Annotated in this window: 59 protein-coding genes (2 of these 59 cut by a window edge); 38 read left to right on the top strand and 21 right to left on the bottom strand. The window is 64.8% G+C overall.

Annotation, left to right across the window (positions count from 1 at the left end):
- The 4 genes from HZZ13_RS16280 to HZZ13_RS16295 all read left to right on the top strand — a co-directional run.
- Positions 1-341, top strand: partial view of a sterol desaturase family protein gene (locus tag HZZ13_RS16280; protein WP_197960573.1) — the final stretch only. Its footprint begins 487 nt before the window's first position; 341 of the gene's 828 nt are visible here — the last part of the coding sequence; the start codon falls outside the window, past its left edge; it ends in the stop codon at positions 339-341.
- Between the two features lie 151 nt (positions 342-492).
- The gene (locus HZZ13_RS16285; protein ID WP_197960574.1) at positions 493-990 is read left to right on the top strand and encodes a pilus assembly protein N-terminal domain-containing protein; all 498 of its coding nucleotides are present in this window, start codon (positions 493-495) and stop codon (positions 988-990) included.
- Positions 991-1190: 200 nt separating this feature from the next.
- Entirely contained in the window at positions 1191-1772 is a 582-nt protein-coding gene (locus tag HZZ13_RS16290; RefSeq protein ID WP_197960695.1) for a TadE/TadG family type IV pilus assembly protein, read from the top strand.
- A gap of 23 nt (positions 1773-1795) precedes the next feature.
- Positions 1796-2410: a TadE/TadG family type IV pilus assembly protein gene (locus HZZ13_RS16295; RefSeq protein ID WP_246504450.1), complete on the top strand. Its 615-nt coding sequence runs from the start codon at positions 1796-1798 to the stop codon at positions 2408-2410.
- Between the two features lie 92 nt (positions 2411-2502).
- Here HZZ13_RS16295 and HZZ13_RS16300 read toward each other — a convergent pair whose 3' ends face one another.
- From HZZ13_RS16300 to HZZ13_RS16310, 3 genes are all read right to left on the bottom strand, one after another.
- The gene (locus tag HZZ13_RS16300) at positions 2503-2715 is read right to left on the bottom strand and encodes a cold-shock protein (RefSeq protein ID WP_027573722.1); all 213 of its coding nucleotides are present in this window, start codon (positions 2713-2715) and stop codon (positions 2503-2505) included.
- Between the two features lie 257 nt (positions 2716-2972).
- The gene (gene infA, locus HZZ13_RS16305) at positions 2973-3260 is read right to left on the bottom strand and encodes a translation initiation factor IF-1 (protein WP_035998101.1); all 288 of its coding nucleotides are present in this window, start codon (positions 3258-3260) and stop codon (positions 2973-2975) included.
- Positions 3261-3283: 23 nt separating this feature from the next.
- Positions 3284-4882, bottom strand: coding sequence for a DEAD/DEAH box helicase (locus HZZ13_RS16310; protein ID WP_197960576.1), 1599 nt, complete (start codon positions 4880-4882; stop codon positions 3284-3286).
- A 480-nt stretch (positions 4883-5362) separates the two neighbouring features.
- On the opposite strand from HZZ13_RS16310, the gene urtA reads away from it, so the two are divergent.
- From urtA to HZZ13_RS16385, 15 genes are all read left to right on the top strand, one after another.
- Positions 5363-6685 carry an urea ABC transporter substrate-binding protein gene (gene urtA, locus HZZ13_RS16315; protein WP_197960577.1) on the top strand — a complete coding sequence of 441 codons (1323 nt, stop codon included), beginning with the start codon at positions 5363-5365 and terminating at the stop codon, positions 6683-6685.
- 84 nt (positions 6686-6769) lie between these two features.
- Complete coding sequence (gene urtB / locus HZZ13_RS16320; RefSeq protein WP_197960578.1) at positions 6770-8377, top strand: urea ABC transporter permease subunit UrtB; 1608 nt, start codon at positions 6770-6772, stop codon at positions 8375-8377.
- A complete protein-coding gene (urtC, locus tag HZZ13_RS16325) occupies positions 8374-9543 on the top strand; it encodes an urea ABC transporter permease subunit UrtC (RefSeq protein WP_197960579.1) in 1170 nt (389 codons plus the stop codon). Before urtB ends, urtC begins: the two co-directional genes overlap by 4 nt.
- Positions 9544-9549: 6 nt before the next feature.
- Positions 9550-10311, top strand: coding sequence for an urea ABC transporter ATP-binding protein UrtD (gene urtD / locus HZZ13_RS16330; protein ID WP_080134998.1), 762 nt, complete (start codon positions 9550-9552; stop codon positions 10309-10311).
- 103 nt (positions 10312-10414) lie between these two features.
- Positions 10415-11110, top strand: coding sequence for an urea ABC transporter ATP-binding subunit UrtE (gene urtE, locus HZZ13_RS16335; protein WP_197960580.1), 696 nt, complete (start codon positions 10415-10417; stop codon positions 11108-11110).
- A 37-nt stretch (positions 11111-11147) separates the two neighbouring features.
- Positions 11148-11978, top strand: a complete 831-nt coding sequence (locus tag HZZ13_RS16340) for an urease accessory protein UreD (protein ID WP_197960581.1) — start codon at positions 11148-11150, stop codon at positions 11976-11978.
- Positions 11979-12016: 38 nt separating this feature from the next.
- Positions 12017-12319 (top strand): urease subunit gamma, encoded by a 303-nt coding sequence (locus HZZ13_RS16345; RefSeq protein WP_027553946.1) that lies wholly within the window; start codon positions 12017-12019, stop codon positions 12317-12319.
- Positions 12320-12434: 115 nt separating this feature from the next.
- Positions 12435-12740: an urease subunit beta gene (locus HZZ13_RS16350; RefSeq protein WP_026202067.1), complete on the top strand. Its 306-nt coding sequence runs from the start codon at positions 12435-12437 to the stop codon at positions 12738-12740.
- Positions 12741-12797: 57 nt separating this feature from the next.
- The gene (locus tag HZZ13_RS16355; protein ID WP_197960582.1) at positions 12798-13337 is read left to right on the top strand and encodes an HD domain-containing protein; all 540 of its coding nucleotides are present in this window, start codon (positions 12798-12800) and stop codon (positions 13335-13337) included.
- Between the two features lie 34 nt (positions 13338-13371).
- Positions 13372-15087, top strand: a complete 1716-nt coding sequence (gene ureC / locus HZZ13_RS16360) for an urease subunit alpha (protein WP_197960583.1) — start codon at positions 13372-13374, stop codon at positions 15085-15087.
- A gap of 129 nt (positions 15088-15216) precedes the next feature.
- The gene (locus tag HZZ13_RS16365) at positions 15217-15516 is read left to right on the top strand and encodes a putative quinol monooxygenase (protein WP_035998129.1); all 300 of its coding nucleotides are present in this window, start codon (positions 15217-15219) and stop codon (positions 15514-15516) included.
- Positions 15517-15529: 13 nt separating this feature from the next.
- Positions 15530-16141, top strand: coding sequence for an urease accessory protein UreE (ureE, locus tag HZZ13_RS16370; RefSeq protein ID WP_197960584.1), 612 nt, complete (start codon positions 15530-15532; stop codon positions 16139-16141).
- Positions 16122-16850, top strand: a complete 729-nt coding sequence (locus tag HZZ13_RS16375) for an urease accessory protein UreF (RefSeq protein ID WP_197960696.1) — start codon at positions 16122-16124, stop codon at positions 16848-16850. The genes ureE and HZZ13_RS16375 overlap by 20 nt, the downstream gene beginning before the upstream one ends.
- Positions 16851-16889: 39 nt before the next feature.
- Positions 16890-17513: an urease accessory protein UreG gene (gene ureG, locus HZZ13_RS16380; RefSeq protein WP_197960585.1), complete on the top strand. Its 624-nt coding sequence runs from the start codon at positions 16890-16892 to the stop codon at positions 17511-17513.
- Positions 17514-17812: 299 nt separating this feature from the next.
- Positions 17813-19474 carry a CHASE domain-containing protein gene (locus tag HZZ13_RS16385; RefSeq protein ID WP_197960586.1) on the top strand — a complete coding sequence of 554 codons (1662 nt, stop codon included), beginning with the start codon at positions 17813-17815 and terminating at the stop codon, positions 19472-19474.
- Here HZZ13_RS16385 and HZZ13_RS16390 read toward each other — a convergent pair.
- From HZZ13_RS16390 to HZZ13_RS16410, 5 genes are all read right to left on the bottom strand, one after another.
- Entirely contained in the window at positions 19471-20115 is a 645-nt protein-coding gene (locus HZZ13_RS16390; protein ID WP_210349359.1) for a TetR/AcrR family transcriptional regulator, read from the bottom strand. The two genes, HZZ13_RS16385 and HZZ13_RS16390, sit on opposite strands and share 4 nt — an antisense overlap.
- A gap of 56 nt (positions 20116-20171) precedes the next feature.
- Positions 20172-21314 carry an OpgC domain-containing protein gene (locus HZZ13_RS16395; RefSeq protein ID WP_197960588.1) on the bottom strand — a complete coding sequence of 381 codons (1143 nt, stop codon included), beginning with the start codon at positions 21312-21314 and terminating at the stop codon, positions 20172-20174.
- A gap of 174 nt (positions 21315-21488) precedes the next feature.
- A complete protein-coding gene (locus HZZ13_RS16400) occupies positions 21489-21944 on the bottom strand; it encodes a hypothetical protein (RefSeq protein ID WP_197960589.1) in 456 nt (151 codons plus the stop codon).
- A gap of 86 nt (positions 21945-22030) precedes the next feature.
- Positions 22031-22402, bottom strand: coding sequence for an ElaB/YgaM/YqjD family protein (locus HZZ13_RS16405; RefSeq protein ID WP_197960590.1), 372 nt, complete (start codon positions 22400-22402; stop codon positions 22031-22033).
- A 78-nt stretch (positions 22403-22480) separates the two neighbouring features.
- Positions 22481-23593 carry an AI-2E family transporter gene (locus HZZ13_RS16410; protein ID WP_197960591.1) on the bottom strand — a complete coding sequence of 371 codons (1113 nt, stop codon included), beginning with the start codon at positions 23591-23593 and terminating at the stop codon, positions 22481-22483.
- 208 nt (positions 23594-23801) lie between these two features.
- Here HZZ13_RS16410 and HZZ13_RS16415 point away from each other — a divergent pair, with 208 nt between their 5' ends.
- From HZZ13_RS16415 to HZZ13_RS16425, 3 genes are all read left to right on the top strand, one after another.
- On the top strand, positions 23802-24647 hold the full coding sequence (locus HZZ13_RS16415; RefSeq protein ID WP_197960592.1) for a L,D-transpeptidase: 846 nt from the start codon (positions 23802-23804) through the stop codon (positions 24645-24647).
- Between the two features lie 16 nt (positions 24648-24663).
- On the top strand, positions 24664-25314 hold the full coding sequence (locus tag HZZ13_RS16420) for a DUF2865 domain-containing protein (RefSeq protein WP_197960593.1): 651 nt from the start codon (positions 24664-24666) through the stop codon (positions 25312-25314).
- Between the two features lie 275 nt (positions 25315-25589).
- Positions 25590-25745: a Thivi_2564 family membrane protein gene (locus HZZ13_RS16425; RefSeq protein ID WP_042335954.1), complete on the top strand. Its 156-nt coding sequence runs from the start codon at positions 25590-25592 to the stop codon at positions 25743-25745.
- A 58-nt stretch (positions 25746-25803) separates the two neighbouring features.
- Here HZZ13_RS16425 and HZZ13_RS16430 read toward each other — a convergent pair whose 3' ends face one another.
- The 4 genes from HZZ13_RS16430 to cysD all read right to left on the bottom strand — a co-directional run bounded on the left by HZZ13_RS16430 (position 25804) and on the right by cysD (position 31462).
- Positions 25804-26004, bottom strand: a complete 201-nt coding sequence (locus tag HZZ13_RS16430) for a CsbD family protein (protein WP_197960594.1) — start codon at positions 26002-26004, stop codon at positions 25804-25806.
- Between the two features lie 138 nt (positions 26005-26142).
- Positions 26143-28308 (bottom strand): malate synthase G, encoded by a 2166-nt coding sequence (locus tag HZZ13_RS16435; protein WP_197960595.1) that lies wholly within the window; start codon positions 28306-28308, stop codon positions 26143-26145.
- Positions 28309-28715: 407 nt separating this feature from the next.
- Positions 28716-30653 (bottom strand): adenylyl-sulfate kinase, encoded by a 1938-nt coding sequence (cysC, locus tag HZZ13_RS16440; RefSeq protein ID WP_197960596.1) that lies wholly within the window; start codon positions 30651-30653, stop codon positions 28716-28718.
- 14 nt (positions 30654-30667) lie between these two features.
- The gene (gene cysD / locus HZZ13_RS16445; RefSeq protein ID WP_197960697.1) at positions 30668-31462 is read right to left on the bottom strand and encodes a sulfate adenylyltransferase subunit CysD; all 795 of its coding nucleotides are present in this window, start codon (positions 31460-31462) and stop codon (positions 30668-30670) included.
- A 243-nt stretch (positions 31463-31705) separates the two neighbouring features.
- On the opposite strand from cysD, the gene cysG reads away from it, so the two are divergent.
- The 12 genes from cysG (at position 31706) to HZZ13_RS16505 (ending at position 42942) form a co-directional block, all read left to right on the top strand.
- A complete protein-coding gene (gene cysG / locus HZZ13_RS16450; RefSeq protein WP_197960597.1) occupies positions 31706-33130 on the top strand; it encodes a siroheme synthase CysG in 1425 nt (474 codons plus the stop codon).
- The gene (locus HZZ13_RS16455) at positions 33127-33444 is read left to right on the top strand and encodes a DUF2849 domain-containing protein (RefSeq protein ID WP_197960598.1); all 318 of its coding nucleotides are present in this window, start codon (positions 33127-33129) and stop codon (positions 33442-33444) included. Before cysG ends, HZZ13_RS16455 begins: the two co-directional genes overlap by 4 nt.
- Positions 33445-33456: 12 nt before the next feature.
- Positions 33457-35112: a nitrite/sulfite reductase gene (locus HZZ13_RS16460; protein WP_197960599.1), complete on the top strand. Its 1656-nt coding sequence runs from the start codon at positions 33457-33459 to the stop codon at positions 35110-35112.
- A complete protein-coding gene (locus HZZ13_RS16465; RefSeq protein ID WP_197960600.1) occupies positions 35099-35614 on the top strand; it encodes a DUF934 domain-containing protein in 516 nt (171 codons plus the stop codon). The genes HZZ13_RS16460 and HZZ13_RS16465 overlap by 14 nt, the downstream gene beginning before the upstream one ends.
- Entirely contained in the window at positions 35611-36336 is a 726-nt protein-coding gene (locus HZZ13_RS16470; RefSeq protein WP_197960601.1) for a phosphoadenylyl-sulfate reductase, read from the top strand. Before HZZ13_RS16465 ends, HZZ13_RS16470 begins: the two co-directional genes overlap by 4 nt.
- 108 nt (positions 36337-36444) lie before the next feature.
- Positions 36445-37458, top strand: coding sequence for a sulfate ABC transporter substrate-binding protein (locus HZZ13_RS16475; RefSeq protein WP_376707050.1), 1014 nt, complete (start codon positions 36445-36447; stop codon positions 37456-37458).
- Positions 37459-37496: 38 nt separating this feature from the next.
- A complete protein-coding gene (cysT, locus tag HZZ13_RS16480) occupies positions 37497-38333 on the top strand; it encodes a sulfate ABC transporter permease subunit CysT (protein ID WP_197960603.1) in 837 nt (278 codons plus the stop codon).
- A gap of 9 nt (positions 38334-38342) precedes the next feature.
- Positions 38343-39254, top strand: a complete 912-nt coding sequence (cysW, locus tag HZZ13_RS16485; RefSeq protein WP_197960604.1) for a sulfate ABC transporter permease subunit CysW — start codon at positions 38343-38345, stop codon at positions 39252-39254.
- Complete coding sequence (locus HZZ13_RS16490; protein WP_197960605.1) at positions 39244-40278, top strand: sulfate/molybdate ABC transporter ATP-binding protein; 1035 nt, start codon at positions 39244-39246, stop codon at positions 40276-40278. The genes cysW and HZZ13_RS16490 overlap by 11 nt, the downstream gene beginning before the upstream one ends.
- 116 nt (positions 40279-40394) lie before the next feature.
- Entirely contained in the window at positions 40395-40898 is a 504-nt protein-coding gene (locus tag HZZ13_RS16495; protein WP_197960606.1) for a CAP domain-containing protein, read from the top strand.
- Positions 40899-40976: 78 nt separating this feature from the next.
- On the top strand, positions 40977-42152 hold the full coding sequence (locus HZZ13_RS16500) for a DUF3734 domain-containing protein (protein WP_197960607.1): 1176 nt from the start codon (positions 40977-40979) through the stop codon (positions 42150-42152).
- A gap of 1 nt (position 42153) precedes the next feature.
- Positions 42154-42942 carry a 3-hydroxybutyrate dehydrogenase gene (locus HZZ13_RS16505; protein WP_197960608.1) on the top strand — a complete coding sequence of 263 codons (789 nt, stop codon included), beginning with the start codon at positions 42154-42156 and terminating at the stop codon, positions 42940-42942.
- Between the two features lie 315 nt (positions 42943-43257).
- Here HZZ13_RS16505 and HZZ13_RS36840 read toward each other — a convergent pair whose 3' ends face one another.
- From HZZ13_RS36840 to HZZ13_RS16525, 4 genes are all read right to left on the bottom strand, one after another.
- A complete protein-coding gene (locus tag HZZ13_RS36840; RefSeq protein ID WP_246504451.1) occupies positions 43258-43437 on the bottom strand; it encodes a type II toxin-antitoxin system RelE/ParE family toxin in 180 nt (59 codons plus the stop codon).
- A complete protein-coding gene (locus HZZ13_RS16515) occupies positions 43434-43670 on the bottom strand; it encodes a hypothetical protein (RefSeq protein WP_197960609.1) in 237 nt (78 codons plus the stop codon). Before HZZ13_RS16515 ends, HZZ13_RS36840 begins: the two co-directional genes overlap by 4 nt.
- Before the next feature lie 51 nt (positions 43671-43721).
- Positions 43722-45089 (bottom strand): flippase, encoded by a 1368-nt coding sequence (locus tag HZZ13_RS16520; RefSeq protein ID WP_197960610.1) that lies wholly within the window; start codon positions 45087-45089, stop codon positions 43722-43724.
- A gap of 297 nt (positions 45090-45386) precedes the next feature.
- Positions 45387-46226 carry a protein-disulfide reductase DsbD domain-containing protein gene (locus HZZ13_RS16525; protein ID WP_197960611.1) on the bottom strand — a complete coding sequence of 280 codons (840 nt, stop codon included), beginning with the start codon at positions 46224-46226 and terminating at the stop codon, positions 45387-45389.
- Between the two features lie 142 nt (positions 46227-46368).
- On the opposite strand from HZZ13_RS16525, the gene HZZ13_RS16530 reads away from it, so the two are divergent.
- Positions 46369-47013, top strand: a complete 645-nt coding sequence (locus HZZ13_RS16530; protein WP_197960612.1) for a YqgE/AlgH family protein — start codon at positions 46369-46371, stop codon at positions 47011-47013.
- 248 nt (positions 47014-47261) lie between these two features.
- Here the strand turns inward: HZZ13_RS16530 and HZZ13_RS16535 are convergent, their stop codons facing one another.
- Both HZZ13_RS16535 and HZZ13_RS16540 read right to left on the bottom strand, forming a co-directional pair.
- On the bottom strand, positions 47262-48149 hold the full coding sequence (locus tag HZZ13_RS16535; RefSeq protein WP_197960613.1) for a TauD/TfdA dioxygenase family protein: 888 nt from the start codon (positions 48147-48149) through the stop codon (positions 47262-47264).
- A gap of 98 nt (positions 48150-48247) precedes the next feature.
- Positions 48248-49027, bottom strand: a complete 780-nt coding sequence (locus HZZ13_RS16540) for an SDR family NAD(P)-dependent oxidoreductase (RefSeq protein ID WP_197960614.1) — start codon at positions 49025-49027, stop codon at positions 48248-48250.
- Positions 49028-49127: 100 nt separating this feature from the next.
- Here HZZ13_RS16540 and HZZ13_RS16545 point away from each other — a divergent pair, with 100 nt between their 5' ends.
- The gene (locus HZZ13_RS16545) at positions 49128-49865 is read left to right on the top strand and encodes an SDR family NAD(P)-dependent oxidoreductase (protein WP_197960615.1); all 738 of its coding nucleotides are present in this window, start codon (positions 49128-49130) and stop codon (positions 49863-49865) included.
- 64 nt (positions 49866-49929) lie between these two features.
- Positions 49930-50304: a CsbD family protein gene (locus HZZ13_RS16550; protein ID WP_197960616.1), complete on the top strand. Its 375-nt coding sequence runs from the start codon at positions 49930-49932 to the stop codon at positions 50302-50304.
- A 134-nt stretch (positions 50305-50438) separates the two neighbouring features.
- Here the strand turns inward: HZZ13_RS16550 and HZZ13_RS16555 are convergent, their stop codons facing one another.
- Positions 50439-52160 (bottom strand): SGNH/GDSL hydrolase family protein, encoded by a 1722-nt coding sequence (locus HZZ13_RS16555; RefSeq protein ID WP_197960617.1) that lies wholly within the window; start codon positions 52158-52160, stop codon positions 50439-50441.
- A gap of 170 nt (positions 52161-52330) precedes the next feature.
- On the bottom strand, positions 52331-53713 hold the full coding sequence (locus HZZ13_RS16560) for a lytic murein transglycosylase (RefSeq protein WP_197960618.1): 1383 nt from the start codon (positions 53711-53713) through the stop codon (positions 52331-52333).
- Positions 53714-53916: 203 nt separating this feature from the next.
- Between HZZ13_RS16560 and HZZ13_RS16565 the strand changes: the two genes are divergently transcribed.
- Positions 53917-54792 (top strand): UTP--glucose-1-phosphate uridylyltransferase, encoded by an 876-nt coding sequence (locus HZZ13_RS16565; RefSeq protein WP_197960619.1) that lies wholly within the window; start codon positions 53917-53919, stop codon positions 54790-54792.
- Between the two features lie 133 nt (positions 54793-54925).
- Here the strand turns inward: HZZ13_RS16565 and HZZ13_RS16570 are convergent, their stop codons facing one another.
- Positions 54926-55376, bottom strand: the 3' end of a protein-coding gene (locus HZZ13_RS16570) for a sensor domain-containing diguanylate cyclase (protein ID WP_197960620.1). 1046 nt of this gene lie beyond the right edge of the window; 451 of the gene's 1497 nt are visible here — the last part of the coding sequence; its start codon lies beyond the right edge, outside the window; it ends in the stop codon at positions 54926-54928.

Consider the following 55376-nt stretch of genomic DNA (forward strand, 5'->3'; position numbering starts at 1 on the left):
TCAGCGTCGACGTCGTGCTGCTGATGGCCGGCATCTCCCCGAACGTCATGGTCTGGCTCGGCCCGTTCACCACCTTCCACTCGGCCTTCGTGCACGCCAACCTGAACTGGACCTTTGGACCGTTCAAATACGTGCTGGCAACGCCGGTCTTCCATCGTTGGCACCACACCTCGCTCGAAGAGGGCGGCGACACCAATTTCGCCGGAACGTTCCCGATCTGGGACGTGCTGTTCGGCACCTTCCGCATGCCGGAGGGCAGGCTGCCGCAGGATTACGGCAAGGACGAAGCGGCCATGCCGAAGGGGATCGGCGGCCAGCTCGCCTATCCGTTCCGGCATTAGGGGGGGCGGGCCCGCAAATGTCCGTCCGTTCAAACAATACTCGGCGAGTTTGCGGAACGTTCACGAATTAAAGGCAGGTTAGCCGGGTCGGGCACCGGCTCCGCTGTATTCGGTTGCTTCTGCCGGTTTGTGACGTCCCGGGGGTTGGAGTATGCGTAAAGAAATGCTGCGCCGTCATGTGCGCGTCTGTGTTCTGGTTGCCGCTGCGGTGCTGGCATCGCCGGCCGCTGGCCTCGCCGAACCCGCCGCCGATACCATCGCCGTCAATGTCGACCAGGCCAAGCTGGTGCGGCTGCCCGGCAAGGTGGCGACCATCGTGGTCGGCAATCCCCTGATCGCGGACGTCACGCTCCAGCCGGGCGGCATGATCGTCGTGACCGGAAAGGGCTACGGGGCCACCAACTTCATCGCGCTCGACCGCGGCGGCGAGATTCTGGTGGACCGCCAGATCCAGGTCGAAGGTCCGAGCGACCGGCTCGTCACCGTCTATCGCGGGGTCGAGCGGGAGTCCTACAGCTGCGTGCCGCTTTGCCAGCGCCGCGTGACGCTCGGCGACAGCGACGCCTATTTCAACAACGCGATGAGCCAGGCCGGTACGCTGAGCAGCAGCGCCAGCGGCGGTGCCGGCGCGGCCGCCAAGCCGAACTAGCCGGCCGGCGGGCCTCGATCCTGCCAAGCCGCTCGCCGAATCGAGGGCGGCATCTCTTTGCACGCCGCGCTTCCGGGCGTGCGTGGTTAACGCACTCTAAACGGCGCGGTCCGCCGGAGGCGGATCGTCTGAAACACTTAGACAATCAGTTTCCGCTATTGAACGGGCAGATGATCGCCGGTTGCTGGGAATTTGACGAGATGCCGCCGCCTGCACCTATGAGGTTCACGCTCAGGAAAGCGCTGCTCCGGTTTCGCGGCAACCGCCGCGGCTCCGCAGCCGTCGAGTTTGCGCTGGTCGCACCGATGTTCTTCGCGCTGCTGTTCGCGATCATCGAGACGGCGCTCATGTTCTTCTCGAGCCAGGTGCTCGAGACCATCGCGCAGGACTCCGCGCGCGCGATTCTAACCGGCCAGGCTCAGGCACAGGGCGGCTCGGTGGCGGCCTGCCAGACCGTGCCCAACGCTGTCTCTGCCTGCGATCAGACGACGTTCAAGGCCTTTGTGTGCAGCAAGATCCCGGCGCTGTTCGATTGCAGCAAGCTTTACGTCGACGTTGTCAGCACCAGCTCTTTCGGGACGCTCAGCCTCACCAACTTCGGCAATTCCTGCACCTTCAATCCCTCCGGCATGCAGTACAGTGCCGGAACCTCCGGTCAGGTCGTCGTGGTGCGCCTGTTCTATCAGTGGCCGCTCATCGTCACCGGCCTCGGCTACAACATGGGATGCAACAACAAGCGGCTGATGGTGGCGACGGTGGCGTTCAAGAACGAACCTTTCTGAGTCAGATGAATCTGGGCGGACCGATGCGGGCGATTGCGAACATCTGGTGGAATGCACGCTGCTCCGTGCGCGGCTTCGTCGCCGACACGCGCGCGCTGGCGGCGACCGAATTCGCGGTCATCGTACCGCTGATGCTGGTGATGTTCTTCGGCACCGTCGAATTTTCGTCCGCCGTGGCGATCGACCGCAAAATCACGTTGATCGCGCGGACATTGTCCGATTTGACGTCGCAGTCGACCTCGCTCGACGATGCCTCCATGAAGGATACGTTCACGGCAAGCATCTCCGTCGTCATGCCTTACGACGCTGCGCTCGTGAAGGGCACGATCTCCCAGATCTACATCGACGCCAACAGCGTCGCCAAGGTCCAGTGGAGCAAGGCCGGCACGATTGCGAGCGGCGCGACGCAAGCCACGCTGGCGACCTCGGCTCGGAACGCCGGCGACATTGTCACCACGATGATCCCTCCGGCACTCCTGATTCCGTCGAGTTATCTCATCCTGAGCGAAGCCAACTACACTTACACGCCGACCATCGGCTACGTGTTGAAGTCGAGCGTAACCCTGAGCGATCTCTCCTACACGCGGCCGCGTCAGGTCATCTGCGTGCCCTACAACGGCGTGCCGTCGACGTGTTGAGATTTGTCACCCGTTCCTGAAATGAAAAAGGCCGTGCGTAACGCACGGCCTTTTGCTTTGGCTCGCGCCGATCGGGCCGGCGCCCGGCGAGCTCAGCTCGCAGCGCGCAGGTTGTCCGCCGCGGACTTGCCGGAACGGCGGTCGGCCACGATCTCGTAGGAGATCTTCTGGCCCTCGCGGAGCGAGCCGAGGCCGGCGCGCTCGACGGCGCTGATGTGAACGAACACGTCCTGGCCGCCATCGTCGGGCTGAATGAAGCCATAGCCCTTGGTTGCGTTAAACCACTTCACGGTTCCCATGCTCACGGGGGTAGTCCCTTCTCAGATAACACTATGTCGGAGCCCGCTGGCGCGGGCAGGGTTAGATCGAATTTCTGGAAGGGTCGTCAGCGTGTCTGAACCGGCTGTACCGGTGGATGCCAATGTCGTCCGGCCGAAAATCGATTAATTCATTTTATCGGAAGCAAGGGTCCGAAACAATCCGGACGCGCACGATTTTTTGATCCGCCGTGATGCAACGGCGGGTCAACACAGATCGGAATTCGAACCGGCGCCGCTGCCGGCTAGCGGCGGCGGAACTGGCCGCCGCGCTGTCCGGGACGGGGCGGTCCGCCCGGCGTGCTGGGACGCTCGTCCTTGTGGCGGAAAATCAGCCGGCCCTTCTCGAGGTCATAGGGCGACATCTCCACCGTCACGCGGTCGCCCGCGAGCGTCTTGATGCGGTTCTTCTTCATCTTGCCGGCCGTATAGGCAACGATCTCGTGTCCGGCGTCGAGCTGCACGCGGTAGCGGGCATCGGGGAGGATTTCGGTGACCAGTCCTTCGAACTGGATCAGCTCTTCCTTAGCCATGAATGTCTCCAGGTCGTGGACGGCTAGTGCGAATGAGGTTTGCGGTTCGGTTGGCTGTTTGGCCGACTCTGGCGGCGCAAAAAGGCAACGCCTTGTATCCCATCAGGGGTCCCGGCGCTATGCGCGGAACGCTGTTCCGGACGATCGACAGGCGATGAATGCATCTTACCACCGGAGCGGCGGCGGCGAGAACCCTTGGAGGCATTCTGTCCAAAGCCGGGCCGTCCGTCGGCATGCCTGCCGTCCGCGTGCCTTGCCTCCGCGTGCCGTCCCTCACCATGCCTTCCGTCGCCTGGCTTGCCGGCACTGTGGTGGCGTCCGTCGGCATGCCGTTCGTCGGCGCGACGTCCGTCACCGTGCCGTGCGCCTTGCGGGCGCTGGCCGGGGCGACCGCCCGGCCGGCCCTGTCGTTGCTGCGACGGAGCGGGGCCGGGATCGCGGCGGCCGGCGTCGGTGCGGTGGTCCTCCCGCGGCAGGGCGACGCGAATCAGCCGCTCGATGTCGCGGAGATAGCTGAGCTCCTCGCCGCCCGCGACCAGCGAGATCGCGGTGCCGTCGGCCCCGGCACGCGCGGTGCGGCCGATGCGGTGGACGTAGGTTTCCGGCACGTTCGGCAGGTCGAAGTTGATGACGTGACTGATGCCGTCGACGTCGATGCCGCGGGCGGCGATGTCGGTGGCGACCAGGGTGCGGATCTCGCCCGACCGGAACTGGGCGAGCGTGCGCTCGCGATGGTTCTGCGACTTGTTGCCGTGGATGGCGTTGGCGGCGATGCCGGCCTTGGCCAGCGTCTTCACCACCTTGTCGGCACCGTGCTTGGTGCGGGTGAAGACCAGCGCGCGGTTGATCGCCTCGTCCTGCAGCAGCTTGGTCAGGAAGGCGGGCTTGGCCGCGAAGTCGACCTGCAGGATGCGCTGGTTGATCCGCTCGGCGGTCGAGGACACCGGCGTCACCGCGACGCGGGCGGGGTCGCGCAGCATGGAATCGGCGAGTTCGGCGATGTCCTTCGGCATGGTGGCCGAGAAGAACAGCGTCTGCCGCTTGATCGGCAGCTTGGCGACGATTTTGCGGATGTCGTTGATGAAGCCCATGTCGAGCATGCGGTCGGCTTCGTCGAGCACGAGGAACTCGACGCTTGAGAGCCTCAAGCCGTTGCTCTGCACGAGGTCGAGCAGGCGGCCGGGGGTGGCGACCAGCACGTCGACGCCCGGCATCAGCGCGCGGACCTGGCGGCCCATCGGCACGCCCCCGATCGCAAGCGTTGAGGACAGGCGGATGTGGCGGCCGTAGGCGTTGAAGCTGTCGAGGATCTGCCCCGAAAGCTCGCGGGTCGGCGACAGCACCAGCACACGGGCGGTCTTGGGCTGCGGCTTGATGCGGTTCTCGAGCAGACGATGCAGGATCGGCAGCGCGAAGGACGCGGTCTTGCCGGTCCCGGTCTGGGCAATGCCGACGACGTCGCGACCGGTCAGTGCCAACGGGATGGTCTGGGCCTGGATCGGAGTGGGGGTGACGTAATTCTCTTCACGAAGAGCGCGTGCGATGGGTTCGGCGAGGCCGAAGTCCTGAAACGAAGTCAAAAGAGGGGTTCTTTCCATGTCAAAAGCGAACGCCCGGCGCATCAGCGCGGCGCGCGCAAAAGGGTGTCGAGAAGACACCTGCGTGTTTGGGGTGTCGGCTGGCTTGGGTGAGATGGGGCAAGCCAGAGGCCCGTAGAGGGCTTAAGAACACGCGGCTCGCAACGACCCCTTGATTCGCAAGAGGTCTCGGACACTCATATGGAACATCGAGGAGGCGTTTTCAAGGCTGGTACGCCTTAAACGGCGCGTGCGGTGCAAAAATACTGCTGCCAGAAATTTAGCCAGAATTGGCGATTTGCTTAGAAATTAGTCTGATTGCCGCTTTCGCATACATTTATATTGCCTATGATTTAGGCCGTCAGTCTGCGGCGAAACTCTGATTTCTGCCGATTAAGTACGTAAATTCAACAAGTTGATGGGTGTCGAGCCCATGGCATGGTTCTTGCGATTCCGTTAATCGCAGGCGGCCGTGGGGCCGTTTCGCAGCGTTTTTCACGTCTGCGTCAGGGAGATGAGGCACTCATGTTTAACAAATCCACTCACGATATAGCGGCGTCATTTAGCCGCCGCGGCGTGCTCGCTGCGACCGCCGGACTGATGCTCGGTCTGGCTTCATTGACCGGCGCGAAGGCCGCGGACGGCACCATCAAGGTCGGTGTGCTCCACTCCCTGTCCGGCACCATGGCGATCAGCGAAACCACGCTGAAGGACACCATCCTCTTCCTGATCGACGAGCAGAACAAGAAGGGCGGCGTGCTCGGCAAGAAGCTGGAAGCCGTCGTCGTCGACCCCGCTTCGAACTGGCCGCTGTTCGCCGAAAAGGCGCGCGAGCTGATCACCAAGGACAAGGTCTCGGTCGTATTCGGCTGCTGGACCTCGGTGTCGCGCAAGTCGGTGCTCCCCGTTTTCAAAGAGCTGAACAGCATCCTGTTCTATCCCGTGCAGTATGAGGGTGAGGAGAGCGAGCGCAATGTGTTCTACACGGGTGCTGCGCCGAACCAGCAGGCGATCCCCGCCGTCGACTATCTGATGAAGGAAGAGAAGGTGAAGCGCTGGGTGCTCGCGGGCACCGACTACGTCTATCCGCGCACCACCAACAAAATCCTGGAAGCCTATCTGAAGTCCAAGGGTGTCGCCCAGGAAGACATCATGATCAACTACACGCCGTTCGGTCACTCCGACTGGCAGACGATCGTGGCCGACATCAAGAAGTTCGGCTCGGCCGGCAAGAAGACCGCGGTGGTCTCGACCATCAATGGTGATGCCAACGTTCCCTTCTACAAGGAGCTCGGCAACCAGGGCATCAAGGCGAAGGACATCCCGGTGGTGGCGTTCTCGGTGGGTGAGGAAGAGCTCGCCGGCATCGACACCAAGCCGCTGGTCGGTCACCTCGCCGCCTGGAACTACTTCCAGTCGATCAAGTCGCCGGAGAACGAGAAGTTCATCAAGGCGTGGCAGGCCTACACCAAGAATCCGAAGCGCGTCACCAACGATCCGATGGAAGCGCACGTGATCGGCTTCGACATGTGGGTCAAGGCGGTCGAGAAGGTGAAGTCGACCGATCCCGACAAGGTGATCGACGCTCTCCCGGGCATCGAAGCCAAGAACCTGACCGGCGGCACCTCCAAGATGCTCCCGAACCACCACATCACCAAGCCGGTGTTCATCGGCGAGATCAAGGCCAACGGCCAGTTCGACGTGGTCTGGAAGACCCCGAGCCTCGTCCCGGGCGACGCCTGGTCGAAGGAGCTCGACGGCTCCAAGGACCTGATCGGCGACTGGGTCGGCAAGAAGTGCGGCAACTTCAACACCAAGACCAACAAGTGCCTCGGCTCGGGCTCCTGATCCCGATCTGACGCTCCATAGCAAGACCGGAGAGGGCGGCGATCCCGCCGCCTTCTCCACTCATTTCTGCCGGGGTCATTCACAGTGCCAGCCCATTTGTCCGCGCGTCTTTGCTCGCTTGTGCTCTCGCTGTTCCTGATTGCGTTTGCGCTGCCGGCCTTCGCCGGTCCGTTCGAGGATGCCGTCGCCAAATTCGCCAATGATGATTTTTCCGACACCGAAGAGGCGATCGGTGTGATCGCGGGCAGCGGCAGCAAGCTGGCTTTCCCGATCATCAATGCGCTCCAGGACGGCCGCCTCATGGCCGATCCCGACAGCAAGAAGGTCTACGTCACCGGTACCGACGGCAAGTCGATCGACGCTGCGACCGGCGAGGCCGTCGCCAGCGTTCCCGACACTGCGAGCGCGGTTCGCCTCAACAACCGCCTCCGCCGCAGCGTCGATGCCGCGCTCGGCAGCCTGACGCTGCAGTCGCCGGATCTGGGAACGCGCCTGCAGGCCGCGCAGTCCGTCTTCAAGTCGCACGAGGAGACCGCGCTCGAGGCGGTCGATTCCGCGCTTGCCAAAGAAGCCAACAAATCGGTCAAGGCAGCGCTCGCTGAGGCCCGCGCCGCGATCCTGCTGTTCAAGTCCGACGCCACCGAGGTCGAGAAGCTCGAAGCGGTCGCGACCCTCAAGGCGCGGGGCGACCAGGATGCGCTGGCGCTGCTCACCGGCATGGGCGATCAGCCGGCCTCGGTCACCAAGGCCGCCGCGAGCGCAATCGGCTCGATCCAGAATTCGCTCGCGGTCTGGTCGATGGTGCAGAATGCCTGGTACGGCCTCTCGCTCGGCTCGGTGCTGCTGCTCGCCGCGATCGGGCTCGCCATCACCTTCGGCGTGATGGGCGTCATCAACATGGCGCATGGCGAGATGGTGATGATCGGGGCCTACACCACCTTCGTGGTGCAGGAGGTGATCCGCACCCGCTACCCCGGCCTGTTCGACTATTCGCTCTTGATCGCCGTGCCGCTCGCCTTCCTCGTCGCAGGTGCAATCGGCGTGCTGATCGAGCGCAGCATCATCCGCTTCCTCTACGGCCGCCCGCTCGAAACGCTGCTCGCGACCTGGGGCCTGTCGCTGGTGCTGCAGCAGGCGGTGCGCACGATGTTCGGCCCGACCAACCGCGAGGTCGGCAACCCCTCCTGGATGAGCGGCGCGTTCGAGCTCGGCCAGATCACCATCACCTATAACCGGCTCTGGATACTTCTCTTCACGCTCGCCGTATTCGCGATTTTGCTCGCAATGCTGCGGTACACCGCGCTGGGCCTCGAAATGCGTGCGGTGACGCAGAACCGCCGCATGGCGGCCTCGATGGGCATCGCCACCTCGCGCGTCGACGCGCTCACATTTGGCCTCGGCTCGGGCATTGCCGGCATCGCCGGCGTGGCGCTGTCGCAGATCGACAATGTCAGCCCCAATCTCGGCCAGAGCTATATCATCGACAGTTTCATGGTCGTGGTGTTCGGCGGCGTGGGCAATCTCTGGGGCACCCTGGTCGGCGCCTTCACGCTCGGCATCGCCAACAAGTTCCTGGAGCCGGTCGCCGGCGCCGTGCTCGGCAAGATCGCCATCCTGGTTCTCATCATCCTGTTCATTCAAAAGCGGCCGCGCGGCCTGTTCGCGCTCAAGGGCCGTGCGGTGGAAGCATGACCCCTCACATGCTGACGCGATCGCTGGACCGCGGCGCGACGATCTTCCTGCTGGTGGTCGCCGCGCTGGGCGTGCTGATCCCGCTGTCCAACCTGCTGCTGCCTGCCGGCTCGTTCCTGCAGGTGCCGACCTATCTCGTCGCGCTCTGGGGCAAGTATGCCTGCTACGCCATCCTGGCGCTCGCGATCGACCTGATCTGGGGCTATTGCGGCATCCTCTCGCTCGGCCACGGCGCCTTCTTCGCGCTCGGCGGCTACGCCATGGGCATGTACCTGATGCGGCAGATCGGCACCCGCGGCGTCTACGGCAATCCGATCCTGCCCGACTTCATGGTGTTCCTGAACTGGCAGAAGCTGCCCTGGTACTGGTACGGCTTCGACATGTTCTGGTTCGCCGCGCTGATGGTGCTGGTCGTGCCCGGCCTGCTCGCCTTCTGCTTCGGCTGGCTCGCCTTCCGCTCCCGCGTCACCGGCGTGTATCTGTCGATCATCACGCAGGCGATGACCTATGCTTTGCTGCTCGCCTTCTTCCGCAACGACTTCGGTTTTGGCGGCAATAACGGCCTGACCGACTTCAAGGACATCCTGGGCTTCAACGTGCAGGCGGAGGGGACGCGTGCGGCGCTGTTCGCGCTGAGCTGCCTGGCGCTGATCGTCGGTTTCCTGATCTGCCGCGCCATCGTCTCCTCCAAGCTCGGCAAGGTCTTGATCGCGGTACGTGACGCGGAATCGCGCACGCGCTTCCTCGGCTACCGCGTCGAATCCTACAAGCTGTTCGTGTTCACGGTGTCGGCCTGCATGGCCGGCGTCGCCGGTGCGCTCTACGTGCCGCAGGTCGGCATCATCAACCCGAGCGAATTCGCGCCGGGCAATTCGATCGAGGCGGTGATCTGGGTCGCGGTCGGCGGCCGCGGCACGCTGGTCGGCGCCGCGCTCGGCGCCGTCGTCGTCAACTACGCCAAGACGTTCTTCACCTCGGGCGTGCTGGCGCCGTACTGGCTGTTCATGCTCGGCGCCCTGTTCATCCTGGTGACGCTGCTGCTGCCCAAGGGCATCGTCGGCACCTTCAACGCCTGGTGGGATCAGTCGAACGAAAAACGCACCTCTGCGACCATGGCGAGCGCCGCGGCCGAAGACGGCGTCACCGAACCCAAGTTGGCGGAGTAAGCGGTCATGAACGTCATGGACACCCGCGCGACCTCCGCGATGCTCTATCTGGACGGCGTGCACGTCTCGTTCGACGGCTTCCACGCCATCAACAATCTGTCGCTGACGCTCGAGCCCGGCGAGATGCGCGCCATCATCGGCCCGAACGGCGCCGGCAAGACCACGATGATGGACATCATCACCGGCAAGACCAAGCCGGATGAAGGCACCGTGCTGTTCGACGGCGTCACCGACCTGACGCGCCTCGACGAGACCCGCATCGCCGAGCTCGGCATCGGCCGCAAATTCCAGAAGCCGACGGTGTTCGAGAGCCAGACCGTGCAGGACAACCTCCTGCTGGCGCTCAATGTCGACCACTCGGTCCGCGGCACGCTGTTCTGGCGCGGCAGCAGGGCGGAGTCCGAACGCATTGACAAGGTGCTGGAGACGATCCGTCTCACCGAGGCCCGCAATCGTCTTGCCGGCAGCCTCAGCCACGGCCAGAAGCAGTGGCTGGAGATTGGCATGCTGCTGGCGCAGGATCCGAAACTGCTGCTGGTCGACGAACCCGTCGCGGGAATGACCGACGTCGAGACGCATCTGACCGCCGAGCTGCTGAAGGAAATCAACAAGACCCACACCGTCATGGTGGTCGAGCACGACATGACCTTCGTGCGCGAGCTCGGCGTCAAGGTCACCTGCCTGCACGAAGGCACGGTGCTCGCGGAAGGGACCATCGACCAGGTCTCGTCCAACGAGCGGGTCATTGAAGTGTACCTGGGTAGATAGCTGGGAAGCGCGAATGGCGAATAGGGTGTAGCAAATAGGGAAAGATGGCTCAGTCATCTCCGTTCGCTACTCGCCACTCGCCATTCGCCAAGAGGCACCGAAGATGCTGGAAGTGAAAGATATCAATCTCTATTATGGTGCTGCCCAAGCGCTGCGCGGCGTCTCGATCTCGGCCGAGCCCGGCAAGGTGACCTGCGTGCTCGGGCGCAACGGCGTCGGCAAGACCTCGCTCCTACGCGCCATGGTCGGACAATATCCGATCTCCTCGGGCGCGATCGTGTTCGACGGCAGCGATATCACCGGCCTCAAGCCATACGAGCGGGCGCGCAAGGGCATCGGCTTCGTGCCGCAGGGCCGCGAGATCTTTCCGCTGCTGACGGTCGAGGAGAACCTCAAGACCGGCTTCGGTCCGCTCAAGCGCGAGGATAAGCACATTCCCGACGACGTGTTCTCGCTGTTTCCGGTGCTGCAATCCATGCTCGGCCGGCGCGGCGGCGACCTCTCCGGCGGCCAGCAACAGCAGCTCGCGATCGGCCGCGCGCTGGTGATGCGGCCGAAGCTGCTGCTGCTCGACGAGCCGACCGAAGGCATCCAGCCCTCGATCATCAAGGACATCGGCCGCGCCATCTCTTACTTGCGCAACCTCGGCAACATCGCCATCGTGCTGGTCGAACAATATCTCGACTTTGCCTGCGAACTCGGCGACAGTTTCGCGGTGATGGATCGCGGCGCGGTGAAGTTCACCTGCGACCGCTCCAATCTCGATCCGGGCGAGATCAGCCGCCAGATGGCGCTGTAGGCCGGAAAGACCTGCCGCGACCGGCTGGGGGAGACGGATGCGCAGCGAAGTGTCGGCCACGTCCACACTGTTCGAGGCCAACCGCGCCCGTGGCGCGGTGCGCTTCGACGTGCATGCGCGCGACGGCGTGACGCGTCGCGGCGCCTTGCATGAATCGGGTTCGCTCCGCGTCCGCTTTCCCTCGCCGGAAGATCAGGGTCTGTCCGGCGTGTTCGTGAACACGGCCGGCGGAGTTGCTGGTGGTGACCGCTTTGATGTCGAGATAGCGGCGGCGGATGGAGCGCGGCTGACGCTGACCACAGCGGCCGCCGAAAAGGTCTATCGCACGCCCGGAGCGGCAGCGCAGCTCAACATCGGCCTGAAGGTCGGCGCGGGTGCGCATCTTGCCTGGCTGCCCCAGGAGACGATTCTGTTCGACCGTGCCCGCGTGCAGCGCCGCTTCGACATCGACCTCGACGAGGCGGCCTCGCTCCTGCTCTGCGAGATCGTGGTGTTCGGCCGCACCGCCATGGGCGAGCGCATGGAGCAGGGCGAGTTTGTCGACCGCTGGCGGCTGCGGCGTGGCGGCCGGCTGGTGTTCGCCGAGACGGTCCGGCTCGACGGCGATATTGGTGCCAAGCTTGCACGGTCCGCGGTCGCTCAAGGTGGTGCGGCGATCGGCACAGCCGTGATCGTGCCCGGCGATGAGGCCCTGGTTGAGCGCATCCGGGAGGCGTCGGACTCGTTTTCCGGCGAGGTCGGAATCTCCGCCTGGAATGGCTTTGCAATGGCGCGGTTCTGTGCCCAAGATGCGGCGCGCTTGCGCGCCGACATGATGACGGTGCTGGCGCGCACTGGTGCGGCCCTGCCGCGGCTTTGGCTGAACTAGACTGGTTGAATTGACGTGTTGAACGGAAGAGATGTCGCATGAACCTGTCTCCCCGCGAAAAGGACAAGCTTTTGATTTCGATGGCGGCGATCGTGGCCCGCCGCCGGCTGGACCGCGGGGTCAAGCTCAACCATCCCGAGGCAGTCGCAATCATCTCCGACTTCATCCTCGAGGGCGCCCGCGACGGCCGCACCGTCGCCGAGCTGATGCAGTCAGGCGCGCAAGTGCTGACCCGCGACCAGGTGATGCCTGGTATCCCCGAGATGATCCACGACATCCAGGTCGAGGCGACCTTTCCTGACGGCACCAAGCTCGTCACCGTGCACGAGCCGATCCGGTAGTTTGAATTGGTCATTCCGGGGCGCCCGCAGGGCGAACCCGGAATCCAGAGATTGTTGGTCGAGATTCCGGGTTCAGCCCTGCGGGCTGCCCCGGAATGACAGAGGAAAGCAAAACATGATCCCCGGCGAACTCTTCATCCAGGACGGCGAGATCGAGCTCAATGCCGGCCGCAAGACCGTGACGCTGACGGTGGCCAATACCGGCGACCGGCCGATCCAGGTCGGCTCGCACTATCATTTCTTCGAGACCAACCCCGCGCTGAAGTTCGACCGCAAGAAGGCGCGCGGCATGCGCCTCGACATCGCCGCCGGCACCGCCGTCCGCTTCGAGCCCGGCCAGACCCGCGACGTCCAGCTCGTCGCCATGGCGGGCAAGAAGACCATCTACGGTTTCCGCGGCGATGTGATGGGGAAGCTGTGACCTCCGCAGGAACGAGCACGGGGCGGCGCGGTTGAGGCGGAAACGGAGGTATTTCCCATGCTCTCGCCGATCCGCCTCATCTCTGAAGCTGCCGAGTTCGCCGCCCGGCGCCATAACGGCATGGCGCGCAAGGGCCGCGGCAAGGAGCCCTATATCAATCATCTCGCCGAGGTCGCGAACCTGCTCGCGACCGCGACCGACGGTGTTGACGCCGAGCTCGTTGCGGCCGGCTGGCTGCACGACACGATCGAGGACACCGACACCACCCGCGAGGAGCTCGCGCAGAGATTTTCCGAGCGCATCGCCTCGCTCGTTTCCGAGTGCACCGACGACATGAGCTTGCCGAAGGCAAAACGGCGGCAGAAGCAGATCGAGGACGCACCCCACAAATCGCGGGGCGCCAAGCTGATCAAGATCGCCGACAAGATCAGCAATATTGGTGCGCGCATTCAAACCGATCCGAGCGCCGGGGAGCGCGAGGAACTCGCCGACTATATCGGCTGGGCAACGCAGGTCGTCGACGGCTGCCGCGGCGGCAATGCGTGGCTCGATACGAAATTCGACGATGCCGAGAAAGCAGCAAGGGCCTTGCTGTGACCAACCAGACATTCAATCGCAAACGGGGCTTGTGATGTCCGTCAAGATGAAGCGTTCCGTCTATGCCGACATGTTCGGCCCGACCACCGGCGACAAGGTTAGGCTGGCCGACACCGACCTCATCATCGAGGTCGAGAAGGATTTCACCACCTATGGCGAGGAGGTGAAGTTCGGCGGCGGCAAGGTGATCCGCGACGGCATGGGGCAGTCGCAGGTCACCAACAAGCAGGGCGCGGCGGACACGGTCATCACCAATGCGCTGATCGTCGATCATTGGGGCATCGTGAAGGCCGACGTCGCCATCAAGGACGGCATGATCTCCGCGATCGGCAAGGCCGGCAATCCCGACATCCAGCCTGGTGTCAACATCGTCATCGGCCCCGGCACCGACGTGATCGCAGGTGAGGGCAAGATCCTCACCGCCGGCGGCTTCGACAGCCACATCCATTTCATCTGTCCGCAGCAGATCGAGCACGCGCTGATGTCAGGCGTCACCTCGATGCTGGGTGGCGGCACCGGCCCGTCGCACGGCACCTTCGCGACCACCTGTACGCCGGGGCCCTGGCACATCGCGCGGATGATCCAGTCGTTCGACGCCTTCCCGGTCAATCTCGGCATTTCCGGCAAGGGCAATGCTTCGCGTCCCGCCGCGTTGGTCGAGATGATCAAGGCCGGCGCCTGCGCGCTGAAGCTGCACGAGGACTGGGGCACCACGCCGGCCGCGATCGACAATTGTCTGTCGGTGGCCGACGATCACGACATCCAGGTGATGATCCACACCGATACGCTGAACGAATCCGGCTTCGTCGAGGACACGATCAAGGCCTTCAAGGGCCGCACCATCCACGCCTTCCACACCGAAGGCGCCGGCGGCGGCCATGCACCCGACATCATCAAGGTCGCCGGGCTGAAGAACGTGCTGCCGTCGTCGACCAACCCGACGCGCCCCTTCACCCGCAACACCATCGACGAGCATCTGGACATGCTGATGGTGTGTCACCATCTCGATCCCTCGATCGCGGAAGACCTGGCGTTCGCCGAAAGCCGCATCCGCAAGGAGACCATCGCGGCCGAAGACATCCTGCACGACCTCGGCGCGCTCTCGATGATGTCCTCGGACTCGCAGGCCATGGGCCGCCTCGGCGAGGTCATCATCCGGACCTGGCAGACCGCCGACAAGATGAAGAAGCAGCGCGGAGCGTTGCCGCAGGACAAGGGCAACGACAACGATAATTTCCGCGTCAAGCGCTACATCGCCAAATACACCATCAACCCCGCGATCGCGCATGGCGTGTCGAAGCTGATCGGCTCGGTGGAGAAGGGCAAGCTCGCCGATCTCGTGCTGTGGTCGCCGGCCTTCTTCGGCGTCAAGCCGGACTGCATCGTCAAGGGCGGCACCATCGTCGCGGCGCCCATGGGCGATCCCAACGCCTCGATCCCGACGCCGCAGCCGGTGCACTACCAGCCGATGTTCGGCGCGTTCGGCAAGGCGCGTACGGCATCCTCGGTGGTGTTCACCTCCAAGGCCGCGGTCACCGGCGGCCTCGCGCGCAAGCTCGGCGTCGAGAAGAAGCTCTATGCGGTCCAGAACACCCGCGGCAAGATCTCCAAGAAGAGCATGATCCATAACGACGCGACGCCCGATATCGAGGTCGATCCGGAGACCTATGAAGTGCGCGCCGATGGCGAACTCCTGACCTGCGCTCCGGCGGAGGTGCTGCCGATGGCGCAGCGATATTTCATGTACTGAAATAGCGCCTCGACGCACGTCCCCGGCGGTGTCCGGGGATGGCTTTTTGCGGTTTTGCGTTCGGTCCCGCCTGGTCTAATGTCCCGCGCGGTATCGTAACCCTCAGAAGAAAAGCCGGGAGGATTTCTCGTGATCTACGTCGTTGCCACCTTGACCATCAAGCCCGAGACGCGCGCCGAATTCATTGCAGCCGCCACCGCCTGCATCAAGGAGACGCGGAAGGAGCCCGGCAACATCGCCTATGACCTGCATGAGAGCGTCACCGACCCTGCCAAGATGGTGTTCGTCGAGCAGTGGGAGAATATGGAGGCGCTGGGGCCGCATCGCGCTGCCGAGCACATGAAGACGTTCGGCCGCGTTGCGGTGAAATGCTTCACCGCGCCGCCGAAGATCGAATACATCACGCCCGAGAAGGTCGAGACACGGTAGAGAGGTAAGACGCATGATCCGGGCGACGCAGGTCAGAGGACAGCACCGCTTCACGGAAGCACCCGTGGACACGGTCGTGCTCGATTTCGACGATCGGCACCGGCGTCGCATGGCGATGACGGGGACGCGTGGTCTCGAATTTCTGCTCGACCTGGAGCATGCCGTCGCGCTGCGCGGCGGCGATGCGCTGGTACTGGAGGACGGAAGGCTGATCGAGGTGGTCGCGGCGCCCGAGCCGCTGCTCGAAATCCGCGGCCGCGATCCGCACCATCTCGTCCGCGTCGCCTGGCATCTCGGCAACCGTCATCTGCCGACACAGATCTTGGCCAAGGCCCTGCGCATCCGCCGCGATCACGTCATCGAAGCCATGGTGAAGGGCCTCGGCGCGCGTGTGATCGAGATCGAGGCGCCGTTCGATCCCGAAGGCGGCGCCTACGCCGATGCCGGCCACGCGCATGGACACGACCATGCGCATCACGATCACGGCCATCATCACCGTGACCATGGCCACGACCATGATCATGCCGCGCACGACCATGGTCACGACCACCACCATCACCACGACGAACATTGCGACCATCCCGATCACCACCACGGCCACACGCATGCTCATGACCACAAATGAGCCGGTCGGCGCCGGTGATCTTGCCGAGGGCGAGGCGGCGGCGCTGTACCGACTGATGACCTGGATGTCGCCTGCGTTCCCGGTCGGCGGTTTCTCCTATTCCAGCGGCATCGAATGGGCGGTCGAGGCGGGCGACATCATCGACACAGCGACGCTGGCGGATTGGCTCGATGCGATGCTCGGCGACGGCTCCGGCTTCTGTGACGCGACGTTTCTGGTCCACGCCTATCGCGCCGCGGAATCGGGCGAGACTGACGCTTTGAACGAGATCGCCGAGCTCGCGAGCGCCTTCGTGCCGTCGCGCGAGCGGCAGCTGGAGACGACCTCGCAGGGCCGCGCCTTCATCGACATCGCCCGCGCCGCGTGGGATGCCGACGGACTGGAAGCCACGGTCGCGGCATGCAGCGCGCCACTGGTCTATCCGGTCGCGGTCGGTGTGGTGGCCGCGATGCACGCCGTGCCGCTGGCGCCGACACTGCACGCCTTCCTGCATGCGCTGGTCTCGAACTGGATTTCTGCGGCCAGCCGGCTCATTCCGCTCGGCCAGACCGATAGCCAGCGTGTGCTGGTGAGGCTGGAGGCCGCCGTCGCCGCCACCGCCAATCGCGCGCTGAAGGCGACCTTGGACGATCTCGGCAGCGCAACGTTCCGCGCCGATCTCGCGAGCTTGCGCCACGAGACGCAGTATACCAGGTTGTTTCGGTCGTGAGCAGTGCGGCGGCCAACCCATCAGGAGAGAACGAGTCACATGGCGAAATCTCACGGTCCCTTGCGTGTCGGCGTCGGAGGTCCGGTCGGATCGGGCAAGACCGCGCTCATGGACCTGCTCTGCAAGACCATGCGCGAGCGCTATGACATTGCGGCGATCACCAACGACATCTACACCAAATGGGATGCGGAGTTCCTGGTGCGTTCGGGATCGCTGACGCCGGATCGCATTGCCGGTGTCGAGACCGGCGGCTGTCCGCACACGGCGATCCGCGAGGATGCCTCGATGAACCTCGCTGCAATCGCGGACATGCGCGCCAAGTTTCCCGGACTTGACCTCGTGCTGATCGAATCCGGCGGCGACAATCTTGCTGCCACTTTTTCCCCGGAGCTGGCTGACCTCACCATCTATGTCATCGACGTCGCCGCCGGAGACAAGATCCCGTCCAAGGGCGGCCCCGGCATCACCCGGTCCGACCTCCTGGTCATCAACAAGACCGACCTAGCGCCCCATGTCGGCGCCTCCCTGGAGAAGATGGAGACGGACGCCAGGCGCATGCGCGGCGAGCGGCCCTTCGTCATGACCAACCTCAAGAAAAGCGAGGGGCTCGACCGAATCGTCGGCTTCATCGAGGCCAAAGGTGGCCTGAAACGGGCGGGCTGACCGGACGCGACCAGCTGGCGCAGGCGTTTTTTTGCCGTTAACGCTAGGGCCGCGCCGCAAGCCGCGGAACAAATTTCCGACACGGCGATTAACTACCTCCGGCGCCCGGGGCGAATTCATCCCGGCCACGCCATCGGCCGGCGGATTAAGCTTTTCAGGCGACCCAAGTTGCGTACTGATGCCTCCTCCTTCATTATCTCCGCCACTGGGGTTTACCCTGCTTCGGCCTATGGCCGTTCGAGCGGCGTTCATGTGCTCCGTGTTCATTGCCGACCTCCTGCTTTCGCCTGAGTAATCGCGTGGTCAGGCTGGGTTTCATCATCGGCTTCATCGCTCTGCTCGGGGCCTTGCTCTCGGGGCTTGCGGCTTATCGCGTCCACGACCAGGAGCTGGCGCTGGACCGGATCGCGCTCGCGCGTGCGATCGACGTGCATGCGAGCCTGGTTCAGGACCGCCTGACCGAGCGGGAGCTGCTCGCGCGTGTCGCCTCAGGCCTGTTCCGCGCGCCGTCGGTGATCAAGCCGAACATGCTGGAGCCGCTGCGCTCGGCGATCTACGCCTTCAAGACCGACTTCGTGGTGGCCGGCTGGGTCGCCCGGCTGAAGCCGAACGAGCTTGTGGCGGCGCAGGCCGCCATCGCCGGCGCCGGCTTCCCGAATCCGCAGATCCGCTCGTATGACGACAAGCCGATCAATCCTGCCGACGTCGCCCAGCCGATCGACGTGCTGTTGGATCTCGAGCCGCGCAGCAACGAGACCAGGACGTTGCCCGGCCGCAGCTACGATCAGGATCCGGTTCGCAGCGCGATGCTGACGCGGGCGCGCGCCGAAAAGAGGTCGGTTGCCTCGGACCCAGTGCCGTTGATCCGCGGCAACGGCGCGATCGGCATCATCGTGGCTGCGCCCGTCATTCCCGAGGGAGCGACGGAGCCGGCCGGCTTCGTCACATTTTCCTACGAGCTCGCCTCCCTGATGCTGGCCAATGACGACATGTCGCTGTTCGCCGTGGCACTCAGGGATCCGCGCAAGGACGGCGGCGAGCTGATCGCCAACGATCAGGGCGTGGTCTCGACGCGGATGGCGGCGGCGGACGGGCCGGCGCCGTCCGCGACGCGCACGGTGAGCTTCGGCGGCCGCGATTGGCAGCTCGGCTATTACGCGAAGACCAATTCGGTGCGCCGCGCCGAGCAGACCGCCATCATCGTGGCGGCGATCGGCTTTGCCATTACCGCAATGGTGTGCGGCCTGTTCGGTTACGTCGCCTACAACAATCTGCGGCTCAGCCGGGAGATCCAGGTCAGGATCGGCTTCGAGCGGCGGCTGACCGCGGTCATCGACGAGCTCAACCACCGCGTCAAGAACATCCTCGCAGTGATCCAGTCGATCGTGACGCGCACCTTGCGCCACGGCGCGGACATCGACATCGCGCGCGAGCTCCTGATCGGGCGCATCCATGCCATGTCCAACGTGGTCTCGCTGCTCAGCGAGAGCCAGTGGCAGGGCGTCAAGCTGAAAGGCCTGTTCGAGGCGCGCGCGATTCCGCATGCCGATCGCATCGCGGTCACCGGCCCCGACATCGCGGTCAGCGCGCGTGCGGCGCAGAGCCTCTCGCTGCTGTTCTTCGAGCTCGCCTCGCATTCCGACGAGGGCCTGTCGTTGGTCGGCAAGCACCCGCACATCACCGCCAACTGGACGGTGACGGGCGAAGACGGCGCCGAAGTCTTCCATTTCCGCTGGGAGGAGTTCAACACCAGCGAGGCAACGCGCCGGCCCGATTCCGATTTCGGCCTGATCCTGCTCGACCGCGTCGCGCCCGAGGCGCTGGGGGGAATCGCCAAGCGCTTCTTCACCGACGTCTCCTACGTCTATGAATTGACCGCGCCGATGGAGACGGTGGTCGACATGACCGAGCGCGACCGCACGGACAAGATCTCGGCGCCGGTCAGGCCGGTGCGGAGCTAGCCCTTCGGCCGCAACACCAGATCGACGAGGCTGCGCGCGTAGCCAGGTGTGATCGGCGCGATGCCGAAGATGTAGCGGTAGAACAGGCTGCCATAGATCGCGTCGTAGAGATTCTCAGGGGGGCTCTCGGCCTGGATGCTGCCGTCCTTCTGCCCCGCGGCAATCATGTCCACCAGCGCGTCGCGGCGGAATTGTAAGTAGCGGGCGTAGAACAGCTCGGCCGAGCCGGTCTTGGAGATGCATTCGGAGATGACGGCGAGCTGGACCTTGCCGAACTCGCCCTGGAGCGCCTCGGCATAAGCGGCGGCATGACGCCGCGCGCGCGCCGCGGGCGAGCCGGCGCTCGCGGGCGGCAGCGGCAGCATTTTCGCGGCATGGTGGAGGAAGGCGTCGATCAGCAGCGCTTCCCGCGATGGCCACCATTTGTAGATCGTCATCTTGGAGACGCTGGAGTGGCGTGCGATCGCATCGATGGTGGTGGCGGCAAGGCCGGTGGTCGCCATCAGCGCATAGGCGCTTTCGAGGATGGCATTGGTGGTCTCGATCGACCTTGGCCGGCCGCGCCGGGGCGCGCTCTCCGCCTCTTCACGCCCGTCTTTCACTATCGCCACGCCCGGTCTCCTCACGCAGGGTTCCGGCATAGCGCAGGGGCGGCTTTCGGCCCAGCAGAATCGCACGATCCTTGGCCGGAGCGACTCTAGGCCTGCTGCCGCAGGGCTGCCGGCAGATCCTGCCGTCTCGACCAGGCGATGTAGTAGGCGAGCCCGGTCATCGCGGCGAAGCCGGTGATGCTCACCGCCACCTGCATCACCACCAGGTTCGGCCCGGTGATCAGGATGAGGTGGCCGGCGAAGGACAGGAACACGGCGACACAGAATACCGCGAGCCATTCCTCACCGCATGCGATCACCGCTTGCAGCGGTCTCCATCTCAGGCCGGGGTGATCCGCCGGAATGAGATGGGTTGCAAGGAACGCGAGAGCGAGGAAGTGGACCACGCGATAGGGCGCGAGGTTTTCCTTGTCGGTTGGGGTGATGCTGTTGAGGAGGAGATCCGGCAGGTAAGCGGACAGCGTCGGCGACTGGCGCATCAGGGTGACGGCCATCGCGAAGAGCAGATAGGCGCCAGCGAGGATCCGCAGCCAGGACGCGCCGCGAAGCGCACGCCCCGGCGCGCCCGTTACGGCGAACCAGCCGCCCAGCACCATCAGCAGCTGCCAGCACAGCGGATTGAAGGTCCATTCCCCGTCCGGATAGATCCGAAAATTCCAGCCGAACCAGCGCGCAGCGAGATACAGCGCGACCGATGCCGCCAGCGTCAGGTTCGGCCCCCGCAACAGGCCCCACAGCGCGAGCGGAAAGAACACCATCAGCGGGATCATCAGCTGCAGCAGGTCGAGGTTCAGCGGCTCTTCCTGGAGCACGAGACCGCGGACGAGGATGCGCAGCGGGTGCTCGAGAATTCCGGAGATGTTGTATTCGTGGATGATCTCCGGCGCCATCGATTGCGAAGCGACATAGGCGATGGCGTCGATATAGATCACGAACAGCACGACATAGGCGGCATAGAGCCGCCAGACCCGGCGGAAGATGCGCGTCGCCGCGACCACGTAGCCGCGTTCCAACGCCATCCTGCCATGGATGATGGCAACGCCGTAGCCGACCACGAACACGAACAGGTCCGCCGCGCCGCTGAAGCCGAAATTGCGCAGCGTCAGCAGGTTGACGACGTTGTTGGGAATATGGTCGACGAATATGGACCAATTGGCGATGCCGAGCGTCAGATAGAGCCTGGCGTCGTGCTGGAATGCGGCGAGGTTCGCCTTGACGGACGGTTTCATTGAGTAAAATAGCTTTGGGAATCAGGATATGGTTCTAGCGGCAACCGCCTGCCCGTCCGAGTAGCGTTTTCGTGAGCAGGGAAGAATCGCGCCAAACGGCGTCAAATGCGCCGCCTTGCGCTAGGAAATGCAGATCGATGCGTGCGCAGTAATTATATTGCCTACCTCGGACGTTTACTCGGCAGGTTCGGCCGACACCTCGTCGGACATGCCGGCGCGGCTCGCCAGGATGCCGAGGGCGACGCCCCCGATGGCCAGGATCGGCAACAGCCGCTTGACGCCGATGGCGCGAACGATCTGTAGCCCGGTGGCGAGGAGCATCGGATCTGCCAGCATGCTCTGCGCGGCCGATTTCGCGGCGCGCTCGGCCGCGATCCGGGCGCGCTTCTGCACCTCGCGCTTGTAGCCCCAATAGGAGCCTGCCGCGGCCAGGGTCAGCAGGAAGAAGATGCCGGCACCGGCAAGACAAGCCTGCACCGGGCCATATTTCTGCAGGACCGAGATGAAGATTGCGGCACAGAGGAAGCCTGTGGTCACGAGCAGAGCGAAGGCAGCGCCCGCGGCGAGGGAGGTCAGCCGAACCGCCGTGCCGGTGGATGCGCTGATGCCGTCGATGATGCGCTGAAACATGGCCTTGCTCCTCAATCCCCGCCAGCCGAATCTCACGAGCCGCGGCGGCGGCGAGCCGCCGCCGTATCAAACGGGCCTCGGCATCCTTAGCGACGCCAGGCGGCGCCGATCAGGAAACCGATGCCGAGTGCCAGAGCGACGGTCGCCAGCGGCCGCTGCGTGATCGCCTCTTCCAGCGTCTCCTCGATCGAGCCGTAGGCGTCTTGTGCAGCTTCCATCATCGCGCTGCCGCGCTCGGACATGTCGTCCATGGCGGAGTCCATGTTCTCGCGCGCCTGGCGATAGCCGCGGCGAGCCTGCTTGCTGGTGGAATTGGCGAAAGTATTGAGCGCGTCGGTGATCTGATCGGTGAGGGTGGCGATATCGCTTTTCACGGCTGCTACATCCTTTTCGAGGCGGTCTCGGGTGGCTTTGTCGGTCCAGTCTCTCGTCCCGGCTTCGGCATTGGTCGTGGACATCGGGAGCTCCGAACTGTTGACGGCTGAGATGGGCGGAGAACGTTTCGTCGCCGGGTAAGTTCCGTTCGCTGAAACCGGTCAGGCTTGCGGGAGCTGCGGCGAATTCTCCGGCAACAGGTGGTCCTTCAGGATCAGCGCGACGATCAGGAGCGGCGACGCCAGGAACGCGCCCATCGGCCCCCACAGCCAGGTCCAGAACGCGAGCGCGAGCAGCACGGCGAGCGCGTTCAGGGCGAGCCGCCGCCCGATGATCGTTGGCGTGATGAAGTGCCCCTCCAGAAAGGTGAGGCCACCGAAGGCGAGCGCGGCCATCAGGCCGCCGCCGAGGGTCGGGAAGGCGATCAGCCCGACCACGACCAGCACCACGAACATCGCCACGGGCCCGATGATCGGGATGAAGTTGAGCGTGGCCGCCAGCGCGCCGAGCCCGGCCGGATTGGGCATTCCGGTGAGGGCGCAGATCAGGCCGGTGGCGACGCCGACACCGAGATTGATGAGGGTGACGGTCAGCAGATAATTGCCGAGATGGACCTCGATCTCGTTGAGGATCCGGAGCGTGCGCAGCCGCGCGTCATGGTCGCTGAAGGTCATGATCATGGCTCGCCGCAGGTCGCGCCAGCTTGCGATGAACAGGATCAGGGTGACGAAGAACAGCAGGAATTCGGTAAAGGTCGGTGACAGGAATTCCAGCGTCGGCTGCACCCACTCGACCTTTGGCATCTGAAAGCTCGGCAATCCTTCCGAGCCGCCGAGCATGGCTTGCATCTCCCGCCAGAGCGCAAGCGGCCGGTCGAACACGTGCAGCTTGTCCTTCAATTGCGCGCCGAGCTCCGGCAGGCGCATGCTCCACTGCATGACCGGTGAAGCGATCAGCGCCACGACGAAAGCGGCCACCGCGGTCACCGCGACCACGATCAGCACGGCGCCGAGGCTGCGTGGGACCTTGTAACGCTCGAGAAAGCCGGCCGCCGGCGATAGCATGGTGCCGGTGACGAACGCCATCACCACCGGCAGGAAGAACGCCTTGCCGACATAAAGCACGGCGACGATCGCAATCAGCAACAGGCCGGCCAGCGCGAACGCGACGAATTCGGTGCGGCGGATCACCGGCGGCAGCTCGACATGGCTCTCGGGAAGCGGGTCGCCTTCGCTGTTGCCGGAAATCAGACGTTCACTCGGTAGGACGCGCACAATATCTCTCCCGCACGGAATCCGTGATCCGCGCGCCCATTGATGACCTGACTAATGCGTGGGCGGCGTGCTGGTTCCATCGCGGCTTCGTGAACAGCCGCTCGCTTGACTGTGACGTCGCTGCCGCACGCTGCGCCGGAACTTCGATGCAGCCGGCGGAGTTTGTTCGGGCAGCGCATCACCCGATGCACATCCAACGGGGCAGCTCATGACAAAGTTGTTTGCAGTCCGTCGCAGCTTCTCGCCGCGCGCCGTCAGCGCGTTCGCCTTCGCAACCGCTCTTCTCGCCGTGCCGGTGGGCACCGCGAGCGCGCAAACCTTCGGCTATACGCCGATGCAGCGGGTGTACCCGCAGGACCTGTACCCGCGGGGCCAAGGCTATTCCCAAGGCTATTCCCAAGGCTATTCCCAAGGCTATTCCCAAGGCTATTCGCAGGATGACCTCAACGAGGCGCCGCAGGTCGCCGACGAGGATGCTCGATTGCCCGACCGGCTGCGCAGGCAGATCGTCAGCTTCGACCGGAGCGAGCCGGCCGGTACCATCGTGATCGATACCAACAGCACCTATCTCTATTACGTGCTCGGAGGCGGCCGCGCGATCCGCTACGGCGTCGGCGTCGGCCGCGAGGGCTTCACCTGGTCGGGCGTGCAGAGCGTCAGCCGCAAGGCGGAGTGGCCGGACTGGCACCCGCCGGCCGAGATGATCGCGCGCCAGCCCTATCTGCCGCGCTTCGTCGCCGGCGGCCCCGGCAACCCGCTCGGTGCGCGTGCGATGTATCTCGGCGCGAGCCAATACCGCATCCACGGCACCAACGATCCCTCCACCATCGGCAAGTTCGTCTCGTCCGGCTGCATCCGCATGACCAACGAGGACGTCATCGACCTGTTCAACCGCGTCAATGTCGGCGCCAAGGTCGTGGTGCTGCCAAAGAACGCGCCCTTGATGGCCAGAGGAGGCGACAAGGCCGGCGAGCCCGTGCGCAAGCGGCCGGCCGTGACGACGCTGCCGTCGGGCCGCCAGGCGCTGAACATCACGTCGTCGGCCGTGAACTAAGCGTGAGTGAGGCCATATGAGTAGACGCCTGATCGGCAAATGGGCTGGCGGAACGGCGATCCTGATCGCGATCTCCGCCGGTCTGGCATCGGCGCCGTCGGCGCATGCGGAGGATTTTTTCTCGGCGTTGTTCGGGGGCTTCCGGATGCGGCCACCGCCGGAGATCCGCATGCCGTTCCCGAATGACGACGGGCCGCGCTACGATGTGCCACGTCAGCGGGCCTCCTATGGCGGCGGCACCGCCTATTGCGTGCGCGGCTGTGACGGCCGCTATTTCCCGGCGCAGGGCAGCGATGCCGAGAGCAAGGCGCAATCCTGCAAGAGCTTCTGCCCGGCGTCGGAAACCTCGCTGGTCTATGGCAGCAATATCGACGATGCCGCTACGGAGAACGGAAAGTCCTATTCCGACCTGCCGAACGCGTTCCGCTATCGCAACGAGATCGTTGCGGGCTGTACCTGCAACGGCAAGGACGCGGTCGGGCTCGCATCGGTCAAGGTCGAGGACGACCCGACCCTGCGCAAGGGCGACATCGTCGCCGGCGCCAATGGCCTCGTGGTCGCCAGCCGCAACGCCAATGACCGCCGCGGCGTCGCGATGAATTTCTCGCCGCTGCCGGAATCGGTGCGCGCCAGATTCCGCCAGGTCCCCGTGGTGGCGAAGGAGTAGTCTCGGCTTCGGAAGGCGTCTTGGCGACGCCCGGAATGTCGTGCCGGCGCCGCATAGTCGCGTGCCTCGTCGAACGCCCGTTCGGCCACCGCGACGCAGAGGTTAACGGCTCTCGACCGGCGAGCATGGCGCGGGATGTCCCTGCCCCTCTTTGGCAGGGAATCGCACCAGACCAGTCCACTCCAGTAGAAGTCTCAAGGGGTTGCGTCGGCGGAACCGACGCGGAAGACAGGCGTTAGGATATTGTTAGATCATTTGTCTTGGGGGACCTAGCGATGCTGGTGGGCGTGCTCGTCACTTTTCTCGTCGTCATTCTCGTTCTGTATCTCATCAACATGCTGCCGATGGACGGCCGCGCCAAGCAGATCGCGCGGGTCATCGTCATCATCATCGGAGTCGTGTCGTTGCTGAAATATCTGACTGTATTCTAGCGACACCATCTTCCCAAACAAAAGCCCCGGCGTGAGCCGGGGCTTCGTTCGTGCCGCCTCAGTGCAGCGACTTCAGCCAGTCGTCGACGTCCTGACGAACCTGGTCCTTGGCCTTGCCGTAACGCTCCTGCAACCGGCCCTCGAGCTGCTCGCGGCGGCCCTGGATCAGCTGGAGGTCGTCGTCAGTGAGCTTGCCCCATTTCTCCTTGGCCTGTCCCTTGAACTGCTTCCAGTTTCCTTCGATCCGATTCCAGTCCATGATCATCTCCCATGGGTTGATGGCCGAACAACGCCAGGCGCGTGCAGCCGTTCCGCAGGCTGTCGCGACGTTTCGTCCAACAAAAAAGCCCCGGCTCGCGCCGGGGCTTTTGTGACGCGAGCTCAGCCCAGCGCCTTTTTATCCGAGAGCCTTGGCCTCGCGGCGGCGTGCGGTGAGGATGTATTCAGTGTAACCGTTCGGCTGCTCGCGCCCCTTGAAGATGAGGTCGCAGGCGGCCTTAAAAGCGACGCCGTCGAACGCAGGCGCCATCGGCTTGTAGATCGGATCGGCCGCGTTCTGCTTGTCGACGACGACCGCCATGCGCCTGAGAGACTCCATCACCTGCGCCTCGGTGATGACGCCCTGGTGCAGCCAGTTGGCGAGGTGCTGGCTGGAGATGCGCAAGGTGGCGCGGTCTTCCATCAGGCCGACATCGTGGATGTCGGGCACCTTGGAGCAGCCGACGCCCTGATCGATCCAGCGCACGACATAGCCGAGAATGCCCTGGCAATTGTTGTCGATCTCCTGCCTGACGTCATCGGGCGCCCAGTTCGATTTCGACACCGGAATGGTGAGAATGTCGGACAGTTTTGCGCGCGGTCCGCCCTTGGCGAGCTCCTCCTGGCGCGCGATCACGTTGACCTGATGGTAGTGCAGCGCGTGCAGCGTCGCCGCTGTCGGCGAGGGCACCCACGCGGTGGTGGCTCCGGCCTGCGGGTGGCCGAGCTTCTGCGCCAGCATGTCCGCCATCTTGTCGGGCGCGGCCCACATGCCCTTGCCGATCTGGGCGTGGCCGGGCAGGCCGCAGCTCAGGCCCATGTCGACGTTCCAGTCCTCATACGCCTTGATCCAGGCCTGCGCCTTCATCTCGTTCTTGCGGATCATCGGACCCGCTTCCATCGAGGTATGGATCTCGTCGCCGGTGCGGTCGAGGAAGCCGGTGTTGATGAACATGATGCGCTTGGAGGCGCGCTGGATGCAGGCCTTGAGGTTGACGGTGGTGCGCCGCTCCTCGTCCATGATGCCGACTTTGAGGGTGTTCTCGGGCAGGCCCAGCATCTTCTCGACGCGGTCGAAGATCTCGCAGGTCAGCGAGACCTCATCCGGGCCGTGCATCTTCGGCTTGACGATATAGGCAGAGCCCGTGCGGCTGTTCTTGACCTTGGAATTGCCCTTGAGGTCGTGGATCGCGAGCAGGCCCGAGACAGCGGCGTCTAACAGGCCTTCCGGAACTTCTTCGCCCTTCTCGTCGAGCACCGCGTCGGTGAACATGTGGTGACCGCAATTGCGCATCAACAGCAGGCTGCGGCCGTGCAGCTTGAGCTCGCCGTTGCCGTCAGGGGTCCTGTAGAGGCGGTCGGAATTGAGCGAGCGCGTCAGCGTCTTGCCGCCCTTCTCGAAATCGGCCGACAGCGTGCCGTTCATCAGGCCGAGCGTGTTGCGGTAGACCAGCACCTTGTCCTCGGCATCGACAGCGGCGACCGAGTCTTCCATGTCCAGAATGGTGGAGACCGCGGCCTCCATGATCAGGTCGGCGACGCCGGCCGGATCGTCCTTGCCGATCGCGCTGTTGCGGTCGATCTTGACCTCGATATGCAGCCCGTTGTTGACGAGCAGCACGGCGCTCGGCGCGGCAGCATCGCCCTGGAAGCCCGCGAACTGCGCGGCATTCTTCAGCGCCGTGGCGTTGCCGCTCTTCAGCTTCACCGCGAGCTGGCTCGCGACCACGCTATAGCCGGTAACGTCGCTGTGGCTGCCGGTTGCGAGCGGCACGGCGTTATCGAGGAACGCCTTGGCCTTGGCGATCACCTTGTCGCCGCGCGCCTTGTTGTAGCCCTTGCCGCTCTCGGACGGGTCGTGCGGGATCGCATCGGTGCCGTAGAAGGCGTCATAGAGCGAACCCCAGCGCGCATTCGCCGCATTCAGCGCGTAGCGCGCATTGGTGAGCGGCACCACGAGCTGCGGGCCGCAGATCCTGCCGATCTCCTCGTCGACATTGGCGGTCTCGACCTTCTGCGTCGCCGGCTCCGGGACGAGATAGCCGATCTCCTTCAGGAAGGCGGTGTAAGCGTCGAGGTCGAACGCCTTGCCTTTATTGGCGCGGTGCCAGTCGTCGATCTTGTCCTGCAGATTATCCCGGAGCGCCAGCAGCTCGCGGTTCTTCGGTCCCAGCTCCTTGATGATGCCGGCAAGCCCGGCCCAGAACGCATCCGGCGCGATCCCCGTTTTCGGGGTGGCTTCCTTGGCGATGAAGTCAAACAGAACAGGGGCGATCTTCAATCCGTGGGCGTCGACGCGTTTCATGGTGGGCTTTCTTGTTGGAAATGGCTGTTTTTGGCTGCTTTTGACCCGACAGCAGCAAAATGCACCCGCGCAGGGCGGCTTTCGGGGACCTATTAGCCTCAAAAAGGAGGCGGTGAGAAGACCCCCGGGGATTTGTCAAAATGTCAAGAAGGGAGGGATGCGCTCGTTTTACCAGCCGATTGAGCCCAGCTCTCGGCCACGCACACAACTGCGCTCCCTCCCCCCTTGTGGGGGAGGGCGGGGGAGAGGGGTAGCCCAGCAAAAGGTGCGTCTGAGATCGACGAAGCGGGATGTTCTTACTGACTGAGAGAGTCCCCGTGGGGACCCCTCTCCCTAGCCCTCCCCCACAAGGGGGGAGGGAACGCACTACATGTGTGGCGGCAGCGAGTGCACCAACGAGAATGTGCTCAAATATTCGCAGCGAGGTCCACGACCTCGTCGAACAGCACGCCTGATGCCTTCAGCATCTGCTCGATCTCGTCGGCCGCTTCCGCAACCGTCCGCTTCGACGTATCGATCACGAGCTCGGCCGCCTGCGGCGCCTCGTAATCGTTGCCAATGCCGGTGAACGAGGCGAGCGCGCCGGCGCGGGCCTTCTTGTAATGGCCCTTGGGATCGCGCTCCTCGCACACCTCGGCCGGCGTCGCGACGTGGATCTCGCGAAATGCGGTGTCGGCGATGCGACGCGCGGCGGCGCGATCTTCGCGCGCGGGCGAGACTGCCGCGACGATGGCGATGTGGCCGTTACGGGCGAGATGCGTCGCGACCTCGGCGAGGCGGCGGATGTTCTCGCTGCGATCAGTGGCGGAGAAGCCGAGATCGCGGTTGAGCCCGGCGCGCAGCGTGTCGCCGTCGAGCAGGATCGGCGAGCCGCCATTGCTGAAGAGACGCCGCTCCAGCGCCCGCGCCAGCGTCGACTTTCCAGAGGCGGGCAGGCCGGTGAGCCAGACCACGGCACCGTTGTGGCGGTAGCGGGCGGAGCGCTCGTCGGGCCGCAGCGCCGATTCCACCGGCACGATGTCGACGGGCACGGCACGCTGACCGGCATCGACCGACAGCACCAGGCCGCCGCCAGCGATGCGTCCGGACACCTCGATCACGAGGCGGCCGGTGCGGGGATTCTCGGTGTAGGGATCGGTCGCGATCGGATTGGACAGGGAGATGTCGATCTCGCCGACATGGTTGCGGCCGATCGCCTTGTTCTCGCTGCTCGAGAGCTCGCCGGGATCGACCGCCTTCTCGATGGCGACCACGGTGGCGCGGCTTTCCTTCGGCCCGCAGCGCACCAAAAGCTGATCGCCTTTGGCGAGCGGCTTGTTGTGCAGCCAGAAGATCCGCGCGCGCAGCCGCCGCGTCTCGCGCGGGGCGCTGCCCGCATGCGCGATGATGTCGCCGCGCTCGATGAACAATTCGCGGTCGAGCGTGATGCCGACCGAGCGCCCCGCGCCCTGCCGTCCCGCCACCGGCGTCACCGGCCAGCTCTCGACCGTCTTGATCTTCGCGATCTTGCCTGCAGGCATGATCACGATCTCGTCGCCGGCGATCAGGCTGCCGGATTCGATGCGGCCGGCAACGATGCGGCGGTCGTCGAACTTGTAGATCGCCTGCACCGGCAGCCGCAGCGCCAGCGCTTCGAGCGGACGCGCCGGCTCGAGGCGATCCAGCGCCTCGACCACGGTCGGCCCCTTGTACCAGCTGATGCGGTCGGTGCGCATCGCAACGCCGTCGCCGTCCCGTGCGGAAATCGGGATCACGGCCGTAGGCGTCACGCCGAGGCCGTTCAGATGCGCGGAAATCTCGTCGCTGATCTCCTGGAAACGTGCGGCGGAGAAATCGACGCGGTCCATCTTGTTGACGACGACGGCGACCTGCTTCACGCCGAGCAGGTGCAGGAGATAGCCGTGTCGCCTGGTCTGGTCGCGCACGCCTTCCAGCGCGTCGATGATCAGCACCGCGCCGTCGGCCTGCGAGGCGCCGGTGATCATGTTGCGCAGGAATTCGGCATGGCCGGGCGCATCGATCAGCACGATGTCGCGCGAATTGGTGCGGAAGCGGATCTGCGTGGTGTCGATGGTGATGCCCTGGTCGCGCTCGGTCTGCAGCGCGTCGAGCAGGAACGACCATTCGAACGGCATGCCGCGCCGCGCGCTGACGGCTTTCAGCATTTCGAGCTTGCCCTCAGGCAGGCTGCCGGTCTCGTGCAGGAGGCGGCCGACCAGCGTCGATTTGCCGTGATCGACATGGCCGACGATGACGATGCGGACCTGCGGTCGCGTCGTGCCATTTGGCATCGATGTGGCGCCGTTCGCCGTGCTGGGCGAGGCTGACGTGACAATCATGTTCATGACCGCATCCTTGATCAGAGATAGCCGGCGACGCGAAGGCGCTCGAAGGCGTCCTCGGTCTCGTGGTCGAGCGCGCGCCCCGAGCGCTCCGGCACTTTGGTCTGCTCGAGCTCGATCAGGATCTCCTCGATGCTCGCAGCGTTTGAGGCAACCGGATTGGTGATGTCCTGGTCACCCAGCGAGCGATAACGCTTGCCGTTCTTGGCGAGGTACAGCGGAATGATCGGGATGTTCTCGCGCTTGGTGTAGGCCCAGATGTCGGCCTCGGTCCAATGCAGGATCGGATGAATGCGCAAATGCGCGCCTTGCGGCGGCGAGGCGTTGAAATGATCCCAGAACTCCGGCGGCTGGTCGCGCACGTCCCAATTGCCCTCCAAGCCGCGCGGCGAGAACACCCGCTCCTTGGCGCGCGTTGCTTCCTCGTCGCGGCGGATGCCGGCGATCAGGCCGTCGAAGCCGTACTTTGCGAGCGCCATCTTGAGGCCCTCGGTCTTGCGCGCGGCGGAACGGGCCGCCGGCGGCAGCGTTGGGTCGACGGCATCGATCGGCGGACAGGGCTCGACGCGCAGATCGAGATCCCATTCCTTGCCGTAATGATCGCGGAAGCGGTACATCTCCGGAAACTTCTTGCCGGTATCGACGTGAAGGGCCGGGAACGGCATCCTGCCGAAGAAGGCTTTCCGCGCCAGCCAGATCATGACGTTGGAGTCCTTGCCGAGCGACCACAACAGAGCGATCTTCTTCAGCCGGGCAAAGGCCTCACGGAAGATGTAGATGCTCTGCGCTTCGAGCTGGTCGAGATGGTCCATGCTCGGGGCAAGTTCGGCAGAAAATTCTTGCGCGCGCACGCGCTCAGCCAGCGCCGGATTGCTCAGTCGATCAGCAGCGGAATCGTCCTTGAGAAGATGCATCTCTGCCACTTTGCGTTTGGAGGCGAAAATTCTATAGTTGCGCTGCGGAAGAGAAGAAAAAATTTCTCTTTGCGCGCTAGAAACGAGACATATATAGAAAATAATTCCAGTCAACCCCGTTTGTGGGGAAGCGAGTATCACATGCGGTTCTTGCCGGTGTTTCTCGATCTCAAGGCCGGCCCGGTGGTCCTCATCGGGGCGGGCGAGCTTTTGCGCGCCAAGCTGCGCGTGCTCGCCGCTGCCGGCGCGCGCCTGCGCGTGCATGCGATCGACGGCAATCATGACCTGGGCCTGGCTTTCGAAGATGCGGTGCGCATCGAGATTGCAGCGGGCGATCCGCTCACGGCCGATCTTTCGGGCGTCATCGCTGTCGTCTGCGCGGGCGCAGGCGATGTCGGTGTCGCCATGTCGGCTCGCGCCAAGGCGGCTGGCCTGCCCGTCAACGTCATGGACGACCTCGAACATTCCAGTTTTATCTTTCCGGCCATCGTCGATCGCGGCGATGTCGTGGTCGCGGTCGGCACCGGCGGCACCTCTCCGGTGGTGGCGCGGCGCGTGCGCGAGAAGATCGAAGCGCTGCTGCCGGCGCGCATCGGCGAGCTCGCCGAGTTCATCGGCACCTTCCGCAAGTCGATCAACGAGCGCATCGCCGAGTTTCCACTGCGCCGCCGCTTCTGGGAGCGCGTCATCGACGGTCCGATCGGCGCCGCCGTGCTCGCCGGCCGCAACAGCGAAGCGGACGCATCGCTCAAGGCGATCTCCGATCCCACCGCATTCGCGCGCGCGGGCAAGCCGGAAGGCTCGGTCGCGCTGGTCGGCGCCGGTCCCGGCGATCCCGATCTGCTCACCATCAAGGCGCTGCGCGCGCTGCAGGACGCCGACATCGTCTTCCATGACGAGCTGGTCTCGCCCGAGATTCTCGACCGCATTCGCCGCGACACCACGCGCGTTGCGGTCGGCCGCCGCGTCGGCAAGCCCGGCATCGGCCAGGACGCCATCAACAAACGCATGATCGAGGCCGCGCAAGCGGGCCAACGCGTCGTGCGGCTGAAAGGCGGCGATCCCTTCGTGTTCGGCCGCGGCGGCGAAGAGGTGGAAGCGCTCCGTGCCGCCGGCGTCGCCTATTCGATCGTTCCCGGCATCACCGCAGGGCTCGGCGCTGCTGCCGATTTCGAGGTGCCGCTCACTTACCGTCACGAAGCGACCCGCATCACCTTCCTCACCGCACACAAGGCGCGCGATGCGGAAGCCGTGGACTGGTCGACGCTGACCGACACGAAGATGACGGTTGTGGTCTACATGGGCATGACCGCAGCGCCTGCCGTGCGCGCCGGCCTGTTCGCGGCCGGCCGCTCGCCGGAGACGCCGGTCGGCGTGTTCGCCCGCGTCACGCGGCCCGATGCGCAAGGCGCGATCGGCACGCTGCGCGACCTGCCGGAACTGGTGCGGCGGATCCATGGCGGTCCCGCCATCCTCATCATCGGCGACGTGGTCCGGCATGCCGGCTCGCTTCGCCGCCAGACACCCAAGCAAATCATCTCTGACCTATTGGATGCAGCCGAATGACCTCTCCGCTCGAACAAAAGAAGATCCGCATCGCCGGTCCCTCGGTCGTGACCGCCAACCGCACCTGGGACGGCATCGTGGTCTACCGCACCGCCGGCAAGAGCTGGTCCGCGGAGCTGTCGGAAGCCGCCATCGTGCGCAACTCCGACGAGGCCAAGGCGTTGCTTGCGGAAGCCGTGGCCGATGACGTCGGCGCCATCGGCCCCTATATCGCGCCGGTGCAGATCGGCGACGATGGCAAGGTCCTGCCCGGCAATCTGCGCGAACAGATTCGCCGCACCGGCGTCACCATCGGACAGCCGGCCCAGATTTAAGGCACGCAACGTATGTATGCTTACGACGAAATCGACCGCACGCTCGTCAACGAGCGCGTCTCGGAGTTCCGCGATCAGGTGAAGCGGCGCCTTTCCGGCGAGCTCACCGAGGACGAGTTCAAGATCCTGCGGCTTCAGAACGGCGTCTATCTGCAGCTGCACGCCTACATGTTCCGCGTCGCTATTCCCTACGGCACGCTGGCGACGAACCAGATGCGCGCGCTCGCCCACGTCGCGCGCAAATACGATCGCGGCTATGGCCACTTCACCACCCGGCAGAACATCCAGTTCAACTGGATCAAGCTCGCCGAGCTGCCGGATGCGCTCGCAGACCTCGCCAAGGTCGGCATCCACGCTATGCAGACCTCCGGCAACAACATGCGCAACGTCACCTCGGACCAATGGGCCGGCGTCGCGCCGGGCGAGATCGAGGACCCCCGCATCTGGTCGGAGCTGATCCGCCAGCACACCACGCTGCATCCGGAATTCTCGTTCCTGCCGCGCAAGTTCAAGATCGCGATCACCGCCTCGGACCACGACCGCGCTGCGATCAGGATCCACGACATCGGCCTGCGGCTGATCAAGAACGAGAGGGGCGAGACCGGATTCGAGGTGCTGGTCGGCGGCGGTTTGGGCCGCACGCCGTTCATCGCCAAGACCATCAAGCACTTCGTGCACGGCCGCGACATCCTCAGCTACATCGAGGCGATCTTGCGCGTCTACAATCAGTACGGCCGGCGCGACAACATCTACAAGGCGCGCATCAAGATCCTGGTGCACGAGCTCGGCATCGAAAAATTCTCGCGCGAGGTCGAGGACGAGTGGCAGCAGATTCGCAATTCCTCGCTCCAGCTCGACGACGAGATGATCGAGGACATCCGCTCGCGATTCACCTATCCTGCTTACGAGAAGCTGCCGCATATGCCGGACGAGCTGCGCCAGGCCGCGGCCGACCCCGACTTCGAGGCGTGGCGCAAGAACTCGGTGGCGCCGCACAAGGTGCAAGGCTATTCGATCGTCACCATCTCGCTGAAGCCGACCGGCGGGCCTCCGGGCGATGCCACCGCCGAGCAGATGGACGCGCTGGCAGATCTTGCCGACAAATATTCCTTCGGCGAGATCCGTGTCGGCCACGAGCAGAACCTGGCGCTGCCGCACGTCGCCAAGCGCGATTTGCCGGCGCTGTGGAAGGCGCTCGACAAGCTTGGGCTGGCGACGCCCAACGTCAACCTGATCACCGACATCATCGCTTGCCCCGGGCTCGATTATTGCTCGCTGGCGAATGCCCGCTCGATCCCGATTGCGCAGGAGCTGACGCGGCGCTTCGCCAATCATGAGCTCGCCAACCTGATCGGCCGTCTGCACATCAACATCTCCGGCTGCATCAATGCCTGCGGCCATCACCATGTCGGCCATATCGGCATTCTCGGCGTCGAGAAGAACGGCGAGGAGGTCTACCAGATCACCATCGGCGGCCGTGCCGACGAGAATGCGGCGCTCGGCACCCTGATCGGTCCCGGCGTCAAGTTCGACGAGGTCGCAGACGTCGTCGAGGACATCGTGGAAGCCTACCTCGCGCTGCGCGAGCGGCCGGAAGAGCTGTTCATGGACACGGTGAAGCGCCTCGGCGTCGAACCCTTCAAGGAGCGCGTCTATGCCACTCGTTAACGGCGGAAAGATCGTCGATGACAGCTTCGTCAAGCTCGCCGTCGACACCCCGCTGCCCGAGGGCGGCGACATCCTGGTGCCCGCCGAGCGCTTCCTCGGCGAAGCCGACGTGCTGCTCAAGCGGTCGGGCAAGGTCGGCGTGATCTGGCCCAACAATCGCGACATCGCCGAGCTCGTGCCGTATCTCGGCAAGATCGCGGCCGTCGCGCTGGTGTTCCCGACCTTCCGTGACGGGCGCGCCTACAGCCAGGCGCGGCTGCTGCGCGAACGTTACGATTACCGCGGCGAATTGCGCGCCACCGGTCAGGTGCTGCGCGACCAGTTCGTGTTCATGCTGCGGGCCGGCTTCGATGCCTTCGAGGTCAAGAAGCAGGCCGACGCGGAAGCCTTCATGCAGACCGCGAAGCGCTATTCGGTGTTCTACCAGCCGACCGGCGATGGCCGCATCACCGCGCTGCACCGGCGCATGCAATTGCGCCACTCCGAAGGGGTCGGCACGTGAACGCGATCGCGCCTCAGGTTTCGCCCGTGTCTGCGCTGCCTTCGGCGGACGAGCTCGATCGTGCCTTGCGCGATGCCTCGCCTGCGGAGGTCATTGCCGCGGCGCTGAAGACGGTCGGGCGCGACAAGCTTGCGCTGGTGTCCTCCTTCGGCACGGAATCGGCGACGCTGCTCAAGGTGATGGCGGACGTCGATCCGGCGATCCCCGTTATCTTTCTCGACACCGGCTGGTTGTTCGAGGAGACGCTCGCCTATCGCGACACCTTGATCGCGACGCTGGGCCTGAAGGACGTCCGTTCGATCAAGCCCGCCGAGGATACGCTGTCGCGCGAAGATCCCGACCGCGACCTCTGGTTCTCCGATCCCGACGCCTGCTGCCGCATCCGCAAGGTCGAGCCGCTGGCGCGTGCGCTGAAGCCGTTCGATGCGTGGCTCAACGGCCGCAAGCGCTTCCAGGGCAATGCGCGCGCCGAGATTCCGGTCGTCGAGGACGACGGCGCGCGGCTGAAGTTCAATCCCTTCGCCAATGTCTCGCGCGAGGAGATCGAGGCGATCTTCACCCGCGCCAAATTGCCGCGGCACCCTCTGGTTGTATCAGGATTTCTGTCCGTTGGGTGTATGCCTTGCACCAGCAGAACGAGTGAGGGCGAGGATGCACGCGCCGGCCGGTGGCGCGGCCGGGCCAAGACAGAATGCGGCATCCACACCATGAAGACTTCGTAGCACAGCTGAGCTGCCGCGCTGCGAACAAGAAAATCGGGTTCCGTTGACACAAGAGCGTTTCGCCACGAGTTATGCCTGCCGTCGACGGCGCCGATGCCGTCGAGGTGAATGGAGATGGACATGATGCGCCGTATCGTTCCGCTCGCCGCAGGATTGCTCGCGACGGCTTTCTGGGCAGGCTCGGCTGTGGCCGCCGACATCAATTTGCTGAACGTGTCGTACGATCCGACGCGCGAACTCTATGCCGAGTTCAACAAGGCGTTCGCGAACGCTTATCAGAAGGAAACCGGCAAGAGCGTCGAGATCAAGCAGTCGCATGGCGGCAGCGGCTCGCAGGCGCGTGGCGTTATCGACGGCTTGCAGGCCGACGTGGTGACGCTGGCGCTCGCCTATGACATCGACGCGATCGCGAGCAAGGGCCTCATTGCGGCGGACTGGCAGAAGCGGCTGCCGCAGAATTCATCACCCTATACCTCGACCATCGTCTTCCTGGTGCGCAAGGGCAATCCCAAGGGCATCAAGGACTGGGACGATCTGCTCAAGCCGGGCGTTGCCGTCATCACCCCGAACCCGAAGACGTCGGGCGGCGCGCGCTGGAATTATCTCGCCGCTTGGGGCTTTGCGCAGAAGAAGTACGGCTCGGCCGACAAGGCCAAGGAGTTCGTAGGGAAGCTCTTCCAGCAGGTGCCGGTGCTGGATACCGGCGCACGCGGCGCCACCGTGACCTTCGTCGAGCGCGGCGTGGGCGACGTGCTGCTCGCCTGGGAGAACGAGGCGTTCCTGGCCTTGAAGGAGTTCGGTGCGAACAAGTTCGAGATCGTTGCACCGCCGCAATCGATCCTCGCCGAGCCGCCGGTCACCATTGTGGACAAGGTTGCTGACAAAAAAGGCACCCGGAACGCGGCTGACGCTTACTTGCAGTATTGGTATACTAAGGAAGCCCAAGAAATTGCCGCGCGCAATTTCTACCGTCCTCGCGACGCCGAAATTGCGAAGAAGTACGAGAATGCCTTCGCGAAGGTCGAACTGTTCACGATCGACGACGTCTTCGGCGGCTGGACCAAGGCGCAAAAGGAACATTTCGCCGATGGCGGCGTCTTTGATCAGATCTACAAGAACTGATCGGGCGCTGTCGTAGGAGGCATTTAGCAGGGGGCCTGGTGAGCGCACTCGCAGCACGACGCAGGACATTGCCGGGCTTCGGTCTCACCATGGGACTGACGCTTTCCTGGCTGTCCGTGATCATCCTGATTCCGCTCGCCGGCCTGTTCCTGAGATCGCTCGAGCTCAGCCCCGAGCAGTTCTGGAACATCCTCTCCAGCCGCCGCACCCTGAACGCGCTTCGGGTCTCGTTCGGCCTCGCCTTTGCGGCGGCCTGCGTAAATCTGGTGATGGGCAGCATCATCGTCTGGGCGCTGGTGCGCTACCGCTTCCCCGGTCGCCGGATCTTCGATGCCATCGTCGACGTGCCGTTTGCGCTGCCGACAGCGGTGGCCGGCGTCGCGCTGACGGCCCTGTTCGCCGAGAAGGGCTGGTTGGGGGCGCCGCTCGCCGCGCTCGGCATCAAGGTGGCGTTCACGCCGGTCGGCATCTTCGTCGCCATGATCTTCATCGGCATTCCGTTCGTGGTCCGCACCGTGCAGCCGGTGCTCCAGGATCTCGACCCTGAAATCGAGGAGGCCGCGGGCAGCCTGGGGGCCAGCCGCTCGCAGACCATCGTCCGCGTGATCCTGCCCTCGCTCGCGCCGGCGCTGCTCACGGGGCTCGCGCTCGCTTTCGCCCGCGCGGTCGGTGAATACGGCTCGGTGATCTTCATCGCCGGCAATCTGCCCAACGTCTCCGAGATCGCGCCGCTCTTGATCGTGATACGTCTGTCCGAATTCCGTTACGCCGATGCGACCGCGATTGCGGTGGTCATGTTGGTCGTCTCCTTCGTCATCATCTTCGCGGTCAATCGGCTCCAGCGCTGGGCGCAGAGCCGGATCCCGGCACGCTGAGGGCGGATCATGACGATGCAGATCGCAGATTCCGTGTCGCTCTCGGCCTCCGACTCGAAGGCGCGCGCACAGGCGGCAGCAGCGCGGAACAATCTGCGCACCGAGCCGCGCCCGGTCCGCATCGCCATCATCACGCTGGCGGTGCTGTTTCTCACCGTCTTCGTCGTGCTGCCGCTCGTCGTCGTGTTCGCGCAGGCATTCTCGCGCGGCATCCTCGCCTATTTCGCCGCGCTCGCCGAACCGGAGGCGATGGCGGCGATCAAGCTGACTTTGATCGTCGCGGCGATTTCCGTCGGCCTCAATCTGGTGTTCGGCCTCGTCGCCGGCTGGGCGATTGCAAAATTCGAATTCCCGGGCAAGACCGTGCTGATCACGCTGATCGACCTGCCGTTCTCGGTCAGTCCGGTGATCTCGGGCCTCGTCTTCGTGCTGCTGTTTGGCGCGCAAGGCTATTTCGGCAGCTGGCTGCGCGAGCACGACATCCAGATCCTGTTCGCCGTGCCCGGCATCGCGCTGGCCACCACCTTCGTGACCTTCCCGTTCGTGGCGCGCGCGCTGATCCCCCTGATGCAGGAGCAGGGCACGCAGGAGGAGGAGGCCGCGATCTCGCTCGGCGCCTCGGGCTTGCAGACCTTCTTCCGCGTCACCCTGCCCAACATCAAATGGGGCGTGCTCTACGGCGTCCTGCTCTGCAACGCGCGTGCGATGGGCGAGTTCGGTGCCGTCTCCGTCGTCTCCGGCCACATCCGCGGCGAGACCAACACCATGCCGCTCCTGGTCGAGATTCTCTACAACGAATACCAGTTCGTCGCCGCTTTCGCGATCGCCTCGCTGCTCGCGATGCTCGCGCTGATCACGCTGATCGCAAAAACCGTTCTCGAACGTCATCTGGACGAAGGACACGAGCCCCGTGACCATTGAAGTCAAGAATCTCGTCAAGAAATTCGGCAGTTTTGCAGCCCTCGATGGCGTTGATCTCAAGGTCAATGACGGTGAGCTGCTGGCACTGCTCGGCCCATCCGGCTCCGGCAAGACCACCTTGCTGCGGATCATCGCCGGCCTTGACTGGCCGGACTCGGGCGAAGTCACCTTCAACGGCGAGGACGCGCTGGCGCAAGGCGCCCGCGAGCGCCACGTTGGATTCGTGTTCCAGCACTATGCGCTGTTCCGCCACATGACGGTGTTCGAGAACGTCGCCTTTGGGCTCCGCGTGCAGCCGCGCGCGGTTCGCAAGGACGAAGCAACCATTCGCGCGCGGGTGAAAGAGCTGCTCGATCTCGTGCAGCTCGACTGGCTTTCCGACCGCTATCCGAGCCAGCTCTCCGGCGGCCAGCGTCAGCGCATCGCGCTCGCCCGTGCGCTCGCGATCGAGCCGCGCATTCTCCTGCTCGATGAACCCTTCGGCGCGCTCGACGCCAAGGTGCGCAAGGAGCTGCGCAAATGGCTGCGCTCGCTGCATAACGAGATCCACGTCACCTCGATCTTCGTCACGCACGACCAGGAGGAGGCGCTGGAAGTCGCCAACCGCGTGGTGGTGATGGATAAGGGACGGATCGAGCAGATCGGCTCGCCCGACGATGTCTACGACAATCCGGCGACGGCTTTCGTGCACGGCTTCATCGGCGAATCCATCGTGCTGCCGATCCAGATCGGCAATGGCGCAGTCCGGCTCGGGGACCGGCAGCTGGATCTCGCGGCTGAAGGGATTGCGCCTGGCGCGTCAAAACTGTTCGTGCGGCGACATGACATGCTGGTCGGACCGCCCGGCAGCGGCGCCTTCGAGGGCGCGGTCCAGCACGTCCGCAATTTCGGCCCAGTGCAGCGGGCGGAGGTGGCGCTATCCGGCGGCGAGACCATCGAGATCGACGCCCCCCGCGACAAGGAACTGCGCGCCGGCGACACGATCGGCCTCAAGCCGCGCCGCTACCGGATTTTTGCGGGCTGAAATGTCCGTCATTCCGGGGCGCGCGCCAGCGCGAACCCGGAAGCATTTTCTTCAAAATTCACCTTTCAGCCATGGTTGGTATGCAACAACGGCCCCTCATTTGGGGGCCTCGATTCATGCGCGCTGCGGCCGCAATTCTTATCATGTTGCTGCTCGCCGGCTGTGCCGGCAATGAGACACCGGTCCAGCAGCCGTCCATGTACACCGACATGGCGGTCCCGGGCTCCAAGCTCGATGTGCAAGCGGCCGCGATCATGATCTCGCAATACCGCCAGAACAACGGGCTCGGTACGGTTGTGGTCGACCCGGATCTGACTCGGCTCGCCGAATCCCAGTCGGGCGCGATGGCGGCGGCCAACAAGATGGACCACGACGTCCGCGCGCCGCTGGCCAAGCGTCTGGCCTCTGGCGGTTATCCTGCCACCGTGGCGGTCGAGAACATCTCGGCCGGCTATCATACGCTGGCGGAAGCGTTTTCCGGCTGGCGCGACTCGCCCCCGCACCGCGCGAACATGCTCAAGAACGGTGTCACAAAATTGGGCATCGCGGCGAGCTATGCTCCAGGCACCAAATACAAGGTGTTCTGGACCATGATCCTGGCCTCCACGGAGCCTCGATAAGCCAGACTTGATCCGGTGATGCATTGACGCCGCGGCGGAGTGTCGCCACGGTGGCCGGCCTTTTGCTATTGTTCCCGCATGACCGATCATAGTCCGGAAACCGCAACAATCCCCACGAATGCGCAGCGCGTCCTGGTCCTGCAGGGCGGCGGCGCGCTCGGCTCGTACCAGGCTGGCGCCTTCCAGGCGCTGTGCGGCCACGGCTTCGAGCCGGAATGGGTCGCCGGCATCTCGATCGGCGCGGTCAACGCCGCCATCATCGCCGGCAACGAGGGGCGCACCCGCGTCGAGCGGCTCAAGGAATTCTGGGAAATGGTGTCGGCCCCGGTGCCGTGGAAGCCGGTCGGCAAGAGCGACCATAGTCGCGAGCTGTTCAATTCCACCAGTGCCGCGCTGATTGCGACCTTCGGCGTGCCCGGCTTCTTCACGCCCCGCATTCCGCCGGCGCCGCTGTGGCCGCCGGGGCATCCCGAAGCGGAAAGCTATTATGACACCGCGCCGCTGAAGAAGACGCTGGAGCGTCTCGTCGATTTCGACCGCATCAACGATCTGAAGACACGCCTGTCGGTCGGCGCGGTCGGCGTCACCTCGGGCAATTTCAAATATTTCGACAATTACGCGTTCAAGAAGCTCGGCAAGAAAATCGGCCCCGAGCACATCATGGCCTCCGGCGCGCTGCCGCCGGGCTTTCCCTCCGTCGTCATCGACGGCGAGCATTATTGGGACGGCGGCATCGCCTCCAACACCCCGCTCGACTACGTGCTCGATGCCGAGGTCGAACGCGACATGCTGATCTTCCAGGTCGATTTGTTTTCGGCGCGGGGCGAACTGCCGAACTCGCTGCTGGAGGCCGCCGAGCGCGAGAAGGACATCCGCTATTCCAGCCGCACGCGGATGAACACCGACAAGAACAAGCAGTTGCACAACGCCCGCAGGGCCGTGCGCGATCTGATCGGCAAATTGCCGGACTATCTCAAGAACGATCCTTCGGTCGAATTCCTGGCGAAAGTGTCGCGCGAAAGCACCGTCACCGTGGTGCATCTGATCTATCGCAGCAAGAACTACGAGTCCTCGTCCAAGGATTACGATTTCTCGCACATTGCCATGGTCGAGCATTGGGAAGCCGGCGTGCGCGACGTGCACCTGTCGATGCGCCACAAGGACTGGCTGGAGCGGCCGCAGTCCGGCGAGACCATGGTGACCTACGATCTCACGGGGGACGTCACCGCGCCCCCGGCAAAAAGGAGCGAATAGAATGGGTACTCTGTCAGGCAAGAACGCCGTCGTGACCGGATCGACCAGCGGTATCGGGCTGGCCTACGCGCGCGCCTTCGCGGCCGCCGGTGCCAACGTCGTCATCAACGGTTTCGGCTCCCCGGAGGACATCGAGAAGGAGCGCGCCAAGATCGAGTCCGAATTCGGCGTCAAGGCGGTCTACTCGCCCGCCGACATGACCAAGCCCGCCGAGATCGCCGGCATGATCGCGCTCGGCGAGAAGACGTTCGGCTCCGTCGACATCCTCGTCAACAATGCGGGCATCCAGTTCGTCTCGCCGATCGAGGAATTCCCGCCGGAGAAGTGGGACCAGATCATCGCGATCAACTTGTCCTCGGCCTTCCACGCCATCCGCGCTGCGGTGCCCGGCATGAAGAAGAAGGGCTGGGGCCGCATCATCAACACGGCGTCGGCGCACTCGCTGGTGGCCTCGCCGTTCAAGTCGGCCTATGTCTCGGCCAAGCACGGCATCGCTGGTCTCACCAAGACCGTGGCGCTTGAAGTTGCCACCCACAAGATCACCTGCAACTGCATCAGCCCCGGCTATGTCTGGACCCCGTTGGTCGAGAAGCAGATTCCCGACACGATGAAGGCGCGCAATCTCACGCGCGAGCAGGTCATCAACGACGTGCTGCTCGATGCGCAGCCGACGAAGGAGTTCGTCACCTCCGAGCAGGTCGCAGCTCTCGCCCTGTTCCTGTGCAGCGACGACGCCGCCCAGATCACCGGCACCAACCTCTCGATCGACGGCGGCTGGACCGCGGAGTAAGCACTCGGTGCGTAGGGTGGGCAAAGGCGCGCCAGCGCCGTGCCCACCATTTTCCCGCGATCGAGAGAGACGGGGCACGCTCCGCTTTGCCCACCCTGCGATTCCGTCGCCCGTGCCCGATGCCCGCGACCACAGTCAGCGGCACTGGGCGTTTCACCTCTGCGAATCGCCGTTCTCAGGTCCGAGGCGAAGTGTATTGCCTTTCTGGCTCGTTCAGTCCCGTGAGGGGCCGCCGCGACGTGTGGTGGATATGGATGATATGAATGACTTCGCCACTCACACGGTAAAATATCCGAAACGGATAGCGGACGACCGTTACCATGCGAACCTGGGGAACGTTGCGTGACCCGCGGCGATGAGAGGGGCGCAGCGCTCGATGACGTCAGCGAATCTTCGTCCGACGGTGTCGGCGATCGCTGGGCTGGCGTTGGCGGCATAATAGGCTGCGATATCTTCGAGGTCAGCAAGCGCCTCTCGGGTCCAGACGACCTTCATCCGCGCCTGAATTTCGCGAAAACCTCTGCGACCTCGGCATCCGTAGCGAACTCGCCGCGATCTATAGAGGCTAAGGCCGCATCGATGCTTCGCAGTTCTTCCTGCATCGCCACATACTCGCCGCCGAGCAGTTCGCTCTCGATTTCGCTGGCAATCGCAACCAGCTCGTTCTGGGCCTCTTCGGGCCAGGTCTGGGCACGTTCCAGAAGATCTCGCAGATCGCTTGCAGCCATGCCCGACCATATCAGGTGCCGAAGAGCTTTCCAATCATCCCGTGCCGATGGCTAGCGTCCGAACGCCAGCACGTGCAGGCCGAGGCGCTGCCGCACGATCCAGAACAGCAGCACCGTCTCGAAGGTCAGCGAGATCGATGTCGCCGCCGCGGCGCCGTGGCCGCCGTAGCGCGGCACCAGCGCGATGCAGAGCACGAGGTTCATCACGAAGGCCAACGCGTAAGCCAGCGCGCAAATCTTCTGCTCACCCAGCATGTTGAGCAGGCGCTCCACCGGGCCGATCGCAGCGCGCACCACGAGGCCGATCGCGGCCACGAACATGATGTCGTAGCCGATCGTGAATTGCGGCCCGAACAGCCAGAGCAGCGGCTTGCCGAGCGCGAGCAGCACGATAGTCGCCGCCAACGACGGCCAGAACGTCCAGCTGATCGCATGCGCGACGTAAGCCGAGAGCCGCGCCTTGTCGCCGCTGGCATTGTATTCGGCGAAGCGGTGCGCCGTCGTCGCCGACATCGCGTAGTGGATGAACGAGACCAGCGCCAGCGTCTTTACCACGGCGAAATAGACGCCGACCTCGTCCGAGGGACGGAATTGCTGCAGCACCAGCACGTCGGTGTAGGACAAGAGCAGGTAGAAGCTCTCGACCAGCAGGATCGGCAGCGAGACGGCGAGCCAGCCCCTGACGTCATAGGCCTTCGGTCCCGGTGTGATGTGATCGGCGAGCTTGCGGTTCAGCACCACCATTTGCCCGGCCATCGCGATCCATACCGCGCCCAGGCTCGCCACCATCGCGGCGACGGCGCCGAGATGATAGCCGAGCAGGAAGGCGAGCGCCGTGATGCCGATGATCAGCGCCTGCCGGATGATGAATTGCGGCATCAGGCCGAGCTGCATCCAGTCGTGCGAGCGCGAAATGCCGTCCTGGGTGTTGGCGACGACGAAGGCGGGCAGCGTCATGCAGCCGATATAGAGCGGCAGCACCTCGGCCGGATCGATCCAGGGCGACAGCAATTTGACGATGCCGGCAAGGCCGAGCGAGACCAGCGTGGATACGGCAAAGGTCAGCCAGCGGCTGCCGGAGAGGAAGCCGCGCAGCAGCGCGTGCGCGCCGCTGGCGCGGTACTCCGGAATGATTTTCTGCGCGGAGGCCGAGATGCCGAAATCCATCATGCTGCCGAGCAGCAGCACCCAGGTCCAGACATAGACGTAGATGCCGTAATCAGACGTGCCCATCCAGCGCGCCAGCAGCACCTGCGAGGCATAGGCAAGCCCAGCGCTGATGACACGGATGACGAAGATGGTGCCGGCGAGCCGCCGCGTCAGCGACGCCTCGCTCGAGCCGCCCGCGAGCTTGGCGCGCAGCCGCGCGATCAGCCCGGCCGATCCGGTCCTTGCGGGTGGTGCGTCCATCACGGCCAATTCGGAAGAATCCCCAGCTGCAGCGGCAGGTGAGGGATTAGCAACCATTCGTTAAGATTCGGTTGGGCGGCTATTCCATGCTCGGTGTCGTCCCGGACAAGCGCGCCTCAAGCGCGCGCCTATCCGGGACCCATAACCCCAGGGAGAAGTTGCAGCGCGAGCTGACAACCACGAGTCTTCGCCAAACCGCTCCCCGTGGCTATGGGTCCCGGATCTGCACGCTGCTGCGCGGCGTTTGTCCGGGACGACAGCGGAATGTGGGGTGCCGGCAGCGCAACTCACTTGCCGGGTCGACCCTCACTCTAAATTCGTATTGAACTCGTACGCCTTCTCCGGCCCGACCAGCGTGAACTTCAGCGCGGCGCCCTCGGGCTTGGCTCCCGGCGGCAGCCCGTCGAGCTCGAACGAGAAGCGCACGACCCCGGGCGGGCCGTGCTGCGCCGGCGCCGGAATCGGCAGCGCCCAATCGGGTGTCGGGCCTTCCACGAACAGATTGACGTTGCGGCCATCCGGCGTCGCCACGTCGACCAACACGTTCTTGGGCCCGTCCCGCTTGACGTCGCGAATGGTGAGCGGATTGGGATCGCCGATATTGGCGGGCTTCGGCACGGTGTCGAGCGCCGCTCGCAGGTTCGCATCCTCGGTCGAGGCGACGCTGTTGAAGCCGAGCTCGGCGCTGGCCTCCACGGGAATGCAGAGCTTCTCGCACACCGCGTAGTTGATCTCGGCGCGCAGGGTCACCGGCTTGTCCGCGGCCTTGGCGACGATGCGCAGGGGCAGCACGATCTGGTCGCGATAGCCGATCGAATGGCCGCCCGCGCCGTCGTCGAATTTCAGCGGCGCCGGCCACATCACCGTCACCGCTTCGACATTATCGGACCTGGAGAAGTCGAACCGGGGTGGAACACCGGAATCGCCGGGCGACCGCCAGTAGGTCTTCCAGCCGGGCTGGAGCTGGAAGGCGATACCGCCGAGCAGCACCGCGCCGCTGCGCGATCCCGCCAGCAGCCGCACCGCGGAATGTCCGTCGCGCTGCCACGGCGAAGCGTCATCGGCACGGGCGGCGAGGACCAACGCCGACGCAAGCAGGGTTGTTGCGACGCCAATCGCCGCACGAAGGGGAACTCTTGTGAGCATAGCACGTCTTTACAGGGTCGCCCCAGGCCAAACCATTGAATTGCGTGTGATGGATGCACTTGAATCAAGCCGCCGCAAGCCTTGATTTGACAGCCGCGCGGCCCGACATCAGGATAGGAATTGAAACCGGAGTGCTCGAGCGATGGCTCCCACAGGCAAGAGGACGGGCGAAAGCACCCGCAGCTCGGGCGCCGCGCTGCCCAGTTCCGGCGGCTATCTCGACGGCCGGCTCCTGATCGCAATGCCCGTGATGGGCGATTCCCGCTTCGAGCGCTCGGTGATCTATCTCTGCGCCCATTCGGCCGAGGGGGCGATGGGCATCATCGTGAACCAACCCGCCGGCAGCATCGATTTCCCCGAGCTCTTGCAGCAGCTCGGCATCATCAAAAAGGGCGAGCACATCAAGCTGCCGGAGAATGCCGAAAGCATGAAGGTGCTGCGGGGCGGCCCGGTCGATACGGGCCGCGGCTTCGTGCTGCATTCCAGCGACTTCTACATCGAGAACGCCACGCTGCGGATCGATGACGGCGTCTGCCTGACCGCGACGGTCGACATCCTGCGCGCCATCGCCAACGGCTCCGGCCCCAAGCACGCCATCCTCGCGCTCGGCTATGCCGGCTGGGGGCCGGGCCAGCTCGAGACGGAGATCCAGAGCAACGGCTGGCTGCATTGCGATGCGGATGCGGATCTGATCTTCGGCGACGACGTCGACGACAAGTACAACCGTGCCTTGCAGAAGATCGGCATCGACCCCGGCATGCTCTCGAACGAGGCCGGGCACGCGTAGCTGGCTATAGTCACTACCGCCACATACGCCGCTGTCGTCCCGGACAAGCGCGCCAAAAGCGCGCGTAGATCCGGGACCCATAACCCCAGGGAGCGGTTCGAGGCAGGCTGGTCACCACGAGTCTTCGCCAAACACGCCCTGTGGTGATGGGTCCCGGATCGGCGCTTCGCGCCGGACAACGCTACGCGTTGCCCAGCGCTCCGCTTGTCCGGGACGACGACCGAATTTGTGGCTACTCCGATGCCGTCCTACTCCGCCGCCTGCTGCTGCACCGTCGGCTCGGTCCCCGCCACCGTCGCGCGGCGCATGTCGCGGGGCTGGGACTGGTCGTAGCGGCGGACGCGGTGCATGGTCTGGCGGTTGTCCCACATCACGAGGTCATGCAGCTTCCATTTGTGCACGTAGACGAATTCCGGTTGCGTGGCGTGCTCCGTCAGGTCGCGCAGCAGCAGACGTCCCTCCGGCACGCTCATGCCGACGATCTTGCCGGCATGCGATGACAGATACAGCGACTTGCGGCGATGCACGGGGTGGGTGCGCACCAGCCGTTGCAGCACCGGCTTGAACATCTCCTTCTCTTCGTCGGTGTATTCGGTGAAGCCGAGCGATCCCCGCGAATACATCAGCGAATGCTCGCAGACGAGGTCCTCGATCTCCGCCTTGGTCTCGTCGTCGAGCGCGTCATAGGCCGCGCGCATATCGGCGAATTCGGTGTTGCCGCCCTTCGGGTTCACCACGCGCGCCGACAGCAGCGAGAACTTTGCGGGGATAGGGCGGAACGAACTGTCGGAGTGCCACAGGCAATTGCCGAGGTTGAACAGATTGGCGCGGCTGTCCTTCGGCAGCGGCTTGCCGTCCTTGCCGAGGTTGGAGACGTCGTTCAGGCCCGAGGTGAGGCGGTATTCGTCCGCCTTGGTGATGTTGCCGCCGCGCGCGTCCTCGCGCTGGCCGAAGTTCAGCGCGAACGCCATCTGCTGCTCGTCGGTGATGTCCTGATCGTGGAAGACGAGCACCGCGTACTTGTCAATGGCGGCCTCGATCTCGCGCGCCTGATCCGGCGTGAGCGGCTTGCGCAGATCGAGGCCGGATACCTCGCCGACGAAATGTTTCTGAAGCTGCCGGATGGCGATTGTCATGGCGTTCCTCCCGCATCTACGAGCAGTTTCCCCTGCTCTGTTTGTGCAAAAAAATGACTCCCGCCTCCTGCGATGTCAACGCGCCGCGCGCATGCCTCTCACGCGTTCCGCGCCATCAGCCCGCCGTCGACCGGGATCACCGCACCGGTGAGGAAGGACGCCGCGGGCAGGCACAGGCTCAGCGTCATATGCGCGACCTCTTCAGGGTCGCCGTAGCGGCCGAGTGCGGTGCGGCGCTTGGCGTAGATGGTCTTGTGCTCCTCCGGGATGCGGTTGGTGATTCCGGTGCGGATTGGCCCCGGGCAGATGCAGTTGACGGTGATGCCCTCGCGGCCGAGCTCCACCGCCAGCGAGCGGGTGAGGCTCGCAACGCCACCCTTCGCGGCCGAATACGGGCTGTGCAATGCGGTGGCGCCGAGCGCCTCGGTCGAGGCGATGTTGACGATGCGCGGGCTCTTCGACTTGCGCAGGTAGGGCAGCGCGGCGCGGATGATGCGCGGATGCGCCGTCAGCATCACGGCGATGCCCTTCGCCCAGGCGTCCTCATAGGCCTCATCGTCGATCGCGACTCGCACCGAGATGCCGGCATTGTTGACGACGATGTCGAGGGCGCCGAAATGCGCGGCGACATCGCCGACCACGCGCTTGATTTCGCCGCCGTCGGCAACATCGAGCTTCCACGGCCTTGCCGTGCCACCGCTCGCCGCGATCTCCTTGGCGACGTCATGCGCGCCTTGCTCGTCGAAATCCGTGACGGCGACGTTCGCACCTTCGCCAGCGAACACGCGCGCGGTGGCGCGCCCCATGCCGCTGGCCGCGCCGGTGACGAGCACGGTCAGGCCTTTCACGGACCGGCTGAGCTCCCTGAAGTCGGACATGCTGCTGCCTCGCACTGAGCTGGCTGTTGTTATGATTGACAAGGCTGGCATCGATCCGCAGACAGGTCAAACAAGCAGAAAACAACCGGGGAGGCCGGGAATGGCAAACGAGCTCGATTTCTCAGGCAAGCAGGTGCTGGTGGTCGGCGGTTCCAGCGGCATCGGCAACGGCATCGCGCAGGCCTTTCGCGCCAAGGGCGCAGCAGTGGCGGTTTGCGGCACGCGTGCTCATGCAACGGAATATTCAGCCGACGAAGGCTCCGATCTCGAAGGTCTTGCTTACGCGCAACTCGATGTCGGCAATTCCGGCGCGATCGAAGCATTCAAGCCATCGTTCGACCGGCTCGACATCCTGGTGCTCGCACAGGGCGCGGTGATCTACCGCCGCGGCGAATTCGAGATGGCGGGTTTCCGCAAGGTCGTCGAGGTCAACCTGATGAGCCTGATGGCCTGCGCGACGCGCTTTCATTCCATGTTGCGGGACGCGAAGGGCGCGCTGATCATCGTGTCCTCGACCGCGGCCTATCATTCCACCATGGGCAATCCCGCCTACAACGCCTCGAAGACCGGTGCGGTCGGATTGACGCGCACGCTGGGCGAGGCCTGGGCCGAGGACGGCATCCGCGTCAACGGCATCGCGCCAGGGCTCGTCGACACCAAGATGACGAAGGTGACGACCGACAATCCGAAGCGGCTCGAAAGCGCGCTCGCACGCATCCCGCTGCGGCGATTGGGCACGCCGGCCGACATGGCGGGCGCGGCGCTGTTCCTGGCCTCACCGCTGTCGTCCTACATCATCGGCCAGACGCTCGTCGTCGATGGCGGCCTCATTCTGTAGGCAAGGCCAAGGAACTGCGCTGCGTCTGATCGGTTACTTCGGCTGACCACCGAGGAGGATCATCATGGACACGGATCGGATTGTTGGATCGGCAAAGGAATATGCCGGACGCGCGGAAGGCGCGATCGGAGACATGGCAGACGATGCCAAGACGCAGGCGTCGGGCAAGGCGCGGGAAGCTGCGGGCACGGTGCAGAATCTCTACGGCCAGGCCAAGGATGCCGTGCGCGACGCCACGGACACTGCCGCGGGCTATGCCAAGGACGCCTACGAGAACAGCGGCGAGACGTTCCGCGACGGCTCGAAGGCCATCGCGCAGAAGGTGCAGGACAACCCGCTCGGCGCGCTGCTGGTTGCCGGCGGCATCGGCTTCGCGCTGGCGCTGCTGATGTCGCGTCCCGCCCGCCGCCCGCCGTCACGCTGGCGCTATTACGGCTGAGCCACTCCTACGTCATTCCGGGGCGCGCCTCTTGGCGCGAGCCGGGAATCCATTCATCGGCGTTGTTGGTGCACGATGGATTCCGGGTTCGCGCTACGCGCGCCCCGGAATGACACGCATTCACCAACGAAGAACTACCGAACCACTTCCGCCGACCGCCCGACATTCGCCGGCGGGCGCGGGATCGCGGGGTTCGGATTCGGATAGCGCGGTCCTGGCGCTGGGGCCAGCTGGCGCGGGGCCGGCGGGGGCTGCGGCGAGCCGAAGCCGAAGAAATCACGGAATGAGGGCGTTGCCTGGGCCGGCAGCTGCGGGGCGACCTGCGGCTTCTTCGGCGCGAGCTTTGGCGGCGCGATCGCGGCGGCCGCGGCCGGTGCGCCCTGAGCTGCCCCGCCGTCCGGCGTCGTTGCCGCCATCGGCGTATCGCCCTTGGCCTGCTCGCGGCCGACTTCCCGACGCGGCCAGGCGTAATCGTCCGCGCGGCCGGCGGGAGCTGCCAGCGGCTCACCCTTCACCATGGTCTTGGCGGCGAGCGCATCGACTGCGGCCGGACGCGTGCCTGGTCCGCCCAGCAATTGATCGGTCGAGATCGAGGCTGCAACCAGCGGCACGATCGGCCCGGCCAGCGGTCGCGGCGCGGGCTTGCCCGGCTCGGCGCTGGTGTCGGGCGTCGCAGGCTCGCTCGGCAGCGCGATCGGGCCGGAGCGCCCCGCAAGCAGGCGCGTGATCTCGCGCTCGACATAATGCGCGAGCTTGCGCGCGCCGGCCTTGGTGAAATAGACGCCGTCGGAGCTGCGCAGCTGGCGGATCTGGCCCTCGAAGTCCGGGCCCTTCTGCAGGAAGCGGCCGGCCTCGTCGACGAAGCCGTCCCAGACGTCCACATAGGTGATGCCGGCCTTGGCCGCGCCCTCACGGTACAGCGAGTCCAGGAACAGCGTGTCCGCGGTGCCCTTCGGTCCGCGAACTGCGGGCAGGCCGACCCAGAGCACCGGCACGCCCTTGGCCTTGAGCACGCCCGCGAGCTCCTCGATCTTCTTGCCGTAGAGCTCGACCCAGCGCTCGTCGCGGAATTCGTAGAGGCCGTTCGGGTTGCGCGCGGTCTTTTCCGGCGCGGCCGCCGGCGTGTCGGAATTGTCGGCGTCGTCCTGCGGCAGGTCGGCATCGGCGGGCTTGTCGTCCGGCTTGGCGGCGCTGTCGCCGGGCTTGGTCTCGCCGGGCTTGGCGTCGCCGGGCTTTGCTTGCGGCTTGGCGCGCGCACCCTTGTCGTTCTTCTTGTCCTTCTCCGAGGCCTTGTCGGATTTGTCGGCGACAGGCTCGCGGATCGCAATGCGGTCATTGAGGCCGAGCATGACCACGATCACGTCGGGCTTCTCGGTCTCCAGAATGCCCTTCGCCGCCGCGGCCCAGTCCGCGGGCTCGCCCTTGGGCTGGTACTTGATCAGGCCGGACGTGGTCTTGTGCTTGCGGATCACGCCCATGTCGGGCTGCTCGGCGTAGGCGTCTTCGAGGCCATAGGCGAGCCAGTCGGCCATGGCGTCGCCGATCACCAGTACGTTCTTCTCGGGGATGGTGTCGCGCTTGGCCGGTGCCGGCGCGCGCGAAAAATCCTGGCGCGGCGCCTGCGGCGGCTGCTGCTGGAACGGTGCGAAGAAGTCGCCGCCGAACCAGCCGCCACCTCCGCCGCCCCGTGGTGGCGGTGGTGGGGCCGAACGCTGCGGCGGACCGCCGAAGCCGGGGAAGTTGAAGAACTGCGCCGAAGCAGGTGCCGCCACCGACACCAGGATCGCAAGCGCCGTCCCCAGCGCGATCAACGGGCCGGTCTCGGTCAGCGCCTTGAACAGGGACTTCTTCGACATGCGATCTCGGGCACGCGCAATGGGGGATCGGAGCTAGCTCGATATAATAACGGAATCAGGCGCCAAACGGGCAAATTCCATCGCAGATTCTTGTCCATAGACGGGGGAACAATCGCCGGCGTCAAGGCTGACCGTCAAAATCCCGCTTCAAGGTTACTTCAGGCGCGATTTTACCGCCCGCGCAGCCGGTCCAGCACGTCGGACGAGGCAAAACCGTCGGCGGGCACGCCGATCGAGGCCTGGAAGTTGCGCAGGGCCTCCCTGGTCTGGCCGCCGAACTGGCCATCCGGGGTGCCCTTGTAGAAGCCGCGCTGGGCCAGCAGCTGCTGCAGCTCCAGCCGCTCGGTGCGCGACAGCTCGCGCTCCTGCCGCGGCCAGGGCTGCACGAAAGGCTGTCCCCCGCGCAGGCGGTCGGCGAAATGTCCGATCGCCAGCGCATAGGCCTCGGCCGGGTTGTACTTCATGATGACGCGGTAATTCTGCAGCATCAGGAAGCCGGGCCCCTGCGCGCCGGCCGGTGCCAGCAGGTAGGCCTTCTCCGCCGGATGCGGAAAAGGCTGATTGTTCGGACGCTTGAGCCCGAGCTTCTCCCATTGCGCGATCGGCATCGCCTTGGCGCGGTCGGCCAGCATGTAGTTGAAGCCTTGCGGCACCACGACCTCGTAGCCCCAGGTCTGGCCGGGCTGCCAGCCGTCCTTCTTCAGATTGTTGGCGGTCGAGGCGATCAGGTCGGCCGGATTGTCGACGACGTCGCGCCGGCCGTCGCCGTCGCCGTCCACCGCGAAGCGCTTGAACGCGGTCGGCATGAACTGGGTCGGGCCGAAGGCGCCGGCCCAGGAGCCGCGCAGCTGTTCTGGACGCAGGTCTCCGCGGTTGAGGATCTCCAGCGCGGAGAGGAATTCGTCCTTGAAATAGGCCTGGCGGCGGCCGATGCAGGCGAGCGTCGCGGTCGATTGCAGCACGCTGCGGTCGCCCATCTGCGTCGAGTAATTGGACTCGATGCCCCAGATCGAGGCGATGATGGTGCGGTCGACCCCGGTGGCCTTTTCGGTGGCGTCGAACTGCGCCTTGTACTTGGCGAGGATCTCGCGGCCCTTGGCGAGGCGGTTGTCGTTCACCAGGATGTCGAGATAGTCCCAGATCGACTTGGTGAATTCCGGCTGCGAATCCATGAGATCCATGATGCGCAGGTCGGGTGAGAGCCCGGCGGTGAAGCGCTGAAAGTTCTCCTGGCTGATGCCGCGTCGTGCAGCATCCGGCCACATCGCCGCGACGCAATTGTCGAAATTGCCCGCGGCCTCGCGGATCGCGGCGGCCGTCATCAGCGGATGGCCGGAGGCGCCGTCCTCGCCGCTCCAGGGCTGTGCGCCGCCGGGGCCGGGCTGGGCTTGCGAGGGCGCCGGATTCGAGCCGGAGAAGATGCCGCCGAACAGGTTCGACAGGCCGTTCTGCGCCTGGGCTTGCGCGCAAGCCGGCAGCAGCAAAGCCGCCGCAATCATCGTTGCGCCGGTCACGGACCAAGCCCGTCCTGCCAGTTGTGCCACTGATTGCATTATGTCCCACCCGTCCGCCTGAAATTCCGCCATCAGGAGGCCTGGTAGGCGTTGCCAATAGCTTAACAAAGGTGAAATTTTGGTGACGGCGTTTTTCTTAACTCTGTCGGGGCGAGGCCCCACATCCGCCTTTGTTGGCGGCTGCAAACAAGCTAGCAAGATGCCATTGCTCCGTTCACGTCCTCAGGTATTCGATCGATCCCATGAAAATTCGCAAAGCCGTATTCCCCGTCGCCGGCCTCGGCACCCGCGTTCTGCCTGCCACCAAGGCGATGCCGAAGGAAATGCTGACCATCGTCGACAAGCCCCTGATCCAATACGTCTATGACGAGGCGAAGGAAGCCGGCATCGAGCACTTCGTCTTCGTCACCGGCCGCAACAAGGCTGTCATTGAGGATCATTTCGACCGGATGTTCGAGCTCGACACGACGCTGGCCGCGCGCGGCAAGAAAGCCGAGCAAGATATTCTGGCGCAGAACCAGCCCGAAGCCGGTGCGGTCAGCTTCACCCGCCAGCAGGCGCCGCTCGGCCTCGGCCACGCGGTCTGGTGCGCGCGCGACATCGTCGGTGACGAGCCGTTTGCCGTGGTGCTGCCGGACGAGCTCGTGCTCAACACGCCCGGCTGTCTGAAGCAGATGATCGAGCTGGCGTCCTCGCTCGGCGAGAAATCCAATCTGATCGCGGTCGAGGCGGTGCCCGATCACCTGACCCATCAATACGGCATCTGCGGCGTCGGCAAGCGCAACGGCAAGATGTTCGAGGTCGACGGCATGGTCGAGAAGCCGGCCAAGGGCACCGCGCCCTCCAACCTTTCGATCACCGGCCGCTACATCCTGCAGCCCGAGATCTTCAAGATCCTGGAAACCCAGGAGCGCGGCGCCGGCGGCGAGATCCAGCTCACCGACGCCATGATCGGGCTGGCCAAGACGCAGAAATTCTATGGCGTCGAGTTCGAGGGCGAGCGCCATGATTGCGGCTCCAAGCCCGGATTCCTGCGCGCCAACATCGCCTATGGCATGAAGCGCCCGGAATTGCGCGACGGCCTGGTCGCGGAGATGAAGAAGTATCTGGGGCAGTAACATCGAAGGCAGATGCCTTCGATGTCATCCCGGGATGGTCCGAAGGACCGGACCCGGGATCTCGAGATTCTCAGGTGCGCAATTGCGCACCATAGTTCGGCTCTCTGAGCCGCCCCGGAATGACGGCGTGGCCTCACGCCACCAGCGACAGCTGCGGCAGGGTCGCTACCACCGACTGGTTGCGTCCGCCGGCCTTGGCGGCGTAGAGCGCCTTGTCGGCGGCGGCAACCAGCATCGTCCAATCCATGCCGGCGGCCGGGACGAGGCTGGCGATGCCGCAGGACACCGTCGACATTGCCCGATCGTCTGACCAACCCTGCACCTTGAGGCGTATCGTCTCCGCCACCTTGAAGGCGACGGCGGCCGAGGTGTTCGGCAGCAGCACGGCGAATTCCTCGCCGCCATAGCGCGCCGCGCAATCGCCAGCGCGGCTCACCGAATCGGAAATGCAGATGGCGATGCCGACCAGCACCTGGTCGCCGGCCTGATGGCCGAACGTGTCGTTGTAGGCCTTGAAGTGATCGGCATCGATCATCAGCAGCGCGATCGGCTCCTTCTGACGCATGGCGCGCCGCCATTCGACG

This window comes from Bradyrhizobium agreste (assembly GCF_016031625.1).
Classification (GTDB): Bacteria; Pseudomonadota; Alphaproteobacteria; order Rhizobiales; family Xanthobacteraceae; genus Bradyrhizobium; species Bradyrhizobium agreste.

What these genes read in the sequence shown, in the direction of transcription:
- HZZ13_RS16285 (WP_197960574.1), top strand. Translation starts at nt 493, where the DNA reads ATGCGTAAAGAAATGCTGCGCCGTCATGTGCGCGTCTGTGTTCTGGTT.
- HZZ13_RS16290 (WP_197960695.1), top strand. Translation starts at nt 1,191, where the DNA reads ATGCCGCCGCCTGCACCTATGAGGTTCACGCTCAGGAAAGCGCTGCTC.
- HZZ13_RS16295 (WP_246504450.1), top strand. Translation starts at nt 1,796, where the DNA reads ATGCGGGCGATTGCGAACATCTGGTGGAATGCACGCTGCTCCGTGCGC.
- infA (WP_035998101.1), bottom strand. Translation starts at nt 3,260, where the DNA reads ATGGCTAAGGAAGAGCTGATCCAGTTCGAAGGACTGGTCACCGAAATC.
- HZZ13_RS16310 (WP_197960576.1), bottom strand. Translation starts at nt 4,882, where the DNA reads ATGCGCCGGGCGTTCGCTTTTGACATGGAAAGAACCCCTCTTTTGACT.
- urtA (WP_197960577.1), top strand. Translation starts at nt 5,363, where the DNA reads ATGTTTAACAAATCCACTCACGATATAGCGGCGTCATTTAGCCGCCGC.
- urtC (WP_197960579.1), top strand. Translation starts at nt 8,374, where the DNA reads ATGACCCCTCACATGCTGACGCGATCGCTGGACCGCGGCGCGACGATC.
- urtD (WP_080134998.1), top strand. Translation starts at nt 9,550, where the DNA reads ATGAACGTCATGGACACCCGCGCGACCTCCGCGATGCTCTATCTGGAC.
- urtE (WP_197960580.1), top strand. Translation starts at nt 10,415, where the DNA reads ATGCTGGAAGTGAAAGATATCAATCTCTATTATGGTGCTGCCCAAGCG.
- HZZ13_RS16340 (WP_197960581.1), top strand. Translation starts at nt 11,148, where the DNA reads ATGCGCAGCGAAGTGTCGGCCACGTCCACACTGTTCGAGGCCAACCGC.
- HZZ13_RS16345 (WP_027553946.1), top strand. Translation starts at nt 12,017, where the DNA reads ATGAACCTGTCTCCCCGCGAAAAGGACAAGCTTTTGATTTCGATGGCG.
- HZZ13_RS16350 (WP_026202067.1), top strand. Translation starts at nt 12,435, where the DNA reads ATGATCCCCGGCGAACTCTTCATCCAGGACGGCGAGATCGAGCTCAAT.
- HZZ13_RS16355 (WP_197960582.1), top strand. Translation starts at nt 12,798, where the DNA reads ATGCTCTCGCCGATCCGCCTCATCTCTGAAGCTGCCGAGTTCGCCGCC.
- ureC (WP_197960583.1), top strand. Translation starts at nt 13,372, where the DNA reads ATGTCCGTCAAGATGAAGCGTTCCGTCTATGCCGACATGTTCGGCCCG.
- ureE (WP_197960584.1), top strand. Translation starts at nt 15,530, where the DNA reads ATGATCCGGGCGACGCAGGTCAGAGGACAGCACCGCTTCACGGAAGCA.
- HZZ13_RS16375 (WP_197960696.1), top strand. Translation starts at nt 16,122, where the DNA reads ATGCTCATGACCACAAATGAGCCGGTCGGCGCCGGTGATCTTGCCGAG.
- ureG (WP_197960585.1), top strand. Translation starts at nt 16,890, where the DNA reads ATGGCGAAATCTCACGGTCCCTTGCGTGTCGGCGTCGGAGGTCCGGTC.
- HZZ13_RS16390 (WP_210349359.1), bottom strand. Translation starts at nt 20,115, where the DNA reads ATGCCGGAACCCTGCGTGAGGAGACCGGGCGTGGCGATAGTGAAAGAC.
- HZZ13_RS16395 (WP_197960588.1), bottom strand. Translation starts at nt 21,314, where the DNA reads ATGAAACCGTCCGTCAAGGCGAACCTCGCCGCATTCCAGCACGACGCC.
- HZZ13_RS16400 (WP_197960589.1), bottom strand. Translation starts at nt 21,944, where the DNA reads ATGTTTCAGCGCATCATCGACGGCATCAGCGCATCCACCGGCACGGCG.
- HZZ13_RS16405 (WP_197960590.1), bottom strand. Translation starts at nt 22,402, where the DNA reads ATGTCCACGACCAATGCCGAAGCCGGGACGAGAGACTGGACCGACAAA.
- HZZ13_RS16415 (WP_197960592.1), top strand. Translation starts at nt 23,802, where the DNA reads ATGACAAAGTTGTTTGCAGTCCGTCGCAGCTTCTCGCCGCGCGCCGTC.
- HZZ13_RS16420 (WP_197960593.1), top strand. Translation starts at nt 24,664, where the DNA reads ATGAGTAGACGCCTGATCGGCAAATGGGCTGGCGGAACGGCGATCCTG.
- HZZ13_RS16425 (WP_042335954.1), top strand. Translation starts at nt 25,590, where the DNA reads ATGCTGGTGGGCGTGCTCGTCACTTTTCTCGTCGTCATTCTCGTTCTG.
- HZZ13_RS16430 (WP_197960594.1), bottom strand. Translation starts at nt 26,004, where the DNA reads ATGGACTGGAATCGGATCGAAGGAAACTGGAAGCAGTTCAAGGGACAG.
- HZZ13_RS16435 (WP_197960595.1), bottom strand. Translation starts at nt 28,308, where the DNA reads ATGAAACGCGTCGACGCCCACGGATTGAAGATCGCCCCTGTTCTGTTT.
- cysC (WP_197960596.1), bottom strand. Translation starts at nt 30,653, where the DNA reads ATGAACATGATTGTCACGTCAGCCTCGCCCAGCACGGCGAACGGCGCC.
- cysD (WP_197960697.1), bottom strand. Translation starts at nt 31,462, where the DNA reads ATGGACCATCTCGACCAGCTCGAAGCGCAGAGCATCTACATCTTCCGT.
- cysG (WP_197960597.1), top strand. Translation starts at nt 31,706, where the DNA reads ATGCGGTTCTTGCCGGTGTTTCTCGATCTCAAGGCCGGCCCGGTGGTC.
- HZZ13_RS16455 (WP_197960598.1), top strand. Translation starts at nt 33,127, where the DNA reads ATGACCTCTCCGCTCGAACAAAAGAAGATCCGCATCGCCGGTCCCTCG.
- HZZ13_RS16460 (WP_197960599.1), top strand. Translation starts at nt 33,457, where the DNA reads ATGTATGCTTACGACGAAATCGACCGCACGCTCGTCAACGAGCGCGTC.
- HZZ13_RS16465 (WP_197960600.1), top strand. Translation starts at nt 35,099, where the DNA reads ATGCCACTCGTTAACGGCGGAAAGATCGTCGATGACAGCTTCGTCAAG.
- HZZ13_RS16475 (WP_376707050.1), top strand. Translation starts at nt 36,445, where the DNA reads ATGGAGATGGACATGATGCGCCGTATCGTTCCGCTCGCCGCAGGATTG.
- cysW (WP_197960604.1), top strand. Translation starts at nt 38,343, where the DNA reads ATGACGATGCAGATCGCAGATTCCGTGTCGCTCTCGGCCTCCGACTCG.
- HZZ13_RS16495 (WP_197960606.1), top strand. Translation starts at nt 40,395, where the DNA reads ATGCGCGCTGCGGCCGCAATTCTTATCATGTTGCTGCTCGCCGGCTGT.
- HZZ13_RS16500 (WP_197960607.1), top strand. Translation starts at nt 40,977, where the DNA reads ATGACCGATCATAGTCCGGAAACCGCAACAATCCCCACGAATGCGCAG.
- HZZ13_RS16505 (WP_197960608.1), top strand. Translation starts at nt 42,154, where the DNA reads ATGGGTACTCTGTCAGGCAAGAACGCCGTCGTGACCGGATCGACCAGC.
- HZZ13_RS36840 (WP_246504451.1), bottom strand. Translation starts at nt 43,437, where the DNA reads ATGAAGGTCGTCTGGACCCGAGAGGCGCTTGCTGACCTCGAAGATATC.
- HZZ13_RS16515 (WP_197960609.1), bottom strand. Translation starts at nt 43,670, where the DNA reads ATGGCTGCAAGCGATCTGCGAGATCTTCTGGAACGTGCCCAGACCTGG.
- HZZ13_RS16525 (WP_197960611.1), bottom strand. Translation starts at nt 46,226, where the DNA reads ATGCTCACAAGAGTTCCCCTTCGTGCGGCGATTGGCGTCGCAACAACC.
- HZZ13_RS16530 (WP_197960612.1), top strand. Translation starts at nt 46,369, where the DNA reads ATGGCTCCCACAGGCAAGAGGACGGGCGAAAGCACCCGCAGCTCGGGC.
- HZZ13_RS16535 (WP_197960613.1), bottom strand. Translation starts at nt 48,149, where the DNA reads ATGACAATCGCCATCCGGCAGCTTCAGAAACATTTCGTCGGCGAGGTA.
- HZZ13_RS16540 (WP_197960614.1), bottom strand. Translation starts at nt 49,027, where the DNA reads ATGTCCGACTTCAGGGAGCTCAGCCGGTCCGTGAAAGGCCTGACCGTG.
- HZZ13_RS16545 (WP_197960615.1), top strand. Translation starts at nt 49,128, where the DNA reads ATGGCAAACGAGCTCGATTTCTCAGGCAAGCAGGTGCTGGTGGTCGGC.
- HZZ13_RS16550 (WP_197960616.1), top strand. Translation starts at nt 49,930, where the DNA reads ATGGACACGGATCGGATTGTTGGATCGGCAAAGGAATATGCCGGACGC.
- HZZ13_RS16555 (WP_197960617.1), bottom strand. Translation starts at nt 52,160, where the DNA reads ATGTCGAAGAAGTCCCTGTTCAAGGCGCTGACCGAGACCGGCCCGTTG.
- HZZ13_RS16560 (WP_197960618.1), bottom strand. Translation starts at nt 53,713, where the DNA reads ATGCAATCAGTGGCACAACTGGCAGGACGGGCTTGGTCCGTGACCGGC.
- HZZ13_RS16565 (WP_197960619.1), top strand. Translation starts at nt 53,917, where the DNA reads ATGAAAATTCGCAAAGCCGTATTCCCCGTCGCCGGCCTCGGCACCCGC.